At 61.1% G+C, this 57,271-nt stretch carries 45 protein-coding genes and 2 pseudogenes; 26 read left to right on the top strand and 21 right to left on the bottom strand.

Going from position 1 to position 57,271, the window contains the following annotated elements; all coding sequences use genetic code 11:
• From NKJ08_RS23085 to NKJ08_RS23060, 6 genes and pseudogenes are all read left to right on the top strand, one after another.
• Positions 1-465 (top strand): annotated as a pseudogene (locus tag NKJ08_RS23085) (transcriptional regulator); the annotation flags it as partial.
• A gap of 184 nt (positions 466-649) precedes the next feature.
• Positions 650-2,161: an arabinosylfuranosidase ArfA gene (gene arfA, locus NKJ08_RS23080; RefSeq protein WP_352524854.1), complete on the top strand. Its 1,512-nt coding sequence runs from the start codon at positions 650-652 to the stop codon at positions 2,159-2,161.
• Between the two features lie 50 nt (positions 2,162-2,211).
• Positions 2,212-3,303 carry an ABC transporter ATP-binding protein gene (locus NKJ08_RS23075; protein WP_352524855.1) on the top strand — a complete coding sequence of 364 codons (1,092 nt, stop codon included), beginning with the start codon at positions 2,212-2,214 and terminating at the stop codon, positions 3,301-3,303.
• A 19-nt stretch (positions 3,304-3,322) separates the two neighbouring features.
• The gene (locus NKJ08_RS23070) at positions 3,323-4,240 is read left to right on the top strand and encodes a carbohydrate ABC transporter permease (RefSeq protein WP_352524963.1); all 918 of its coding nucleotides are present in this window, start codon (positions 3,323-3,325) and stop codon (positions 4,238-4,240) included.
• Positions 4,237-5,085: a carbohydrate ABC transporter permease gene (locus NKJ08_RS23065; protein WP_352524856.1), complete on the top strand. Its 849-nt coding sequence runs from the start codon at positions 4,237-4,239 to the stop codon at positions 5,083-5,085. Before NKJ08_RS23070 ends, NKJ08_RS23065 begins: the two co-directional genes overlap by 4 nt.
• A gap of 134 nt (positions 5,086-5,219) precedes the next feature.
• Positions 5,220-6,493, top strand: a pseudogene (locus NKJ08_RS23060) (extracellular solute-binding protein).
• A 211-nt stretch (positions 6,494-6,704) separates the two neighbouring features.
• On the opposite strand, the gene minE reads toward NKJ08_RS23060, so the two are convergent.
• The 7 genes from minE to NKJ08_RS23025 form a co-directional block, all read right to left on the bottom strand.
• Positions 6,705-6,977, bottom strand: coding sequence for a cell division topological specificity factor MinE (minE, locus tag NKJ08_RS23055; protein WP_352524859.1), 273 nt, complete (start codon positions 6,975-6,977; stop codon positions 6,705-6,707).
• Positions 6,974-7,789, bottom strand: coding sequence for a septum site-determining protein MinD (gene minD / locus NKJ08_RS23050; protein WP_352472499.1), 816 nt, complete (start codon positions 7,787-7,789; stop codon positions 6,974-6,976). Before minD ends, minE begins: the two co-directional genes overlap by 4 nt.
• A gap of 21 nt (positions 7,790-7,810) precedes the next feature.
• Positions 7,811-8,530: a septum site-determining protein MinC gene (gene minC, locus NKJ08_RS23045; RefSeq protein ID WP_352524860.1), complete on the bottom strand. Its 720-nt coding sequence runs from the start codon at positions 8,528-8,530 to the stop codon at positions 7,811-7,813.
• Between the two features lie 229 nt (positions 8,531-8,759).
• Entirely contained in the window at positions 8,760-9,761 is a 1,002-nt protein-coding gene (locus NKJ08_RS23040; RefSeq protein WP_352524861.1) for a substrate-binding domain-containing protein, read from the bottom strand.
• A gap of 107 nt (positions 9,762-9,868) precedes the next feature.
• Positions 9,869-10,921, bottom strand: coding sequence for an ABC transporter permease (locus NKJ08_RS23035; RefSeq protein WP_352524862.1), 1,053 nt, complete (start codon positions 10,919-10,921; stop codon positions 9,869-9,871).
• Positions 10,921-12,438, bottom strand: a complete 1,518-nt coding sequence (locus tag NKJ08_RS23030) for a sugar ABC transporter ATP-binding protein (RefSeq protein ID WP_352783452.1) — start codon at positions 12,436-12,438, stop codon at positions 10,921-10,923. The genes NKJ08_RS23035 and NKJ08_RS23030 overlap by 1 nt, the downstream gene beginning before the upstream one ends.
• Complete coding sequence (locus NKJ08_RS23025; RefSeq protein WP_352524965.1) at positions 12,435-13,433, bottom strand: LacI family DNA-binding transcriptional regulator; 999 nt, start codon at positions 13,431-13,433, stop codon at positions 12,435-12,437. Before NKJ08_RS23025 ends, NKJ08_RS23030 begins: the two co-directional genes overlap by 4 nt.
• A gap of 188 nt (positions 13,434-13,621) precedes the next feature.
• Between NKJ08_RS23025 and NKJ08_RS23020 the strand changes: the two genes are divergently transcribed.
• Positions 13,622-13,729: a CocE/NonD family hydrolase C-terminal non-catalytic domain-containing protein gene (locus NKJ08_RS23020; RefSeq protein WP_352776940.1), complete on the top strand. Its 108-nt coding sequence runs from the start codon at positions 13,622-13,624 to the stop codon at positions 13,727-13,729.
• Positions 13,730-13,862: 133 nt separating this feature from the next.
• Here NKJ08_RS23020 and NKJ08_RS23015 read toward each other — a convergent pair whose 3' ends face one another.
• Complete coding sequence (locus NKJ08_RS23015; protein ID WP_352783449.1) at positions 13,863-14,969, bottom strand: glycosyltransferase; 1,107 nt, start codon at positions 14,967-14,969, stop codon at positions 13,863-13,865.
• A gap of 8 nt (positions 14,970-14,977) precedes the next feature.
• Positions 14,978-16,537, bottom strand: coding sequence for a GumC family protein (locus NKJ08_RS23010; protein ID WP_352524865.1), 1,560 nt, complete (start codon positions 16,535-16,537; stop codon positions 14,978-14,980).
• A gap of 167 nt (positions 16,538-16,704) precedes the next feature.
• Here NKJ08_RS23010 and NKJ08_RS23005 point away from each other — a divergent pair, with 167 nt between their 5' ends.
• Complete coding sequence (locus tag NKJ08_RS23005) at positions 16,705-18,018, top strand: VpsF family polysaccharide biosynthesis protein (protein WP_352783446.1); 1,314 nt, start codon at positions 16,705-16,707, stop codon at positions 18,016-18,018.
• An 18-nt stretch (positions 18,019-18,036) separates the two neighbouring features.
• Here the strand turns inward: NKJ08_RS23005 and NKJ08_RS23000 are convergent, their stop codons facing one another.
• Positions 18,037-19,479, bottom strand: coding sequence for a glucosamine inositolphosphorylceramide transferase family protein (locus NKJ08_RS23000; protein ID WP_352524869.1), 1,443 nt, complete (start codon positions 19,477-19,479; stop codon positions 18,037-18,039).
• A 201-nt stretch (positions 19,480-19,680) separates the two neighbouring features.
• On the opposite strand from NKJ08_RS23000, the gene wecB reads away from it, so the two are divergent.
• Genes wecB through NKJ08_RS22985 form a run of 3 tightly spaced genes read left to right on the top strand, consistent with a single transcriptional unit; the run spans position 19,681 to position 22,959 of the window.
• Complete coding sequence (gene wecB, locus NKJ08_RS22995; protein WP_352524871.1) at positions 19,681-20,835, top strand: non-hydrolyzing UDP-N-acetylglucosamine 2-epimerase; 1,155 nt, start codon at positions 19,681-19,683, stop codon at positions 20,833-20,835.
• A complete protein-coding gene (gene wecC, locus NKJ08_RS22990; RefSeq protein WP_352524873.1) occupies positions 20,828-22,159 on the top strand; it encodes a UDP-N-acetyl-D-mannosamine dehydrogenase in 1,332 nt (443 codons plus the stop codon). Before wecB ends, wecC begins: the two co-directional genes overlap by 8 nt.
• Positions 22,156-22,959, top strand: a complete 804-nt coding sequence (locus NKJ08_RS22985) for a WecB/TagA/CpsF family glycosyltransferase (RefSeq protein WP_352524875.1) — start codon at positions 22,156-22,158, stop codon at positions 22,957-22,959. Before wecC ends, NKJ08_RS22985 begins: the two co-directional genes overlap by 4 nt.
• Positions 22,960-23,030: 71 nt before the next feature.
• Here the strand turns inward: NKJ08_RS22985 and NKJ08_RS22980 are convergent, their stop codons facing one another.
• Both NKJ08_RS22980 and NKJ08_RS22975 read right to left on the bottom strand, forming a co-directional pair.
• Positions 23,031-23,849: an isocitrate lyase/PEP mutase family protein gene (locus tag NKJ08_RS22980; RefSeq protein ID WP_352524877.1), complete on the bottom strand. Its 819-nt coding sequence runs from the start codon at positions 23,847-23,849 to the stop codon at positions 23,031-23,033.
• A 269-nt stretch (positions 23,850-24,118) separates the two neighbouring features.
• Complete coding sequence (locus NKJ08_RS22975) at positions 24,119-25,558, bottom strand: lipopolysaccharide biosynthesis protein (RefSeq protein ID WP_352524878.1); 1,440 nt, start codon at positions 25,556-25,558, stop codon at positions 24,119-24,121.
• A 169-nt stretch (positions 25,559-25,727) separates the two neighbouring features.
• On the opposite strand from NKJ08_RS22975, the gene NKJ08_RS22970 reads away from it, so the two are divergent.
• Positions 25,728-26,846 carry a glycosyltransferase family 4 protein gene (locus NKJ08_RS22970; RefSeq protein WP_352524879.1) on the top strand — a complete coding sequence of 373 codons (1,119 nt, stop codon included), beginning with the start codon at positions 25,728-25,730 and terminating at the stop codon, positions 26,844-26,846.
• Here NKJ08_RS22970 and asnB read toward each other — a convergent pair.
• Together asnB and NKJ08_RS22960 are read right to left on the bottom strand one after the other, a co-directional pair.
• Positions 26,820-28,745 (bottom strand): asparagine synthase (glutamine-hydrolyzing), encoded by a 1,926-nt coding sequence (gene asnB, locus NKJ08_RS22965; protein ID WP_352776919.1) that lies wholly within the window; start codon positions 28,743-28,745, stop codon positions 26,820-26,822. The genes NKJ08_RS22970 and asnB overlap by 27 nt on opposite strands.
• A gap of 174 nt (positions 28,746-28,919) precedes the next feature.
• Positions 28,920-30,161, bottom strand: coding sequence for a glycoside hydrolase family 5 protein (locus NKJ08_RS22960; RefSeq protein ID WP_352524881.1), 1,242 nt, complete (start codon positions 30,159-30,161; stop codon positions 28,920-28,922).
• Positions 30,162-30,277: 116 nt separating this feature from the next.
• Between NKJ08_RS22960 and NKJ08_RS22955 the strand changes: the two genes are divergently transcribed.
• From NKJ08_RS22955 to NKJ08_RS22945, 3 genes are all read left to right on the top strand, one after another.
• Positions 30,278-32,206, top strand: coding sequence for a heparinase II/III family protein (locus tag NKJ08_RS22955; protein ID WP_352776918.1), 1,929 nt, complete (start codon positions 30,278-30,280; stop codon positions 32,204-32,206).
• 237 nt (positions 32,207-32,443) lie between these two features.
• Positions 32,444-33,439, top strand: coding sequence for a sterol desaturase family protein (locus tag NKJ08_RS22950; protein WP_352524883.1), 996 nt, complete (start codon positions 32,444-32,446; stop codon positions 33,437-33,439).
• Entirely contained in the window at positions 33,436-34,605 is a 1,170-nt protein-coding gene (locus NKJ08_RS22945) for a GNAT family N-acetyltransferase (protein ID WP_352783437.1), read from the top strand. Before NKJ08_RS22950 ends, NKJ08_RS22945 begins: the two co-directional genes overlap by 4 nt.
• A gap of 33 nt (positions 34,606-34,638) precedes the next feature.
• Here the strand turns inward: NKJ08_RS22945 and rhaM are convergent, their stop codons facing one another.
• The 6 genes from rhaM to NKJ08_RS22915 form a co-directional block, all read right to left on the bottom strand.
• Complete coding sequence (gene rhaM, locus NKJ08_RS22940) at positions 34,639-34,956, bottom strand: L-rhamnose mutarotase (RefSeq protein ID WP_352524885.1); 318 nt, start codon at positions 34,954-34,956, stop codon at positions 34,639-34,641.
• Between the two features lie 255 nt (positions 34,957-35,211).
• The gene (locus tag NKJ08_RS22935) at positions 35,212-35,523 is read right to left on the bottom strand and encodes a UBP-type zinc finger domain-containing protein (protein WP_352524886.1); all 312 of its coding nucleotides are present in this window, start codon (positions 35,521-35,523) and stop codon (positions 35,212-35,214) included.
• A complete protein-coding gene (locus NKJ08_RS22930; RefSeq protein WP_352524887.1) occupies positions 35,520-37,211 on the bottom strand; it encodes an FAD-dependent oxidoreductase in 1,692 nt (563 codons plus the stop codon). Before NKJ08_RS22930 ends, NKJ08_RS22935 begins: the two co-directional genes overlap by 4 nt.
• A 384-nt stretch (positions 37,212-37,595) precedes the next feature.
• Positions 37,596-38,522, bottom strand: coding sequence for an NADP-dependent oxidoreductase (locus NKJ08_RS22925; protein WP_352524888.1), 927 nt, complete (start codon positions 38,520-38,522; stop codon positions 37,596-37,598).
• A 145-nt stretch (positions 38,523-38,667) separates the two neighbouring features.
• A complete protein-coding gene (locus tag NKJ08_RS22920) occupies positions 38,668-39,105 on the bottom strand; it encodes a CBS domain-containing protein (RefSeq protein WP_352524889.1) in 438 nt (145 codons plus the stop codon).
• A 527-nt stretch (positions 39,106-39,632) separates the two neighbouring features.
• Positions 39,633-40,430, bottom strand: coding sequence for an AraC family transcriptional regulator (locus NKJ08_RS22915; protein WP_352524969.1), 798 nt, complete (start codon positions 40,428-40,430; stop codon positions 39,633-39,635).
• A 277-nt stretch (positions 40,431-40,707) separates the two neighbouring features.
• Between NKJ08_RS22915 and NKJ08_RS22910 the strand changes: the two genes are divergently transcribed.
• The 6 genes from NKJ08_RS22910 to NKJ08_RS22885 all read left to right on the top strand — a co-directional run bounded on the left by NKJ08_RS22910 (position 40,708) and on the right by NKJ08_RS22885 (position 49,695).
• Entirely contained in the window at positions 40,708-42,174 is a 1,467-nt protein-coding gene (locus NKJ08_RS22910) for an alpha-glucosidase/alpha-galactosidase (protein WP_352524891.1), read from the top strand.
• 118 nt (positions 42,175-42,292) lie between these two features.
• Complete coding sequence (locus NKJ08_RS22905; RefSeq protein WP_352783433.1) at positions 42,293-44,377, top strand: ABC transporter substrate-binding protein; 2,085 nt, start codon at positions 42,293-42,295, stop codon at positions 44,375-44,377.
• Positions 44,378-44,483: 106 nt separating this feature from the next.
• The gene (locus NKJ08_RS22900) at positions 44,484-45,491 is read left to right on the top strand and encodes an ABC transporter permease (protein ID WP_352524893.1); all 1,008 of its coding nucleotides are present in this window, start codon (positions 44,484-44,486) and stop codon (positions 45,489-45,491) included.
• 1 nt (position 45,492) lies between these two features.
• The gene (locus NKJ08_RS22895; RefSeq protein ID WP_352783430.1) at positions 45,493-46,626 is read left to right on the top strand and encodes an ABC transporter permease; all 1,134 of its coding nucleotides are present in this window, start codon (positions 45,493-45,495) and stop codon (positions 46,624-46,626) included.
• 9 nt (positions 46,627-46,635) lie between these two features.
• The gene (locus NKJ08_RS22890; RefSeq protein ID WP_352524971.1) at positions 46,636-48,303 is read left to right on the top strand and encodes an ABC transporter ATP-binding protein; all 1,668 of its coding nucleotides are present in this window, start codon (positions 46,636-46,638) and stop codon (positions 48,301-48,303) included.
• Positions 48,304-48,324: 21 nt separating this feature from the next.
• Positions 48,325-49,695, top strand: a complete 1,371-nt coding sequence (locus NKJ08_RS22885; protein ID WP_352524895.1) for an alpha-glucosidase/alpha-galactosidase — start codon at positions 48,325-48,327, stop codon at positions 49,693-49,695.
• A gap of 61 nt (positions 49,696-49,756) precedes the next feature.
• Here NKJ08_RS22885 and NKJ08_RS22880 read toward each other — a convergent pair whose 3' ends face one another.
• Entirely contained in the window at positions 49,757-50,959 is a 1,203-nt protein-coding gene (locus NKJ08_RS22880; RefSeq protein WP_352524896.1) for an ROK family transcriptional regulator, read from the bottom strand.
• Positions 50,960-51,222: 263 nt separating this feature from the next.
• On the opposite strand from NKJ08_RS22880, the gene NKJ08_RS22875 reads away from it, so the two are divergent.
• The 5 genes from NKJ08_RS22875 to NKJ08_RS22855 form a co-directional block, all read left to right on the top strand.
• Positions 51,223-52,494 (top strand): ABC transporter substrate-binding protein, encoded by a 1,272-nt coding sequence (locus tag NKJ08_RS22875; RefSeq protein ID WP_352524897.1) that lies wholly within the window; start codon positions 51,223-51,225, stop codon positions 52,492-52,494.
• 71 nt (positions 52,495-52,565) lie between these two features.
• Positions 52,566-53,450 carry a carbohydrate ABC transporter permease gene (locus NKJ08_RS22870; RefSeq protein ID WP_023677182.1) on the top strand — a complete coding sequence of 295 codons (885 nt, stop codon included), beginning with the start codon at positions 52,566-52,568 and terminating at the stop codon, positions 53,448-53,450.
• Positions 53,450-54,301, top strand: a complete 852-nt coding sequence (locus tag NKJ08_RS22865) for a carbohydrate ABC transporter permease (protein ID WP_352524899.1) — start codon at positions 53,450-53,452, stop codon at positions 54,299-54,301. Before NKJ08_RS22870 ends, NKJ08_RS22865 begins: the two co-directional genes overlap by 1 nt.
• 57 nt (positions 54,302-54,358) lie before the next feature.
• The gene (locus NKJ08_RS22860; protein ID WP_352783426.1) at positions 54,359-55,498 is read left to right on the top strand and encodes an ABC transporter ATP-binding protein; all 1,140 of its coding nucleotides are present in this window, start codon (positions 54,359-54,361) and stop codon (positions 55,496-55,498) included.
• An 18-nt stretch (positions 55,499-55,516) separates the two neighbouring features.
• Positions 55,517-57,271: beta-galactosidase (locus NKJ08_RS22855; RefSeq protein WP_352783424.1), on the top strand; the 1,755-nt coding region annotated here is incomplete at its 3' end.

Genomic DNA, 57,271 nt, shown 5'->3' with positions numbered 1-57,271 from the left:
ACGCGCGGCTTTGTCGAATACCAGTTCCCTAACAATGCCAAGCTCGCCAATGCCGAGATCACCGAACTCGAAGTGGCGATTGAGCTGTCCTCGGAAGTGCCGGGCACCAGCGCCGATTGGCCCTCTGACATCACCCTGACGATCAATGGCGTCGATGTCGGCACCTGGACGTCACCGGGAGATTTCGGCGACAAGCGCGGCGTCTTCACGCCTTCCTGGTGGAAGCTCAAGGGCTCGCAATACGGCAAGCTGAAGAACTGGCGAATTGCCACTGACGGCGCCTATGTCGACGGCGTCAGGATTTCCGAAACCGGCCTCGTTGCACTCGATCTGAAGAGCCATCATTCAATCCGTATTCGTATCGGCGTTAAGGACGACGCCAAACGCCCCGGCGGGATCAACATTTTCGGCAAGGGCTTTGGAAATTACGATCAGGATATCCTGCTCAGGATCAAAACCGGTTGATATCATCAAACCGGGTTTGAAAAATAGTGCAGCAATTTCAAATGACTGACTTTTTACTGAGCCAAAGCCTTCGTCTAATTGTCCTACTTTTGGCAATTTTGGCTTGACGAACAGCTGCCAATTCACCTTTGATATCGGGCAAGATGATTTAAATCATCATTTGTGATATCGATGGGAGGAATGCATGAAGGCAGCCGTTACGGCACATCCGCACTATGTTGTCTCGGAAATCGATCCGAGGCTCTACGGATCCTTCATCGAGCATCTCGGGCGGGCAGTTTATACCGGCATCTACGAGCCAGGCCATCCGACGGCGGATGCCAATGGCATGCGTCAGGACGTCATCGATCTCGTCAGGGAACTAAATGTTCCGATCGTCCGCTATCCCGGCGGCAATTTCGTCTCCGCCTACAATTGGGAAGACGGCATCGGCCCCAAGGAGGAGCGCCCGGTGCGGCTCGACCTCGCCTGGCACACGTCGGAAAGCAACGAAGTCGGGCTGCATGAATTTGCCGATTGGTGCACCTCCGCCAACACCGAGATGATGCTTGCCGTCAATCTCGGCTCGCGCGGCCTCGACGAAGCACGCAACCTTCTGGAGTACGCCAACCATCCCGGCGGCAGTAAATGGAGCGACAAGCGCATCGCCAACGGCCGCAAGGAGCCCTTCGACGTCAAGCTCTGGTGCCTCGGCAACGAAATGGACGGTCCTTGGCAGATCGGCCACAAGACCGCGGACGAGTATGGCCGGCTGGCGCATGAGACGGCCAAGGCCATGCGCGCCTTCTCCAAGTCGCTCGAGCTCGTGATCTGCGGCTCTTCGAATGCCAAGATGCCGACCTACCCTGAATGGGAAGCGACCGTTCTCGACCATACCTACAACGAAGTCGACCACATCTCGCTGCACATGTATTTTGACAACGAAGCCAACGACGCTCCGAACTATCTCGCCATGAGCGAAAAGCTCGACGACTACATTGTCTCGGTCGCCGGCGTCATCGACTATATCAAGGCCAAGAAGCGCTCCAACAAGCAGGTCTACATCTCATTCGACGAATGGAACGTCTGGTACCATTCCAAGGAGCAGGACAAGAAAATACTCGGCGGCAGCGACGGTTGGCCCTTTGCTCCGCCGTTGCTCGAAGACATCTACAATTTCGAGGATGTGCTGCAGGTCGGCCTGATCCTCAACACCTTCATCCGCCGTTCCGATGTCGTCAAGATCGCCTGCCTGGCGCAACTGGTCAACGTCATTGCGCCGATCATGACCGTTCCGAATGGCCCGGCATGGCGCCAGACGATTTTTTACCCCTATCTGTTTGCTTCTACCTACGGCCGCGGCAATGCGCTGGATCTCAAGGTGGAAAGCCCGACCTACAAATCCACCGTTGCGGGCGACGTCGCCTATGTCGATGTCGCCGGTGTGCACGACAGGCAAACCGGCCACGTCACCTTCTTTGCCGTCAACCGCCATTCGAGCGAGGCAATCGAAACAGTGGTCGACTTCACCGGCTTCGGCGCAGCGGAGATCGTCGATCACCAAGTGATGGCACACGCCGATCTGAAAGCCGTCAATTCGGCCGAAAACCCAAGCAAAGTCGGCCCCAGGAAGGGTGAGGGCGCCTCGGTCATCGGCGGCAAGCTGAGCCTGTCGCTGCCGGCCTATTCCTACCAAGTCATACGCCTGAGGCTCTGACTTCGGGGCGGATCATCGAGAAAGCGCAAACGCTGAGGAGGAGCGTCAACGTGACGGCCGATATCGAGATCAGGAATGTGAGCAAGCAGTTCGGTGCCATGACGGTGCTGGATCATCTGTCGCTCTCCATAAGGGCACGCGAATTCATCGTGTTTCTGGGGCCGTCCGGTTGCGGAAAATCGACGCTTCTTCGAATGATTGCCGGTCTCGAAGCTGTCGATAGCGGCGAGATTGCCATCAACAATGAGCGCATCGATCATCTGCCGCCGGGCAAGCGCGGCATTGCCATGGTGTTCCAGTCCTATGCGCTTTATCCGCACATGACGGTGCGCGACAACATGGCCTTCGGACTTGCGAATATCGGCGTACCAGGCAAGGTCATCGAGGCGCGCATCAACGAAGCCGCCCGCATCCTCGAAATGCCGCATTTGCTCGATCGCAAGCCGGGCCAGCTCTCCGGCGGTCAGCGCCAGCGCGTCGCCATCGGCCGTGCGATCGTCAAGGAGCCGAAGGCCTTCCTGTTCGACGAGCCGCTCTCCAATCTCGATGCGGCGTTGCGCACCCGCACCCGCATCGAACTTGCCCAGCTTCACCAGCGCCTGCAGTCGACAATGATCTTCGTCACCCACGATCAGGTCGAGGCAATGACGCTCGCCGACCGCATCGTCGTCATGAACAATCGCAAGATCGATCAGATCGGCACTCCGATGGAGATCTACGAGCGCCCGGCGACCAAATTCGTCGCCGGTTTCGTCGGTGCGCCGGCAATGAACTTTGTCGACGCGACGCTCGACAAATCCGGAGAGAACGTCACGGCCAGGTTTGCGGACGGCATATCGGTGCAGACCGAGATCGCCTCCAGCCAATTGACCGATGGCAAGTACACCTTCGGCATCCGTTCGGAAGACGTCCGCATCGTTGCCGCCGGACAGGGCAATGCCGACGGCGTGGTCGATGTGCTCGAGCGGCTCGGCGAACGCACCCTGATCTACGCGCGGCTGGGCGATGGCCAGCAGATCGTCGGCTCGGATGCCGGTAACAGCCGCGTCGCCGTCGGCGACCGGATCGGGCTCGCCTTCGACGGCCAGAAATCGCATCTGTTCAACGAGACCGGCCGCGCCTGGCACGCGAGGGAGGCCTGACATGGTTGACCGGCTGGCGATGACCCCGACCGCGACGCTCGCCGCCGGCGTCAGAGCCCCGACCGCCGACATCTATGCGCCGCAATGGCGAAACTTCATTTTCGTTGCGCCATTCTTGTTTTTCTTCACGACGCTGCTGCTCTTCCCGCTGCTCTGGGGGATGTGGCTGAGTTTCCACAAGGCCGACACGTTCTCGTCCGGAAATTTTGTCGGTTTCGGCAATTACGTCAGGCTGTATCACGATAAGGTCTTCCTTCAATCGATCTGGAACACCTTCTACTTCGTGCTGCTGACGGTGCCGACGCTGGCGCTGATCGGCCTTTTTCTGGCGCTTTGCCTCAATCGCCGCACGCGCACTGCCGCGGTGCTGCGGACCCTGTTCTTTTCCTCCTCGGTGCTGTCGGTCACCATCGTCACGCTGATCTGGCGCATCGTTTTCATTCCGAATGTCGGCCTGTTATCGACGATCTACGGATGGTTCGGCGCAACTGCCCCGGCTTTCATTTCCGATCCCAACCTTGCGATGGTCGGCATCGCCATTGCCACCATCTGGTGGTGCATCGGCCTGCCGATGATGCTCTTTCTCTCGGCGCTCCAGCAGATTCCGCAGGATATTTACGAAGCGGCAGCCCTGGACAATGCCAATCGCTGGCAGACGTTACGCTCGATCACGCTGCCGTCGATCAAACGGACCTTCATCCTGGTGATCATTATCCAGATCGTGCTGCAATTCCAGCTGTTCGGCCAGGCCTGGCTGATGACGCGCGGCGGCCCGAACAACCTGACCAAACCGCTCGTGCTCTACATCTACGACACCGCATTCCGTCGCTGGGATCTCGGCTTGGGTGCCGCGGCATCGGAAATCCTGTTCATCCTCATCCTGATCGCGGCCATGGCCCAGTACCTGGTCACACGCAGCAGGGGAGACCAGGCATGAGCGCCCCAGCAGTTTCCATCAAGGGACGGGCATTTGGCGACCATTTGTTGCTGGCCCTCGTCATCCTGCTTTCGATCGTCATGATCGCGCCGGTTCTGTGGGTCATCGGCCTGTCGCTCAAGGACAATGCAGAGCTGATGGCCGATCCGAATTCGGTGTTCCACGCGCCCTATACACTGAAGAACTACATCAACACCGTCGGCACTTCGTCGGTGTTCATCTGGGTGCGCAACAGCATCATCGTCTCGGGCGGATTGACGCTCGGCACGTTGATCCTGTCGTCGCTCGCCGGCTACGGCTTTGCACGGCTGAATTTCCCCGGCCGGGACGTGCTGTTCGTGATCGTGCTGTTCGGCCTGGCGGTCCCGGAACAGGCAGTGCTTGTCGCCCGCCACCAGATATTCAGCATGCTGAAGTTCCACAACACCTATCAAGGGCTCATTCTGCCAGGCCTTTCGGCTCCGTTCGGCGTCTTCCTGATGACCCAATATTTCAAGGCCATCCCGAAGGAGCTGGACGAAGCCGCCATGCTGGACAATGCCGGCCGCTTCAGGATTTTCTGGAAGGTGCTTCTGCCGCTCACGCTGCCCGCACAGGCGACGCTCGGCATCTTCACCTTTCTCGGCGCGTGGAACGATTACTTCTGGCCGCTGATTTCGGCAACGAAGAAGGACATGTTCACGCTGACGGTCGGCATGGCCTCGACACAGACCAATTTCGCCCAGTCCGAAGGCATCGGCTTCCTGATGGCGCAGGCGGTGTTCGCCGGTGCACCAATCCTGATCGTCTACCTGTTTTTCCAGAAATACATCGTCACGGCGGTCTCCGGCGCTGCGGTGAGATAACGAAAATTACCGGCCGGGGAATGCGCAGCGATTGAAGTACGAAGGCCAATCCAGGGTGGAGTGGCGGAAACTCAGTAGGAGGAACTGATATGAAACTGAAGAAAATACTGTTTGCCGCAGTCTCTGTGGGCGCAATGATGCTTGCAAGTCCAAGCTTTGCGGCGACGGAACTGAGTGTGCAGCGCTTTTTCGGCGCCTGCGATGCCGATTTCGGCACCAACACCGATCCCACCAAGGCCGTTGGCGAATGCGGCATCATCACCTCGCTGATCAACAAGTTCAACGCCGACAATCCCGATGTCCACGTCAACGTCACCACGGTGGAATGGCCGGGTTATGATCAGCTGACCGCGCAGTTCGCTTCAGGCGACGCTCCGGACATCGTCACGATCCATGAATCCGTATTGTCGGATTATCAGTCGAAGGGCCTGTTGATGCCGCTCGACGATCTCTTGAAGTCGGTCGGCGTGACACCCGACGCCTTCACCGACGCGGCGCGCAATGGCGCCACCAAAGACGGCAAGATCTATGGCCTGCCGATCGACAGCTGGACGATGCTCTATCACGTCAACATGGATCTGTTCAAACAAGCCGGCCTCGTCAATGCCGACGGTACGCCGATCTTTCCAAAGTCGCCCGAGGAACTGCTCGCCCAGGCCGAACAGTTCAAGCAGAAAACCGGCAAGCCTTACTTCGTCCAGAACCTGACCAATGAGACTGCACTCTACACACGCAATCTCTACACCTATCTTTTCCAGCAGGGTTCCGATTTCTTTGCCGATCCGAAGCATGTGAAGTTGAATACGCCGGAAGCCAAGAAGGTCGTCGAGATGTACAAGGCGATCTTCGAGAAGGGCTACACCACCAAGGACCTCGATTATGGCGGCTCGATCAACGCCTTCCTTGCCGGCGAGGGTGGCGTCCACCTTAACGGCACCTGGGTGGTCGGCGACTACAACGCCCAGTCCGAAACCAAGGGTACGGCGCTCAACAAGGGCGGTTATGCGGTCTATCCATATCCGCAGCTGTTTGGCGGCGCCCATGCGCAATATGCCGACGGCCACACCTGGGCCGTGTCGCAGAAAGACCGCACACCTGAACAGACGCGGCCATCGGCAAATTCCTGAAGTTCTTCGCCGACAACGACTTTGAGTGGTCGCGCACCGGTCACCTGCCGGCCTATAAGGCCGTCATCACTTCGGACGCCTTCAAGGCCCTGCCGCATCGCAACACGATCTCTGCGGTCGCCGATCTCGGCAAGCCGCTGCCGTCCGCCGTACAGCGCCAGTTTGCGATCCAGGACATTATCGGCGAAGAGATGAGTGCCGCAATCAGTGGCCAGAAGGACGTCGACACTGCCCTTGCCGACATGGAAAGCCGCGTCAACGAATTGCTCGCCAACATTTGACGGCAGGTCCGTCGAGAACTCAATTTGCGCCCCGCGGCTGGATCCAGTCGCGGGGCTTCTCTACCAAATGCAAACGGCATGGCTTCTGACCCAAACCGTGCGCGAGTCTCCAGCGAGGGCCAGGATCAAACGCGATCAAATGTGGCACCGCGAGATAAGGCCCATCGCGCCCACATGAGCAGCCGATGCAAGGCTTGGCTGTGAGGTTCTGCTAGAACGCGGCGGCCATGGGCATTGCGACTTTGTTGGGGATCTGGATGTCGATCTCCAGCCTCGACGTCGTTTCGCCGTGATCCATGCTCACCTGCAGGAAATCCTGGTCGACCTGAACATGCCTGGCGATTACAGCCATGATCTCCTCGCGCAACACGGAGACGAGATCGGGCTGGTTGCGGTTGCGGCGCTCGTAAGCCAACAGCAGTTGCAAGCGCTCGCGCGCCACCGGCGCGCTGCCGCGGCGCTTGAAGATGTCGAGCAGGTTCATGCTGCCCTCCTTCCCAACAGCCGGTCGAGGAGGCCCCTCCGCTCGAAAGGCAAGATGACCGGCAGGTCCTCGCCCTCAAGTCTTCTTGCTGCGTCGATATAGGCGCGTGCAGCGGGGTTCGTGTTTTCGCTGAGCGTAACCGGCGCGCCCACATTGGATGCGCGCAGCACATCCTGGCTCTCGGGAATTATTCCCAGCAAGGGCGTGGACAGGATCTCGAGAACGTCATCGATACTGAGCATCTCGCCGCGGGCAGCGCGCGCAGCATCGTAGCGCGTGACGAGGACGTGTTTGGCGATCGATTCACCCTGTTCGGCTTTCATCGTCCTGGAGTCGAGCAGGCCGATGATGCGATCGGAATCGCGGACCGAACTCACTTCCGGATTGGTCACGATAACCGCCTCGTCGGCAAAGCGCATGGCAAGTTGCGCGCCCCGCTCTATGCCGGCCGGACTGTCGCAGAAGACGTAGTCGAAAACCGAGCGCAGCTTGTCGATTACGTCGGCGACGCCTTCCTCGGTGAGAGCATCCTTGTCGCGCGTTTGCGAAGCCGGCAGCAGGAACAGCGTGTCGAGCCGCTTGTCACGGATCAGCGCCTGCGAAAGCTTGGCGGTTCCCTGAATGACGTTGACGATATCGAAAACGACGCGCCGCTCGGCGCCCATGATCAGATCGAGATTGCGCAGGCCAACGTCGAAATCGACGAGGGCCACCCGCTTGCCGGTTTTCGCGACCGCGGCGCCGAGAGCGGCCGTCGAGGTCGTCTTGCCGACACCCCCTTTGCCGGATGTGACAACCACTACCTTGCCCATATTTGTGCCTCCAATGTTTTGTTAATTGAGCGGTGCGACGCAAAGTGCGCCGTCCTCGAGAAAAGCCTGGACCGGCCTTCCTCGCGAGGAGGCGTCCATCTCCTCGGCGGTGCGGTACCAGCCGTCCACCGCCAGAAGTTCGGCTTCGTTTTTCCGGCAAAAGATACGAGCCGCGGAATTTCCTGTTGCGCCGGCGAACGCACGTCCACGCAGCGTGCCGTAGACGTGGATCGACCCCCCGGCGATGATTTCGGAACCGGAACTGACGGAGCCGACAATGACCACATCGCCATCGGGGTGAAAGACCGACTGGCCGGAGCGGATCGGCGCCTTGATCATCAGCGAGTTCGGCGCCTCCGGCTCTTCGGTCTTGAACTCTGAGGCAACCTTCGGGTCCGGCTGCACGTAAATCGCGTCAGCGGTGGCTTCCTTGGCGCCAACGAGGAGCGGCGGCAGATCGGCATCAAGAGCAATGTTGCCATCGGCTTCGATCGCGTAGACACGGATCCCGCGCGCCGCGAGCTGTGAGACCAGATCTTCGATCTCGCCCACCTCCGGCTTCAGCATATTCAGGTCGAGCACGACCGGGCGGCCGGCAAAAAAGCCGGGAGAGTTTTCGGTCCAGTGATCCAGGCTTTGCAGCCATTCCCCCAACGGGGCCTCAGGGGTGAGGGTGAAGGCTACAAACGAGCGTGCTCGAAAGCGTATGGACTTGTTTTGGATGGGAGCGACGCAGGTCACAGAGGCGAGTCCTTACTGATTGGTTAAGGCTAGCCCGGCATGGTTAACGAAAAGTTAATGGCGGCTTCCCGAGGCTTCCATTCTTGCTGTTTCGGAGCAGCGACGGTCGATCTGATTGGGCCCTGGATACCCTCGCCGTTGCCGAAGGCCGGCCGATGAGCGAAAACGACGCGCTAACACGGTGCGGAGGTGCCAATTCGATCTCCGCACCGCAATTGCCACGCAATTTTTATTTACCCATCATCTGCTTGGCGTTTTCCGGCGTGATCGCCGTCGTTGCCACGGTGACCGTCGGCTCGACGGATGTGGCGCAATCGAGAAGAACCGACTTTGCCATATCGATCGCCTCCTTGGCGCCCGTCGGATAAGTGAAGGTTGCAGCCCATTCGCCTTCAGCAACGGCCCGGATGCCGCCGGCAGGACCTGGCAGGCCGTCGGTGCCGATGATCTTGATCTGCCCTTCCTTGCCGGCGCCCTTGGCGGCAAGCCGCGCTCCGGCGGCCATCATGTCGTTGCTCGCGTAGACCATTTTGATATCGGGATTGGCCTGCAGCATGGCGGCAAACGCCGTCTGTGCCTTGTCCGGCAGCCAGTCCGCTGCCTGCTCGGCGACGACCTTGATCTTGTCGTTCTTCTTGACGCCGTCCTTGAAGCCGTTGAGCCGTTCCACGGCAGGGGTCGAACTGGGCAGCCCTTCCAGAACGGCAACTTCACCGCCGTCAGGAAGCAGTTTCGTGGCGGTGTATTTGCCGGCTTCGAAGGCGATCTTGTAATTGTCGCCGCCAATAAAGGCCGTGTAGTCCTTGCCCGGATCGCCGACCGTCTTGCGGTCGAGCTCGATGACGGGGATGCCGGCCTCCATGGCCCGCTTCACCGCCGGCGTCAGCGGCGATGCTTCGAAGGGCGATATCAGCAGCAGGTCGACCTTCTGGGTGATGAAATTGTCGACCTGCGAGGTCTGGGTGTTCACGCTGCCGGCGCCATCGGCGATCTGCAAGGTGAACTGGGGCACTGCCTTGGCGGCGGCGGTGAGTTCGTCATTGACGTGCTGGCGATACGGCTCGGCATTGTTGGCCTGAGAAAAGCCGACCACGAATTCGCCGGTCTTGGAGCATGCCTTGACCAACGGGTCCGCAGCTTGAGCCCCTCCAGCGGCTGCGAGAAAGGTCCCGGCAAGCAGACACGTTTGCCAGGCCCTTTGTCTGCTATTGCGTGTGCTCCTGATAACCATGGTTGTTTCCTTCCTGTCGATGCCCTTGGCTCGACTGTTGGTTTGCTGAGCTTCACTCTCCCGACGCAGGGTAAGTTGGGCGTCCGGAGTCTTCCAATGTCGCCCACTTAACGGACCAGACCTTCGCGGCGACGGACGAGGGACTGAAGAACTGCCGCCAGGATGATGATCGCGGCTGTCGCGAGCAATTGCAGGGCGGGCGTGATGTTGTTGAGCTGCAGGACGTTGGCGAGCGCGCCGAGCATGATCGTGCCGGCGACCGTGCCGATCATCGATCCGGCTCCGCCGAACAGGCTGGTGCCGCCGATGACGACCGCGGCGATGGCGGTAAGTTCGTAACCGGCGCCATCATTGGCACTGCCGAAGTTGAACTGCCCTGCATGGACGATGCCGGCGAGAGCGGCCGCAAAGCCGGTGATCGCATAGACGGTGATCTTGACGGCGGACACGGGAACGCCCGAGAGGCGCGCCGCCCGCTCATTGCCGCCGACGGCAAAGACATAGCGGCCAAAGCGGGTGGTGTTGAGAACCACGGTGGCGATCGCCGCAAAAGCGATGAAGACGATGGTCGCCACCGGCACCACATTGTTGAACAGGCGCTCGCCCAGAATGGCAAACACAGCCGGGGCAAGCCCGGGTCCGTCGCCATAGGAGATGTTGATGTATTCGTTGCCCGAGACGACCAAGGCCAGACCGCGCGCGGCCTGAAGGCCCGCGAGGGTCACGATGAAGGGCTCGAGGCGGAAGCGCGTCGAGATCGAGCCCTGAACGGCACCGAAGACCACACCGGCAAGAAGCACGGCAAGGATCGTCGGCACGAGGCCAACGCCGCCATTGATCATCATCGTGGCCGTAACGACACTGGCCAGGCCAAGCAAAGCGCCAACCGAGAGGTCGATGCCCGCAGTGATGATGACGAAAGTCATGCCGATCGCGATGATGCCGGTCTCGGACACGGCGCGTACGATGTTGGCGATGTTGTCCGGGGCGATGAACAGTATCTGTCCGTGCCGGCGCGGCGAGAAGATGATGCCGCCGATCACAACGACCACCAAGCCGATCAGGCTCTGGAACCGAACGATGAGTGCAAGCGGATCGCGCCGCTTCTGAGCTGTCTTGCCGCTCGGCAGGTCGGTATCTGCCGTGCTGGTGTCGAACATCAGGAGGCCTTTCCGGTTGCGGCGGCAAGCACCGTGTGTTCATCGACGCCGCTTTTGAATTCCGCCACGTTGCACCCCTCCCGAAGAACCACAATGCGATCGCACAGGCCAATCAGCTCAGGCATTTCGCTCGAGGCGACGAGTATGCCGAGGCCTTGCGATGCCAGATCGCGAAGCCTGGCATAGATTTCCGCCTTGGCGCCGACGTCGACGCCACGGGTCGGTTCATCCAGCAATAGCAGCCGCGGATTGCCGAGGATCTCCTTGGCAAGCACCACTTTCTGCTGGTTGCCACCCGACAGCGCGCCGACCGGGATGGCGGCATTGCGCGGTCGTATGTCGAATTGGCCGAACGAGCGCGCCACCGCGGCTGCTTCGCGTGCCATCGACATGAAGCCACGCGGCGAGATCCGTCGCAGCACTGACATGATCAGGTTGCGGCCGACGGCTGTGCGCAGCATCAGCCCGCTTCCTCGCCTGTCGTCGGTGACGAAGGCGACGCCGGCCCTGCGCGCAGCTCTGATGGACTCGAGGCGCAGGGGGCGATGGTCGACCTCGAGGGTGCCGGCCCAACGGCCGGCCAGGCCGGTGCCGTAGAGCGCGCTGAGCAACTCGGTACGGCCGGCACCCATGACGCCCGCCAGCCCGACAATTTCGCCCTCATGTACATCGAGCGAAACCTTTTGGGGAACCTGCCAGCCGGCGCTCGCTCGAACGGGATGGAAACGGGCGTCCTTGAGATGAAGGAGCCGGCGACCTGCCGCGCGTGTGCGTTTCGGGTAAAGTTCCTCCAGGGGCCGGCCGACGAGAAGGCTGACCAGTTCGGCCTGCGGTGCGTCTGGGGCTGTCGTCCCGGCCACCCGGCCGTCGCGCATCACCGTTACCCGGTCCGCGACTTTGGGAACCTCCTCAAGCCGATGCGAGATGTAGACGATGCCCACGCCGGTGGCGCTGAGCTTGCGCATGATGGTGAAGAGCCTGTCCACCTCGCTGACCGTCAGGGCCGCCGTCGGCTCGTCCATGATCAGGACACGCGATGCATAGGACAGAGCCTTGACGATTGCCACGACCTGACGATGCCCGATCGACAGTTCGCCGACGGGCCGTTCGACATCGATGTCCAACTCGATGGCGGTCAGCCGGGTGCGGGCTTCTTCGCGCATGCTTGCAACATCGAGAAAACCGCCGGGGTTGACCAACTCGCGGCCGAGGAAAAGATTGGCCGCAACATCGAGGCCAGGCACGAGATCGAGTTCCTGGAAGATCGTGGCGATGCCGGCGGCCTGGGCTTCGCGCGGATTGGCAAAATGCACTGGTGCGCCATCGATCGTGACCGTTCCTTCGTCAGGGGCGTGCACACCGGATAGGATGTTCATCAGTGTCGACTTGCCGGCGCCGTTCTCGCCCAGCAGCGCATGGATCTCGCCCGCCCGCAGTTCGAAATCGACGCCGCGCAAAGCATGAACACCACCGAAGCGTTTGACGACGCCATTCATGGTCAGGAGTGGCGAAGTCATGCCGGTCTCCCGCAGGATGCGCGCAGGCGCAGCGTCGGCTCAAGGCGAACCGTGCGTCGCTGGCCATCCGGAAGTCCAATCCGCTCAATCAGCAACGCGGCTGCCTGCCTGCCCAAATCGTCGCAGGGTTGTTCGACCAGCGTCAGTCGCGGCTCGAAGTAGTCGGCCCATTCGAAATCGTCGAAGCCGACCAGCGATATGTCCTTGGGGACAGCGAGCCCTCGCTCACGGACAGCGCGCATCACGCCGATCGTCGACAGATTGTTGCCGGTCACCAGGGCAGTCGGCGGCAGCGGCAGCGACAGCAGGGCATGGGCGGCGGCGCTCGCACTGGCGGTGGTCGCGTTTCCCGTCACGACGTAGTCTGGCACAAACTCCAGGCCGTTGGCCGCCAGTGCGGCGCGAAATCCATCGATGCGCTCCAACGTGGTGGCAAATCCCCGCTGTCCGGCAACGAAACCGATGTGGCGATGCCCGAAGGACACGACGTGATCGATCAGCGCGCGGATGGCCTTGAAATTCTCGACACCGACCTGATCAAAGCGATCGTCGGGCAGTCGGTCGATCAAGACGCAGGGCAGGGACCGTTCCGAGAGATATCGCAATACGGCTTGCGGCGCGGCAGAGGGCGCCAGGATGATCCCGTCGACGCGCCGCTGGTGCAGTGCCTGGACGACAGCCAGCTCCTTGTCCGGATCATCCTGCGTATCCGACAGGAACACCATGAGCCCAAGGCGCGCACACTCGGTCTCGACGGCGCAGATGATGTCGCTGAAATAGGGATTTGAAATCGCCGAAATCGCCAGGCCGACGCTGCTCGTCGAGGCTCGCTTCAGCGAGCGCGCGACATTGTTGGGCAGATAGCCGAGAGCAGCGATCGCCTCACTCACCGATCGGGCGGTGGCCGGGGAGACATAGCGGGTTCGATTGACGACGTGCGAAACGGTCGACACCGACACGCCTGCCCTGCGAGCGACCTCAACGATCGTCGTCATCGCGGAGCTGTCGTCCTCGACGTGGTGACGGGCAAGCGCACGCACGCTCCTCCTCGAAATCTTGCGTTTCCCAGTCTCACAATCTTTGAATCCGCCTGGGGCGGCCGTTGTGACTTTCCCAAAGCTAGTGCCATCGAAACGTTTGCGCAACCGGTTTTCTGTCTTGAGATGACTCGCTTGCCGCCGAAATCAGCCAGGACTTCCGTGCCGGCCATCGGCTGCGCCTGGACATCTCCTCGAGCAATTTTCCGAAGGTCGGTGTCATCCGAATACCAGCGCGCCGACCTGGACGGTAACCGACAGCGGGTGCGCAAAAGGCTTTTCTTGAAAGAGCACGGCCGTTGCGGCTGATCGTCGAGAGATTCGCATAAATGAAAGCGCGACCACTCCGATCACATGCCACCGCGATCTGCTGGCCGTGCGCGACAATTAGAGCAAGGCTTTGTACCGATCGCCGATCTTGTCGACTGTGAAATCCGCCGCCCTGCTTTTCAGGACGGCAGCAGGGGTGGGGTGGTCCAGCATTTCGGTCATCGCCTTCGCCAGGGCTGCGGCGTCTCCAACCGGGACCAGCGCACCGAAACGGCCGTCACCGAGAATCTCGCGCGGTCCATGCGGCGCATCGGTGGAGATTACGGGGACACCGGCAGCCATCGCCTCGACCAACACATTGCCAAAGCCTTCGCTGGTGGATGTAAGGACGAACAGATCGGCTGCGGCATAACAGGCTGCAGGATCGTTGACGTAGCCGGCAAAGAGCACGTCCGCGCCTATGCCGGTCTCTTCGGCATAGGCGTACAATTCGGCAGCCAGCGGGCCTTCGCCGAAGATGACAAGCCGGGCAGGGCGGCCGGCGCGCACGGCAGCGAAGGCCCGCAGCAAAGTCCGGTGATCCTTGACCGGCACCAGGCGCCCGGCGGTGGCGATGACCGGGCCATCGCCCATCGCTGCCAATTTTGCCTGCCAGGCATAGGAATTCCCCTGCGGTGCTTCAGCCGGCGGCAGCGGGTGGTTGATGACCAAGACCTTGGACTTGGGAAAGCCGCGGGGGACAATGTCACGGCCGACACCCACCGAAACGGCGATGGCTTTGGTCGCGCGCGCTGCAACCAGCGCGGAAAGCCAGATCGCCATCCTCGCGCCGAGGCCGCTGGCAGGCAGCGAGGCAGCGGCGTGGAAGCTTGGAAAGAATTTTGCTCGGCTTCTGGCCAACATAAGCGCCAGCGCCATCACCAGATTGGCGAATTCCGGGGCGCTATAGACCGCATCGGGATCAAGGCGGCGGAACAAATTTGCGCTTCGCACGATGCCTTTCAGCGTCGCCGACTTGGCGTAACCCTCGCCGCGCAAGGGAAGGCCGAAGTCGACCAGATGCACGGCAGCGGAGCGCAGCGCGGCGTTAGGCCCTTCCGCGTTCCAGGTAAAAAGCGTGACCTCGTGGCCACGCGACGCCAGTTCATTTGCCATCAGGACGAATACACGCTCGGCGCCGCCGCCCCTCAGGCTGGCAATGTGGAAAACGATGCGCTTCGCCATGCCCCGCTTCAGGCTCGGCTGGCGGCAAGACCTGATCGGTTCGGCGGCCGGCGCATGTCGCGGACGATGCCCATGCCAATGGCCAGCAGCATGCCCAGGGCAAAGCCTGCGAACGCTCCCACGCCTGCCACCAGGGGAGTGCGCGGGGGCCATGAGCGCCCTGGTGGCGGCACCGCGGTCGAAATCACCTGTACGTTTGTGGTGTCGATCTGCTCGCGCTCGCTGATTTGGCGCGCACGCGACAGGAAGCTCTCATAGACCGCTCTCTTCGAGGCGGCATCGCGTTCAAGCTCACGCAGGGCGACTTCGGACTCGCTGTCGGTGAAAACGTTGCCCTTCAGATCGTTCATCCTGACGTTGAGAGAAGCCAATGAAGCCTTGGCCTTGTCAAGGTTGGCCTTTGCCGTGCCGACGGTGCGCGAGAACTCCGCCCGGAGTTGCGAGTTGACGGTCTCGAGTTCCGTCCTGAGCCTGACAATCGTCGGGTGGCGCGGACCGAAGGTCATGGACTGTGAATCGATCTGCTGCCGCAGGCTGTTTGACCTGTCGCGCAGCGCCGCGAGCGCTTCCGAAACCGTGGGGTCGGGATTGGCCCCATTGATGCCGGATGCAATCAAGGCGTCGTAACTTGACTGCGCAGCGATGACGCGCGATTGCGCATCGACGATTTCGCCGTTGAGCTGCGTCATCGTCTGCGAACTGACGAGCTGGCCATTGCTGGAGGACAGGTTGTGGCTGCGCCTGTAGCTCTCGACCTTCTCTTCGGCAGCCTGCACGTCGCTCTTGAGTTGGCCAAGGCGGCTGTCGAGGGCAGCCGCGGCACGGCTGGCACCGGCAGCTTCGGCCTTGGCGAGTTCTTCCTGGAAGGTTTTGACTATGGCCTGCGAGATCAGGATCGCCTTGGCGGTGGTTTCCGCAGATACCGAGAGGGTTGTGACAAACGAGGTTGGGTCCGCGGTGGCGTCTACCCGGTCCGCTAGGTTCTTCAAGGCGACAAGCCTCGGGTCGGGCTTGCTGCCACTCGCCACAGCGCCAGACGGGGGTGTGCTCCGGTCTGGATCGAAAAACTCTGGATCGTGAGTCAGATTCAGTTCGTCCACCACACGGGAAAGCACGTTGCCCGAGGTCAAGATGCGCTGCTTGCTGCGCGTGCTGAGCAGCTGGCTATCGACCTGGCCCGGTTGCGAGTAGAGGTCGTTTTCCACAACCTGCAAATTGGAAGGGTTGATGAGTACCTCCGTCGTGACGGTGTAACGCTGCTTGCTCAGCAATGCATAGGCGCCGCCGACAATGCCGCCGATTACCGCCAGCATGCACGCCAGAGCGAGGCCGGCCCGCAGCCAGACGAACAGGCGTCGAAAATCGAGCTCGAGGAAATCGCCGATCTTGTCCAGGGTCACCGTCGCGACGGGCTCGGGTGGTTGCGGCGTCACAGGTGCGGAGTTGTGCGCCGCGGCTGGGCCATGCTGTTGCAACATTGCCCTGCGCCGCGCGTTGGCGATTCGCTCGAATGCACTGTTGTTGGAAGCCGTCGCGGAGATGGGGGGTGTGCCGGAACCGGCAGACATGGTGACAACCCTAGTTAAATCATTACGCTTGGCCTGCTCTACAGAAACATCGTTAACATCTTATTTTCCAAGTTGCCCCATTTTACCGCTCACGCTGTCCGTCCGGCGGACGTTGAAGGGATCTCGTTGCCCGGAATGCCGTTTGAATACCTTCACCTGGATGGGCCATGAGCTATCCCGCTGCCGCATCGGAACGATTGTTGTCCAGTCGAGCGCGCCGTCAGAACGCGCTGTCGCTGCTGTTTTTCCTATGCGCGGCCTTCGCGCTCCTGCTTCGCTTTACGGTGTCACCGCAGGTGATGAACATGGTCGTAAACTATACGGCCCAGGGGGGCTCGTTCTACGAGAAGCTGCATTTCGGCACCTACGCGATCTTCCTGGTGCTTGCCGTCGTTCTTTTCAGCCGACCGTTTCTGCTGCAGGGCGACGAAATTGGAATATTCAAAGCGTTGATCCGCTATTCGGTGCTGATGTTCGCGCTGGTGCCCTATCTGTTCGTCACCGGCCGTGCGGGCTCCTCCGGGTTCATCATCGATACTTATCTGGTGGCGGGCGCCGCAGGCCTGTTGATGCTGGCCTTGAACGCGGAAGTGCGGCGGGCGTTGGGCGACGTCGTGCTTGGAATGGTCATCCTTAGCGCTGTGCTCGGCACGATCGAGGCGGTGACTCAACATCGATTTATGCCTTACGGTCTCAACGAACTGCAGTTCAGGCCAATCGGCCTATCGGCGCACCCACTGGCACTAGGCGCGCTCTGCGCCACAGCCATCGGATTCGTGCCGCTGACGCGCTGGCGCATATGGGTGCAGGTGGCATCGATTCTCGTGTTGCTCGTCGGTTGTGCTGCGTCAGGTGCCCGCGCCGCCCTGATGCTCGCTGCCGGAGAAACCCTCATTCTGCTGCTGTTCGTGCCTTGGCCGCGCCTGACTCTCAAGCACCAGCGGCAGGCCAAGTCCGTCGTGCTGCTGTTCGCCCTGGTGGGCGGCGCAGTGCTGGTGGCCATACTGTTTTCGGGCGGGCTGCTGAATCGATTCGGCAACACGATCTTTGACGAGAATTTCATGGCGCGGGTGACGATCTACCAGATATTCGGACTTGTTAGCTGGAAAGACATCCTGTTTGGCATGAACGTCGACGACCTCCTGGCGATCGTCAACGAGAAGCTGCATCTGCCCTTCATCGAGAGCGCGCCGGTGGTCATCATCATGCTCTTCGGCTTGCCGATAGCCGTGCTCTTTATAGTGCTGGTATTCTGGTTCATTTTTCGGCTGCTGCGCGCGGCGCCGCTGCCGGCATGGATCGGCACCATGACATTCCTGCTTGCTGCGCTGTCGAACAACGCGCTCTCGTCAAAAGCGCCGGATATCACGACTATCGTGGTGTTGCTGCTTGCCTATAGAAACGTGCCGTATAGAAACCAGCCGAAGAGCACATCCTCGACCGCTGTCGCATCCGAGCCGAAACTGGATCGGCTTGGATAAGCGCAGGCTCCAGACGCGTCAGCCGGCGCTATCCACAACCTCGACATTGCCTGCGCGATTGAGCGTGTGAATGCCCGCCCGCGCCCATGCCGGCCCCGGATCGATTGGGCGGGGCGGTGCAAACAGGACATCGAAGTCGTCAAGCCGATCCAGCCGCATCAACCCCAGGCCGCCGCCATAGGCTCTAGACCCGTTTTGCACCGGCAGCAGCAAAGCGTCCCCCTGGCGGATGAAAGCGCCGCCCGGCCGAGTGGCCGAGTGGTCGACGGCGACCGGATTGAGCGCATGCGCGACCCAGGGCCCGCGAAGCGCCGGGGCAGAATAGACGGCCATCGTGTCCGACGCGCTGCCGTGACCGAACCGCTCCGTCCCCAACAGCCAAAAGCGACCGTCGGATTCGAGCAGCGTGGCGTCGTTGAAATCCCTGTCCGTCATCAGCACCGTGTCGCGTACCCAGCGATCCGGAAACTGCATGGCACGGTAGAGTACCACTTCGCGCGCCGCAGCACTTTCCGCGATCATGAAAATCTCGCCAGAGCGAGCGAACACCTGCGGATATGACAGGTGATGCGCTTCCTCCAGCACCACCCTCGGTACGCCGAAAGTGCCGTCGGTGCCAAGTTCGGCGACGGAAATCACCCCGCGGCCCGTGGCGTAGGGAAATTCCTCGACAAACAGAAAATGGCGGCCGTCGCGATCGAGAACGAATGGATCGGCGTAGAATCGCTGCCCGTCATCGGCAAGCACGGTGAACGGCTTACCGTCGAGTTGTCCGGTCTCGGCGACGCCTGGCCCGTCGATCAGCCGGTAGGCAACCTGCCAATAGAAGGGGCGCCGGCCGCGTCGCAGTTTTTGCACGGCGCGGTCGACCAGCCCCCTGCCGAAAAAAGGCAGATAGTGCCTGATAAAGCCGCCTTTCTTCAGGGTCGGCGCCGGGCTCTCGGCGATCGGCACAAGTTTGCCCGCGGAAAAGCGGGCGACACATTGGGCAACCAGGGAGATCGCCCCGGCGAGCAGGTCGTTGCTGCTGCGGGACAGCCAGAGCCGATCGCTGACCATCGGCCGCGCCCTGGCGACCGCAACGCCGTCGAGGCGGGTGGTGAGTTCGGGCGATTGCCCGCTCGCCAGCATCTCGGTCATGCCCGCGGCAAAGCTGCTGTGGCCACAAAATTCGAGCGTCAGGACCGGCGTGTCCCGTCGTGCGGCGGTAGCGGTGAGATCGATTATAAGGTCGGTGGGGCCGGTATCGCCGGACGGCAACGGCTCGGAACGGCTTGCCATTGAGGGACCGAAGCGCCGGCCCTCGAGCGCCAGCACATTATCCATCCCGCGTGCATTGGGTGCAGGCGCCGGCGCGCGGCAACTCGAAACCGCGTGTCCAGCCGCACTCAACCGCGCCAGAAGCTCGTTTTCCCAGCGCCGGGATGCGTCGGCGTGGCCGATGATTAAAATATTAGTCAATCCAATATATTCTTTTTCAAGACTATCACTATAGACTACTTGTCAGCCCAACCTTTCACAAGAGTTAACCCGGGAGAACACGGCCTTGGTTGTTAATCATATATTAAGAATTGAGATCACGAAGGCGTTTTCCGGCGCTATTATGGCTCTTGCGGGCAATAGTCGGCATGTCCCGAGGGCTGCAGGCGACCAGGATCAGCGATGAACGTCCTTTCACGTCCAAAACTGCCGTCGAGGCAGAAACTGCTGATCGTGTTCGGCACGAGGCCGGAGGCGCTCAAATGCTTTCCGGTGGCGCGTGCCGCTCTTGCTCATCCAGGTTTTATCACCGAAATATGCATCACCGCCCAGCATCGCGAGATGGTCGACCAGGTTGTCGAGCTGACCGGCCTGCCGGTGCATCACGACCTCGACATCATGCAACCCGGCCAGTCGCTGTTCGACGTGACCTCGCGCGTGCTCCTGGGCATGGCCGAGGTGCTGGACAAGGCGAAGCCCGATATCGTCATGGTACAGGGCGACACCACCACCGCGATGGCCGCGGCTCTGGCTGCGTTCTACAAGCGCATTCCGGTCGCTCATGTCGAGGCAGGATTGCGCAGCCACAACATCAACTCGCCGTTTCCTGAAGAACTGAACCGCAAGATTGCCGGCGACATCGCCACCTGGCATTTTGCGCCGACCGTTCAGGCGCGCGACAACCTCATCGCCGAAGGAAAAGCCGAAAGCACCATCTTCGTGACCGGTAACACGGTGATCGACACGCTGTTGCATTTTTCAGGCGCGATCGATGCCGACAGGCTGATGAACGCGAAGCTCGCCGCCCGCTTCCCCTTCCTCGACCCTTCCAAGAAAATGATCCTCGTCACCGGCCATCGCCGCGAGAATTTCGACGGCGGCATCCAGCGCATCTGTACGGCATTGAAGGGATTGGCGGCGCGCGGAGACGTGCAGATCGTCTACCCTGTCCATCCAAACCCCAATGTGCGCTCGGTGGTCAACGCAGAGCTGGAAGGCGTGCCGAATATCTATCTGGTCGAGCCGCAGGACTATCTGCCGTTTCTGTACCTGCAGAAGCAGAGCTATCTGGTGCTTACCGATAGCGGCGGCGTGCAGGAAGAAGCGCCTTCGCTCGGCAAGCCGGTGCTGGTGATGCGCGAAAATACCGAGCGACCCGAGGGGATCGTGGCCGGCACCGCCCGTCTCGTCGGCACCGATGTCGAGAAAATCCTGTTCAACGCCAATCGTCTGCTCGACGATCCGGCCGCCTATCGCGGCATGGCGGAACGACACAACCCATATGGCGATGGCCGGGCCAGTAACCGGATTGTTGAGGAACTGCTGCATCATGGCTGAAATCAAAACCGTTTCCGTAATCGGCATGGGCTATATCGGCCTGCCGACCTGTGCGATTTTCGCCAGCCGCGGGCTCGACGTCATTGGCGTCGATGTCAACGGAGCGGTGGTCGAGAAGGTCAACCGCGGCGAAATCCACATCGTCGAACCGGACCTCGATGGCTTGATCCAGAAGGTCGTGGCGAACGGCAAGCTCAAGGCCTACAGCACGCCGCAGCCGGCGGACGCCTATATCATCGCCGTGCCGACCCCGATGACCCACGACCATAAGCCGGACGTGACCTACGTGCTCGCGGCGGCACGAAGCATCGCCGCGGTGCTGAAGCGAGGAGACCTTGTGGTGTTGGAATCGACATCGCCGGTCGGCACGACACGCATTATGAACGGGCTGCTTGCCGAGTTGCGGCCCGATCTCAAATTTCCTGTCCTGCATGGCGAAGACGCCGATGTGCTGGTTGCCTATTCGCCCGAGCGCGTGCTGCCGGGAAAGGTGCTGACCGAGCTGATCAACAATGATCGTTCGATCGGCGGATTGTCCCGCAAATCGTCGGAACGGACCGCGGTACTCTATTCAACCTTCGTCACCGGCGACCTGTTCATGACGACGGCCGAAAGTGCTGAGCTGGTGAAACTGACCGAGAACGCGTTCCGCGACGTCAACATCGCCTTCGCCAACGAGCTTGCAGCGGTGTGCCAGGATCTGTCGCTCAATGTCTGGGAGGTGATCGATCTCGCCAACCGTCACCCCCGCGTGAACATCCTCCAGCCGAGCCCGGGCGTTGGCGGTCACTGCATTGCGGTCGATCCATATTTTATCATCGACGCCGCACCCAACAGCACACGGCTGATGGCTTCGGCACGCCGGATCAATTCCGAGCGGCCGATGTCGGTGGTCAGGGATATCGAGGCCTTGCTCGATCCCTCCCGCAAGCAGACGATCGCCTGTCTTGGCCTCAGCTTCAAAGCCAATATCGACGATTTGCGCGAGAGCCCGGCCGTCGAGGTGGTGAAGCTTCTGTCCGATATCCCCAATGTGAAGATCATTGCGGCTGAACCCAACACAAATGCGCTGCCGCATGAGCTCGAGGGCAGAGGCATCGTGTTCACCGACGCACTTTCGGCCATCGACAAGTGCGATATCGTCGTCCTCCTGGTCGACCATCGGCAGTTCAATCTGGTCGACCCCGAAGCGCTCAAGGACAAGAAGCTTGTCGATACAAGGGGTCTGTGGACCTGGCGCAAGGCACGCAAGCCCGACGCCCGTATCGAAGGCAAGAAACCAGAGGTCGCTCAAGTGGCGCTTGCAAGGGAGCAGGCTGCATGAACGTGCACGACGCGGCTTGGGCGCAGCATTCCCTGTTGGCATCACGGCGCCGGGAGTTCCTTGGCGCACCGATCCATGCGCTGACCATGGCCGAGACGCTGGCCATCGCCGACGAGGCGATGACCCTGCGGCGGCCGCTGCATCATGTGGTCGTGAATGTCGCCAAGCTGGTGACCATGCGCCAGAATGCCGAACTGCGCGAGGACGTTGCAGGGGCGGACGTGGTCAACGTCGACGGCATCGGCGTGCTTTGGGGCGCACGTCTGTGCGGCGTCGCGCTGCCCGAGAGGGTGGCGGGCGTCGACATCATGATCAATCTGCTGAGCCTCTGCGCGAAGCGTGGGTTCAGGCCCTATCTACTGGGGGCCGAACAGCACGTTCTCGAAGCGGTTAGAACGAGACTTGCCAAGGACCATCCGAGCCTGGTCATAGCGGGGATGCGCAACGGCTATTTCAAGCCGGAGGACGAGGCCGGGATCGTCGCGGCGATCAACGCCTCGGGCGCCGACTGCCTGTTGGTGGCCATGCCGACACCGCGCAAGGAGCGATTTCTCAAGCGCTACCGCGACGAACTCGCCCCAAGCTTCGTGATGGGCGTGGGCGGCAGTTTCGACGTCTATGGCGGCAAGGTTGCCCGTGCGCCGAGGCTGATACAAGCGGCCGGCCTGGAGTGGCTGTTCCGTGTCGTCCAGGAGCCGCGACGCTTGTGGCGCCGCTACTACGACACCAACACTGCCTATGCAGGGCTGCTCTGCCGGGAGTTCTGGGAGCGTCGCTGGCGCCGAAACGCCGGTTTATAGATTCGCCTACGGCGTGTTCCAGGTGCGCGGCGCCTAATGCCCGGAACGCTGGCTTCGACCCCCTTTCGAACTTAGACCACAGGCTTAGGATCGCGAAGGCTGTTCCACGCCGGAGCGCTTTCCAACGCCGTATATTTCCCCGTTGCGATCTCCTGGCATATTTTCATTAGTGCTCCGCCAGCCGCGCGCGCAAGTGAGCCGCCCACGCTTATCCGCCGTACACCGGCCTCGGCAATCTGCTCGAATGTGAGGCCGGAAACACCTTGGCCAAGGACATGATTCACTGGTGCACTGACAGAGCTGCAAATCTGCTCGAGGGACGCCAGGTCCGGGACGCCCGGCGCATACAGCACCTCAGCGCCAAGAGCTTCGAAGGCCTTCAGCCGGCGAATTGCCTCGTCGAGACCATATACGCCTTTACCCATCCCATCGGCGCGGGCGGTGAGTACGACGTCGTATTTTCGAGCAGCTTCAACCGCCGCCGCTACACGTGCCACTGCCGTATCAAAATCGCGTATTGGCTGGCCGGGGTTTGGTTGTCGATCTTCGATCGAAAGTCCAGCCAATCCCGCTTCGGCGGCAAGCCGGACGGTTTCAGCCACGCCTTCTGGTGTGTCTTCATAACAATCTTCCAAATCGGCAGTGACTGGCATGATCGTCGAGGCTGCGATCTCGGCAGCGTATGCCAAGCTTTCGTCGCGGCCGACTTCCTTTGCCCCGTCCTTCTTGCCCTTCGAAAAGGCGTAGCCCGAAGATGTGGTCGCCAGCGCCCTAAAACCCAGACTAGCCATCATTCGCGCGCCGGCTACGTCCCAGGGGTTGGGGATCAGGAAGCAGCCGGATTTATGAAGAGCGCGAAATTGTTCAACCTTCTTGGATCGGGAGATCACGCTGCCCCTCAGATTTGGACGACAAAGCTGGACCTAACTAATCCTTGTTGATGCAGCTTTTCAATCGTCCGTCCCTGACCCAACTGCGATCTGCGGATTCGTCGGGTCTTTTGCGCTGGTGCGCGACAGCTGGCAGACCGCTCGTGCGCCTCCCTCTTATGGCCCGAACACGCGGAGAACGACTGTCCGATGCGCAAAGAGCCCATTTCCGCAAGCTGCGGCATGTATTTGCAAGCCTAGGAAAGGCCTGCTTACAGATCGCTTGCGAATTATGCGATCCGTAGCCGCGCCCGCAGCTGGGCGACGAATTGCATTGCTGCCACAGGGTGGAACAATGAGGTCAGCCCGAAGAAAACCGCAGCGCCGGCGGTGCCGCCAGCGACAAGCGAGAAGATTGCCGGCACGTCGCCGACCACCATGCTGGCAAGCTTGGCGGCCACCCCCGCGCTGAGCGAGATGACCACCGAAACGCCGATGTCGCGCCACGGCACCGGCACCGGCGTGAGCCGCTCGCTGATGATGATGCAGGTTATGGAGCCCACCACCGATCCGCCCGCCAGCGCCAAAGCGGCGCCGATCTCCGCCATCGGAGGGATCAACAGCAGGGACAATGCGATTGTCGCCACCGAGCCGAAGAGATTGGCGATGATCAGCAGCCACGGCCGCTTGTGTGCGTGCACCACGACGCCATAGACGAAGCTCGTGAGATTGGCACAAAGCACGCTGAAGGCAATGATCGGAAACAGCAGGCCGAAGCGGCCGTGATATTGCGAGGGCAGCATGAGCTCAGTGATATCGCTGCTGAGCGCGACCAGCATCGCTGCAATCGGCAGGCAAAGCCGCATCATCAATGCCATCAGCTGTGACAGCAGCCGACCCGATGCCGCGGGCCCGTCCTCGTCAAACCGGCTGACCACCTCGGGAAAGGCGCCCATGTTGATGGCGTTGGCGACCATGTCGATCGGTTGGCGGGCCAGTGCATAGGCGGCGGCGAAGATCGCCACAGCGCTGGCATCGTAATAGATCTTGAGGAACACACGCTCCGCGCTGTTGAGCCCGAAGCCTACCAGCGCCATGATGATCAGCGGCACACCGAGCGCGAAGAAGTCCCTGTGGGTGAAGCGCGGCGGACCGGCAACGACCCGCCGGGATGCCATGATTCCCGCCACGATGCCGGCAATTAAGGCGCCGAGGCTCGAGCCGAGCGATACCGTCAGAAAGGTATCCTGGAAGATAAGGATGGCGCCGATCGGCAGCGCGAGTTGCAGCAGGGCGCGCAAGGCTTCGAGCATCGAATAGACCGAATGACGCTGCTGCATCTGCAGCACCGTCAACGCGAAGCGGCTGATGGATCCCGCGACCAAATAGCCGCAGACCGCGATCGCGAACTCGACCCAGCGTTCCGGCACGACCACCGCCGACGCGCCTACCGATATGACCAGCGCCAGTGCCGTGGTGGCAAGCAACACCTGCCCGGCCAGCATCAGGCTGCCGCGGCTGACCTCGCCCTTGCCGCCAAGCCTGAGCAAGGCGATGCGCAGCCAGTTGGTGACGGCAATGTCGGTCATTTCGCCGACGGTCACCACCAGCGTGAGCAGGCCATACTCGGTCTGGTCGATCAGACGCGTCACCACGACCAGCAGGAGCAGCGCCGAAATTCGCGTCAGCAGGATCGCCGGAGCATAAATGAGCGTGGAACGGAGCAGCAAAGGCGTGTCCCTGGAAAATTCACCTTCGACTAGCCGCCGACTGGCGGAAAATCCAGCGCTATGACAGCGAAGGGTGAACAGATTCAGTTTGAACTAAAAGATTTGCCGTAAACCTTATCGCGAACGTTTGCTTTGCAGTTACCCGGTCTGTGTTATTTAGAGTACCATCATGTTGCAGCGCCTCATATCCGATCGAAAAATACATGTCCTGGTCGCGACGCCGTCGGGCGTTTCGGGGCAGGGCGGCATCGACCGCATCATGGGGGCGCTGAAGCAGGAGTTCGAACGGCAAGAAATCACCGACATCGATGTGCGCTTCCTTGCCAGTCGTGGCCCGGGGCATGTCGGACTTTCGATCTTCTATATGCTCGGCTTTTGCTTACGGATGCTTAAAGCGCGTCTGGCTGGACGCGCCGATGTCATTCATATCAACATCTCAGTTTCCGGCAGCACCTACCGCAAGATGGTGATCGCCGCCTGCGCACGGCTGCTGTCGATACCCTATGTCCTGCATTTGCACGGGGCGCAGTATCAGACATTCTGGAAAGACGATCGCGGGTTCATAAGCCGCCGTATCAAAGCTCTGTTCGAGCATGCAGATCGGGTGATCGTTTTGGGCAGGCTTTGGCGCGATTTCGTCGCCAGCCGGGCGCCGGGCGCTGCCGGCAATATCGTGATTGTGCCCAATGCGACCGAAGTCCCGTCGCTGGCGCATATCGGCGGCGGCGACCATGTGCATATCCTGTTCCTGGGTCGTATCGGCGACCGCAAGGGCGTACCGCAATTGTTGGACGCGCTGCACCGCATGAACGCTATCAATAACTGGCGCGCTACGATTGCCGGCGATGGCGAAGTGGCGGCGGCAGGGGCAAAATCGGCCGTGCTGGGGATTGCAGACCGGATCGCCCTTCCCGGTTGGGTGGGACCTGACGATGTCGCATCGCTGATCTCTTCGGCCGATATTCTGGTTCTTCCCTCCTTCGCCGAAAACCTGCCGATGTCGGTGATCGAAGGCATGGCAGCCGGTCTGGCGGTGGTGGCAACCCCGGTGGGTGCGGTCGAAGACATCATCACCGACGGGCAATCCGGGCTGCTGGTGCCGCCAGGCGAGGTTACCGCATTGACCGAGGCACTGAGCCGCCTCGTGGAGGACCCGGCATTGAGGGCAAGGCTTGGTGCTGGTGCCATAGCCGTGCATCGGGAACGGCTTGAGCTCGCCCCGTTTGTCGGCGCAATCTGCGATGTCTGGAGGTCGGCCGCGTCAAGCCATCAACCGGTCAAGCGCTGACGCCGATGATGGCGGCGGCGCTTCAAGCCTGAATTCGCGGTGGAATATCTCCAAATTCAACAGCGCCCATATCAGCTTTTCGTGGTCTGCGGCACGCGTGGTGTGTTCCGAGACGATTTGATCAAGCTGTTTCGGGCTCAAATAGCTGCGAATGACGGAGTGAGGCGAGCAAAGATGGTCATGCACGTAGTTCCTCATCGACCCCCGAAACCATTCGGCGATCGGCACCTTGAACCCGATCTTGCGGCGGTTGAGAATTTCCTCAGGAAGCATGTTGGCCATGCTCTTGCGCAAGATCAGCTTACCCTTACGCCAACCCACCTTGTAGCGATCGGGCAATTTGCTGACGAACGCAACCAGATCGCGATCGAGGAACGGCATTCTTCCTTCGATTGAACCGGCCATCATCATCCGGTCGCCTCGTTCCAGGAGATTGTCAGGCAACCACGATGTCTGATCGAAAAACAGCGCGCGGCGAAGATGGGACGCCGTCGCGTTTGAGGAAAACGGGAAGTTGTTACGTTCATTGCGGCAATTGGCCGGCGCACCGATGAGGCGACCGTGTTCCCGCGCTGTCATGGCACCAAACCAGGAGATCATCCGGGTGGCAAAGTCCCTTTCACCCGCGCTTCGGGCAAATGTATCGAACTTGGCCGACGCGCCAGGCATGGCGCGTATCAAAGGGGCGAAGAGGTTGTTGTGGAGCAAGGCTGGAACGAGGGACCGGTAGATTCCAGCCAGTGACTCTGCGCGATGTTTGGGATACCCGCCGAGAACCTCGTCTGCCCCTTCCCCTGTGAGCACCATCTTGACGTCCTGCGAGGCTCGCTCCGACATCAGGTAAATTGGAATGTCCGAACTTTGTGAAACAGGCGCCCCCAGATGGCGAATCAACTTCGGCAGGTGGTCAATCAGGTCGTCCGCTTCAATGACCAGTTCGCAATGATCAGTCTTGAAATGATCGGCGACGCGTCGGGCGAATGGAAGTTCACTATAGGCCGGTTCGCTGAAACCGACCGAAAATGTACGAATGGGTTTGTCGCTGTGCTTGGTCATCAGGGCGACGATTGCTGACGAGTCGAGGCCTCCGGAGAGAAAGGCGCCGAAAGGTGCATCGCTGCGCATTCTGATCTCGACGGAATGGTCGAGCAGTTCCAGAAATCGTCGCTTGGCGGTTTCGTCGTCGATGTCCTCGGTCAGGTCCGTTTGATCCGGAGGCGTATAATAGCGCGTTTCCCTCACAGTCCCTTGCGACCAAACGGCATAGCTTCCGGGGTTGAGTTTGCGGATCTGTTTAAAAAGCGTGCGCGGTCCAGGCACGTAACGCCAGCGCAGGTAGTCGTGCACAGCGTCCAGATCGAGTTGCTGCGCATTTGGCTGCGATGACAACAACGCGTTGATCTCTGAGGCAAAGGACAGCAATTTTTCGCTTTGCATGAGGTAAAGGGGCTTTTTGCCGAAGGGATCCCGGCCGAGGATCAATTCCTGCCTCTGAGCATCCCAGAGTGCAAAGGCGAACATGCCGCTCAGCCGGTCGAACACCGACAAGTGCCACTGATCGTAAGCTCTGAGCAGCACCTCGGTATCGGAGCGTGTTCGAAAATGATGGCCAAGACCGATCAGTTCCTGGCGCAGCTCGATATAGTTATATATCTCGCCGTTGAAAATTATTCTGAGACGACCGTCCTCAATATGCATCGGCTGATTTGACTCGGGCGCTAAGTCAATAATCGCCAGGCGGCGATGGACCAATGCCAATTGTTCCTCGCCGGTATTCAAGTCCAATATCTCGGTGCCTTCGGCATCGGGACCGCGGTGCCGCAATGCGTTTGACATTCTGGCGGCCCGCTCTTGTGGATTCTCGGCCCTTCGCCCGATCCATCCGGCAATTCCACACATTGTTCCCCCTGAGCGCGCGTATTCCTCGCTCCATTACGCTAAATGTATTAAACACTTCGTGGCCAACACAACCCAACCGCGAGGAAAGCTGCCACGGGCCGTTCTCGATCAAGCCTGGCGGTCAGGGGTTGACGTTGCCGCCGGCTGCTCACCGGCGAAGAGGAGTGACGGCAATTATGGCAGGCCCAATGCCTGCAGCATCTCCGGGTCGGGTACGCCGGGGCCATCGGCCCGGATGAGGCTCATCCCATAGCGATTGGAGAACTCCCAGACAGACCATGGGATCGCGAAGCGTTCGGCCTCTCGGCGCACCGCCTTGAGATAGCGCGAACGGTCGGCCTCGAAGGCGCCGATGCGGCCGTCCGCGGACATGAGGATAACGCCGAATTCGCCCATGAAGAGCCGCCGGCTTGGAATGCCATGGCCTTCAGCCCAGTCGACGGCCTGACGAAAGCTCGCCTCGAGTTGGCTCTGGCCCCAGTTCTGCTCGAAATAACTCGCGATTGCATCGCGCGCGGTGGCCATGTTCATCACCTGCTCGACCCTGCTCAAGCCGGCAGCTTCCATCCGCGCCTTAAGGGTTTCGGTCACCACTTCGGGTGTACTGCTGTCAGCCGGCCAGGGAAGTCCCGAAGCAAAGCTGTTTGGGTCATCGGGCCGCTGGTGGGTGAAACTGTGCGGCTCGTACATATGGAAGCTGTAATAAATTTTTGGATCATCGAAGCCGGGGCCGAGATTGACCAGTCCGGCAATGCTGCCGCCACAGGCGCCGGTTGCAACGATGGTGAGGTCGTTGCTGACCGCTCGAATGTCGCGGATCGTGCCTGCCATGATGCGCTGCCAGTCATCGCTGCCGCTCGCATCGCAAGGATAGTATGCCGGCTCGTTGTAAGGTTCGAGGACGACCTTGTCGGTGCCGATCTTGACCAGCATGGCGGCGACCGCCACAACCATTTCACGATAGCGGGCAACGCCGTCGCTATCGGCGCCGCCATAGATAATCTCCATGCTGTAGGCCGGAACCTGGGTGACGCCATGCAGATCGAAAACCACCTTGAGGCCGGTCGACGTGATCCGCTCGACGGCGGCGGCAAGTATGTCCAGCGCCTGCTGCCGCTTGGCGCCCTCGCTGGCAAGCAGAGGACCGGGATCGACGCTCAGCCGGACGAAGTCGAGGCCCATCGATCGGATGTGGGCAAACACCTCCCCGGCCGGCCAATCGGTGAGCGGCCTGCTTCCCGCAAGCCATTCCTGCTCGCTGCGATAGGGCGGCCAAACGTAGGTTCCGTCTTTCTCCACCGGCGACCAGTTCAGCCACTCATGCACGCCAACGCCGCGCTTGAGAGAGATCGGCGCTGCCTCGGCCGCCATAACCAAGGCGAGCACCCAGGCAACAACACACATCGCTTTTCTCATCGCTCTCTCCGCATGGTCGCCGGAGATATTAACCGCAACGAACGGGAAAAAAGATTGCCGGCGCGCAGCTTTTCGGCGGCATGGTATACAAGGACCGAAACCCGGACGGAGCCTGCATGAGAATCGGCTGGTACATCAACCGATTGCGCAGCATGGGACCGGCCGAGGTGTTGCACCGGCTGGGCGAGCAACGTCGAAGGATCGCATCGCGCCGTCGCGATGACGGGTGGGAGCGCTATCCATCGCCGCAGTTGCACCCGGTGCTGCCTGGATTTCGCGATGCTGCGCTGGCCGCGACCGACGCTCAACGTGAAGCCATAGCGGCGGCCGCGCAAGAGACGCTTCTGGGCCGGTTTTCGGCACTCGGGCGGACATGGCCAAAGCGCGAGCCCGATCTTTTGTTTCCTGCCGAGCTTTGGCGTCTCGATCCAGTGACCGGCAGGCTTTGGCCTGGCCCCGAGGCTCATACTTTCGACATCGATTTTCGCCATGGCGGCGACCTTGGCGATATAAAATATGTCTGGGAGATCAACCGGCTGCAGCAATTGCCGGTACTGGCCGCGCACCTGCTCCTCAGCGAGGACAATCGGTCCCGGATTTCCATCGAGGCGGCGATCGGCAGTTGGCATTCCGCGAATCCGCCGTTCCGAGGCATTGGCTGGGCTTCCGGCATCGAAGTAGCGCTGCGAGCCATCAGCCTGATCGTCACCCTGGACCTCGTCGGCGACCGGCTTGACCCGGCGACACTGCGGAAAGCTGGTGAAATACTCGCGGCAAGCGCCTATTGGCTGCCGCGGTTTCCATCGCGATATTCCTCCGCCAACAACCATCTCGTCGCAGAATTGGCCGGCGAATATCTGGTTGGCCTGGCGCTTGGGGCCGAATCCGAAATTGCCCGTAGCGCCCTCCTGAATGAGGCACACAAGCAGATACTTGCCGATGGCGCCGGTGCCGAGCAAACGCCGACCTATGCAGCCTTCACCGCCGAACTCATCTTGCTGTGCGCCGCCGCGGCACGCCAGGCAGGAACGCCGTTTCCCTCGGCTGTCGAAGCGCGTCTGGGGGCCTTCGCGAATTTCGTGGGCTGGCTGCCTAAGAAAGCTGCCCGCTTCGGCGACGACGATGAGGGCCGCGCGCTGAAGCTGGGGGACGAGCCGGACTACATCCGGTCCGTCGCGGCCGCCATCCATGGCTTGCTGGGAATGCCGGGCAATGCGCCGGAACCTGACGATTTTCGCTCGCTTTTCTTTGGTGCGCCGTCGGGCCCGGCGCCAGCGGTGCATGGCTTGCAGACATTCGCGCAAGGCGGGCTCTCCGTCTGGCGCGGAGCAATGAATGGCCGCAGCGTCGAACTGACGTTCGACCATGGACCGCTCGGCTATCTCTCGATAGCGGCGCACGGCCATGCCGACGCGCTGTCGCTCACCCTGTGCATCGACGGCGAGCCGGTGCTGGTCGATCCTGGCACCTGGCTCTACGGTTCGGGAGGCGTCTGGCGTGACTGGTTCCGCTCCACGCCGGCGCACAACACGCTGAATGTCGAGGGTAAGAGCCAAAGCACTATCGCTGGGAATTTCAACTGGTCGCACAAGGCCGTCGCGGCGCTGGTGGAGAGCGAGCCGGGAACGCACTGGAGGCTGAGCGCCCGGCATGACGGCTATAAAAGCCGCTTCGGCGTTGTGCATCAGCGCACTTTGGCGCACCAGGCCGATGGCATCCTCATCACCGACCAACTGCTCGGCGACAGGCGAGAGTCCGAGATCGTCTTCCAACTGGCGGCCGGCCTCCATGCCGACCGGCACGAAAACACGGTTACGGTGTTGCGCGGCGACGAGCCGCTGTTGGCCATCCGCTTTCCTGATGCTGCGCTCGACATCCGCGCCGGCGGTGACATGCCGGGGCAGGGCGGTTGGGTTTCACTGCGTTTTGGCACCAGGCAGCAAGCCGAACGCCTCGCCTGGCATGGTCAAGTGGGCGAGGCCGGAATCGATATCCATCTTGACCCAATTCACCCGCCGCAACGGCAAAGACCGGCGCCAACGTAGAGTTGCCGAGCGAGTTCCGGCCGCATTCGACATTAATTACGTTTGGACATTTAGCGGTTTCGTTACCGTTGATCTGCTAGTCTCGCGCCATCCAGCCTGCTTTGCCTGCTGCGCCCGCAACAGCCACTGGTTGCAGGCGACGCAGCGGGTTTGGCGAGAATTTCATGCTTTGCAATTCGCCGATTGCCTTCTTACGACCCCGGACTGCCTTCTTCCGACTCAGGAGCCGCTGCAACGATGTTTTCCGAATTTGTCAGAGCGATTGTGGAAAAGCTTTCGAACGTCAATCTGACCACGCTCGGCCTGCTTTTCCTCACCGCACTGGGCAGCGCTGTGATCGCCTACTGGCGAACTGCCGAACAGAAATCGCTCAGGGACTTTTTCGACTTTGCCTTCCCGCCGGAAGTCATCCTGCACCCGTCGGCGCGAGCCGACGCCCTGTTCTGGATCACGAAACGGGCGATAATGCCTTTCCTGCTCATTCCTGCCGGCGTCACCTTCGTTGTCGCGGTCGGCTATGGCACACGCGAGGCAATCGGCTGGATCTTTAATATCCACGCGCCGCTTCTCGGCGGCCCGGCCGGACCGGTGACGATTGTCATCTTCACCGCAACCATGCTGGTCGCTTACGATATTTCATACTACCTCTACCACGTCGCCCAGCACCGCTTCCCGTTCTTGTGGGAATTGCACAAGGTGCATCATTCGGCCGAGGTGATGGTCGGGATCACCAAGGACCGGGTTCATCCGCTGGACGATCTGATGAACCGTATGTGGGACGGCGTCATCCCGGGCATCTGCTTCGGCATCTGGAGCCTGATCGCACTCGATCCGGTAGAGGTCGCTATCTTCGGCATCAACGTCTACGTCATCCGCAACATCCTGATGATGGACTTTGTCCGCCACACACATCTCAAGATCTCGTTCGGCCCGTTGAACAACATCATCCTGTGTCCGCACTGGCACCAGGTGCATCACAGCATCGACCCTCGTCACTATGACAAGAATTTCGGCCTGCTTTTTTCGTTCTGGGATCGTCTGTTCGGAACGCAATTTGTCCCGGAGCTGGATGAAGACCTGAAATTTGGTCTGATAGACCGCGATGTACGCGATTATCAATCGCTGTTTGGGCTCTACATCATGCCGCTCAAGAAAATGGCAAGGCATGTCATGCGACTGTTTCACAGGCGGCCCAATGGGGTCGCCCAGCCACAGGACAGTTCCCCTTCATGAACACCGTTGTTTCCATCGACGCTGTGGGCGCGGAGCGCCTGGAAATCGTCCGTTCGGCGGATCGCCTGGCCACGGTCGAAGCCGCTTGGACGGAGCTTTGGCATCGCACCGATGGGCTCATCTTTCAAAGCCATGCCTGGATTTCGGCGTGGTGGAATACCGTACAACGCCGTGACCAGCGCGCGTTGCGGATCGGCCTGATCTGGAAGGGCGCGAAACTCGTTGCCGTCGTTCCGCTGGCGATCGGTAGACGCAGGGGGCTGCGGTTTCTCGAATGGGCGGCCGGCAGCTATACCGACTATGGGGACATTCTCGTTGCCCCGGAATGCTCGTTGTCGGCGTTGCAGGAGCTATGGACCCAACTTTGCGATGCCGGTGGCTTCGATCTTGCCTTGATCAGTCGTCTTTCGCCGGATGCGGCGGCCCGCAAAATTTTCACGCCGGGAGCTTCCAGCGGCATCAGGCTTCGTCCCTTTCACCGAACGGAAGTCAGCTATCGCGTTGCCGGACAATGGGAAAGCGGAGCGGTATGGTTTGCGGACCAGTCGAAAAAGACGCGCCAGAACTATCGGCGCGGCATCAAAACGCTGGAAGAAACCGGAGAGGTGAAATTTCGCCTGCTTGCGCCCGACGAGCCGCTGCAACCGGTACTGGAGCGCCTCGCGACCCTGAAGCGCAAATGGCTGACGGAGCGCATGCGTGAGTCCGATCTCTTCGAGGAGGGCGTGCCGGTACTCGCCGCGCTCGTCGATGCGCTGGCGCGCGCCGGCGTGCTGCATATCTTCATCCTGGAATGCAATGGCGTGATGGTCGCGGTGTCGATCAACTTCGTCCAGCGCGGCGTGATGATGGCTTTCGTGACCACCTTCGATCCGGATTTCAGCCGGGCGTCGCCGGGTGTGATCCTGTTGATGGATTACGTACAGTGGTCGATCGATCACGGCTTGAGCATGGTCGATTTCCTCTGTGGCGCAGAGTCGTTCAAACACAAATTCTCAACGCAGGCGGTTACCCTGGACTCCGTCATCGGGACGCGCACGGCACAGGGCGCGATTGCATCTCTTGCCGATCGTATCCGTCAGACGGTCAGGCATATGCGCGAGCGCTCATTGGCACCGCCTGAGGGTCACGGTACGCCCGCTCAAGCCGAAGCAGCCCTGGATTAGCGGACTTATTCGGTTCTTGGAGCGGCAAGCCGGCTAGTCCATGTGGAAGACATTACGCAGCGGCACCACAACGGGCTCGTTGTTGGCGTCGTACTCCATCAGATCGGCCATGAAATCCCACCAGCGCCGGTTGACTTCAGTCTGCGGCAGCCGATCCATGGTGTGATCTTCGGTGCGAACAAGCGTGCCGAACAGATGGTTTGTTTCCTCGTCGAGCCAGATCGAATAGTCGGATACGCCAGCATCGCGCAGCGCCTGTGTGAGCTCCGGCCAGATCTCGTCGTGCCGCTTCTTGTATTCGGCTGCCTGACCGGGATTGAGGTTCATGCGGAAGGCGATGCGCTCGGGCATGGTAACGCTCCTTGAACGAAGGCTTGGTCGGTTTCAGCGTTGCGAACGAATGCGCAGTTGGTCAAGGCCAACGGCGAGCAGCAGCACCGCACCCTTGGTTACGTCCTGCCAGAAGCTCGATACGTTGAGCAAGGTCAGGCCGTTATTGTGCCCAGGATCATCACCGCCAGCAGAGTTCCCCGTACCGAGTCGCGTCCGCCGAAAAGGCTGGTACCTACGGACCGGCCTGCGCAACTGACCCCGGCCGCGCCAGGCTCAAAGAAAGCGCGGTATCGGACCGTTCTGCGGCGTGGTGCGGTCGCCAAGGTCGAGGAAGATCTCGTCGATGTAGCACCATCCCCAGCCTTCCGGCGGATCGTAGCCTTCGATGACAGGATGGCCGGTTGCCCGAAAATGCTTGGTGGCATGACGGTTGGGCGAGTCGTCGCAGCAGCCGACATGACCGCATGTGCGGCAAAGCCGCAAATGCACCCACTGCGTACCGCTCTTCAGGCATTCCTCGCAGCCGAGCGCGCTCGGTGTGACGTCGCGAATGTCTCCGGCATGCTTGCATTCCTCTGCCATCATACGCTCCTGACCAGTTGAGGTGCCACGGCGAGACTGCCGTTTTGCGCGAGATATGCATGCAGCGCCGCAACCACCTGGGCGCCTTCGCCGACGGCAGCGGCGACGCGCTTGATCGAGCCGGAGCGCACGTCGCCGATGGCGAACACGCCGCTGCGGTTCGTCTCCAGCGCACCACGTTCCTGGCCAATTTCCGGCCCGGTGCGAACGAAGCCCTTCGCGTCCAACGCCAAGCCGCATTGCGCCAGCCAGTTGGTGTTCGGATCGGCGCCGATGAACAGGAAGAGGTGGCGGACCGGACGTGTTGTCTCCGTGTCGCGGTTGCGCCAGCGCACATTGCCAAGATTGCCGTCGTCGCCGTCCAGCCCCGTGATTTGCGTCTCAGCCAGCACCTCGATGTTCGGCTGTGCCCTGACGCGCTCCACTAGATAACGCGACATGCTCGCATCGAGGCTCCCGCCGCGCGCCAGTAGCCATACCTTCCTCACATGCGCCGCCAGATAGACAGCGGCCTGCCCAGCCGAATTGCCGGCGCCGACCAAGGCTACCTCTTGCCCGGCGCAAAGCCGCGCTTCGATCGGCGAAGCCCAATAATGCACGGACGTTCCCTCGAATTGCGCAAGGTTGGCCATATCGAGGCGGCGATAGCGCGCTCCGCTGGCTATCACCACCGACCGCGCCCGCACGGTCTCCCCGTCGCCGACGGCGAGCGTGTAATGGGCGCCGGACGTGTCGCTTGCACTGCCCAGCAGCTTCGCCTCGTCCGGTATCACCATCTCGACGCCGAATTTCTGCGCCTGATTGTAAGCGCGCGCCATCAGCGCCATCCCCGAAATGCCGGTGGGGAAACCGAGATAGTTCTCGATGCGCGAGGAGGCACCCGCCTGTCCGCCAAAGGCACGGCAATCGAGCACGATCGTCGACAGCCCTTCGGAAGCCGCATAGACGGCAGCTGCGAGGCCGGCCGGTCCGGCGCCGACAATGGCCACGTCGTACAGCTTGTCGGCGTCGATGGGCCGTACCAGCCCGATGCAGCGGGCAAGCTCGTTCTCTCCGGGATTGAGCAGCAGCTTGCCGTTCGGACAGAGCACGATCGGCAAATGGTGGATATCGACATGGAAGCGTTCGATCAGGGTCCTGGCGCAGGGATCGGTAGCGGAATCGAGAACCCGGTGCGGCTGACCGCTGCGGGCCAGAAAACCTTGCAGCCGCAATACGTCGCCGCTGTCGACCGGTCCGATAATGATCGGTCCGGCTGTGCCACTCTCGAGCAGGCCGACACGGCGCAGGATCAGCGCCCGCATGATGCGCTCGCCGAGGTTTGCCTCCTGCACCATCAGGTCGCGCAGCCTTTGCGAGGGGATGACGAGCGCCTCGACCGGCTCGACCGCCTGCACATCCACCAGCGAGGGCCGGGCTGACAGCTGCGCCAACTCGCCGACGAAATTGCCCGCACCATGCGTGACGATCGTTTCGCGCCGGCCGAAGCTGCCGCCCTGGATAATGTCCACCTTGCCGGACAGGACCACGATCAGGCCGGGTGCCAGCTCGCCGGCTTTGACGATCTGTTCGCCTGCAGCATAGGATACGGCTTCGCCGAAACGGCCCATGCGGTCCAGGTCGGCCTCAGCCAGCGCGGGAAACATCTGATCGCGACGGGCAATGGAGATCGGATTGGCGGATTTAGACATGGTTCGAACCTAACGCCGGCATCCACCGGTTTGAAGCGGTTTTTGTGGCTCACGGGCCGGTACAAACCGAGCCCGCTGTCGGCAAATTGTGCCCTTCGCTTCGGGATTCCACGACGGCGGCCCGTGCGGCGGTATCGCGACGTGCCTCACACTCCGTTGCATCTCCTTGATTTGTTTGATTTGCGTATCCCGGCAAACCCAGCTCATGCTGCTTCGGCCGGCGCCTGCCTAAGCCGGCCAGGCCCGGCGCGCCGTCCTGTGTCAAACTCTCGGCCGCCGGGCAGCTGAGCAGCAGGAAACGGACCGGGTCCGAGCACTCCGCAAATTTGCCTGCAGCCGGTTCTTCGGCGAGGTGCCAAAGCTCGACAAAGCCAACTTCTCTGCTCAGGCGGCTACCTGAAGCACGATCTTGCCGCGCGTATGCTGCCTCTCAAGCCGTTCCTCGGCCTTGGCGACTTCCTCGAGAGGATAGATTGCCTGCACGAATGGCCTGACCTTCCCGGCGTCGATGAGGCGGCTGATCTCGGCAAGCTGCGCTGCGTTCGGCTTGGTCATATAGGAAACGCCGCTGGCCCGATGCAGGCGGGCCTTTTCCGCCGACGGTTCAGAAAGGGTTGAGACGAGCGTCCCACCGGGCTTGAGCACGTCCCAGGAGCGGTCCTGCGTTTCGCCCGCTATCAGGTCGAAGACCAGGTCGACGTCTTCGACGACCTCCTCGAAACGCTGGTTCTTGTAGTCGACCGCCTGGTCGGCGCCAAGCGCGCGGACGAAATCGAAATCTTGCGCGGACACCGTCGTCGCGACGAAGGCACCCGCAGCCTTTGCAAACTGCACCGCCAGATGGCCGACGCCGCCGGCGCCGCCATGGATGAGGATCCGCTGCCCGGATTTGAGGCCGCCGTGGACGAAAAGGCCCTGCCACGCGGCAAGGCCCGCAAGCGGCACGGCAGCGGCTTCGACGTGGCTTAGACGTTGCGGCTTCGCCGCCGCCTCCGTCGCCTTGACGACGACATATTCGGCGTTGCCGCCGCGGTCGTGGCCGAGCATGGCATAAAGCGGATCGCCCTTCTTCAGCGTATAGGCCCGCGTGCCGCACAGTTCCACCACGCCGGATACGTCGCGGCCGAGCGTGACGGGCAGATCTGCGCCTGACGAGCCTTCGCGAACCTTGTAGTCGACTGGATTGACGCTTGCCGCGCAGACCTTGAGCGTGACCTCATCGTCGCGCGGCTGAGGCAACGGAACGTCGTCCAGCGAAAGAACCTCCGGCCCACCAAAATCGTGGATACGGACTGCCTTCATGGTAATCATGACTTGCTCCTCGTCGGTTTGCCGTCCAGTTCAGCCTCTGAACAGTTTCGCCGGCAGGCCGGTGTCCATCCGGTCTTCCGGGGCGGCAGCTCGGTCACGGGCCATAGGCCGGAAGATGCCGCCCGGTTCGGCCGATGGTGCGCCGTCAGTGTATCGTTTGCGAATGCTCGCCGCCGGGTTGCGATATGCCGCTTAGCGCTTCACCTGCTGTCGCCGTCTCGCTGTTAGTGGCGAGGTCGCCCAGCGAAACGATGCCGACCAGGCGCTTGTCGCGATTAAGCACCGGCAACCGGCGCACTTTCAGGTCAGCCATGTGGCGCAGAACATCCTCCGCGTCTTCGTCATCGAAGCAATACCTGACCTCGGTACTCATCACTTCCCGCACCTTGGCGTCAGGTGTCTTGCCTTGGGCGACGCCGCGGATTGCGATGTCGCGATCGGTTATCATGCCGACGAGCCGGTCGTTCTCGCCCACCGGCATCGCGCCGGCATCGAGGCGCGCCATCATTTCTGCCGCATCGCGCAGGGTTTGCTGCGGATTGGCGATCTCGACGTCCTTTGTCATGCAGTTGCCAACTTTCACTTTAACCTCCTTTGGTTGCAGGGTCCGCCGCCGAATTGCATGATGGAAGGGTGAATGAGCGCCAGCGCAAAACGTTCCATGGCAAGACCCGTTTCGAGCGCTTCGCCGAGATCACCCTGCCATCCTCCACCCCGCCCGCCCGTGACGCGGGGGGCCCGGGGAAGGTCGGGTGCGCAGGGAGTTGGGCCGGGGTGCCGGGAGGGATCCCCATCGGGTCCTGGTCCGGCGACGGAACAGGATCAGGCGAAGGCGGCGGTACGCCTGGAGGTTCACCCGGCGGAGTCTCCGGCGGGGTGGGCGGCCGAGCTGGCTCCGGATTGGGATTGTCCGGCAGCGGATTCGGGTCGTTCGGATCGGGATTGTTCATCGATTACTCCCTGAAGTCTGTTCTTACCCGAGAGTTACGGCTTGATCTCCGCGGCGAGCGCCGATCATGGCGTTGCCAGCGGCGGCGAACAGGCACTCCTGTCTTAAACCAAGGGGAAGCAAAAGCGTTCCCGCACCCGACGCCAAGCGCGGCGCCAAAGCTATCGGGGCGGTCCCATGCTGGCGTACATTCCGTTGGTGCGGAATTGCGTCGGGTTGATGCCGTAGAGGCGGCGGAAGACCTTCGAAAAATAATTGGCATCCTCAAAGCCGCACATGATGGCGACCTCCTTCACCGGCAGGAAATCGGCTTTCGTCAGCAACTTCGCCGCGCGCTGCAGTCGCTGCTGCAGCACGAATTCGGCAGGTGGAAGACCCTCACTCTCGGCGAAGCAGCGCGAGAAATGCGCACGGCTCAGCCCGCTGATTTCGGCCAGATCGGCAACACGGAGCGGCCTGTCGAGATTGGCCTTGACGTGGTCGATGACCGGTTGCATGGCGCTCTTTTCGTCGGTGACGGCATGCGAGCCGAAGACATCGTCGTAGAGCGCCATGGCTGCTTCATAGGCGACGGCCGAGGCGGCTCCAGGCGAGACCGCTCCCGTGATCAGGCGCACGCTGCAATCGGCGAGATGATCGATCGTCGATGGCTGCAGCCGTAGCACCGGACCGACGGCGGCAAGGATCGACTTGTGGATGCGCAGCGCCTCCTCGCCGTTCATTGATATCCAGAAATATTCCCAGCGGTCCCCCTTGGCCAGCCAGTAACGATGGTTGTGCGGCACGAGAACCAGCAACGTATCGCCCTTTTGCAGGCGGTAGTTGCGGTTCTCATAGCGCAATTGGCCGGTACCGCTGATCGTATGCTGGAGTACCGTAAACGGCGTCTGGCCGCGCTTGCGCCCATCCCAGTCGTAGACCTCGTTTTCGCGCACTTCATAGCCGGTGCTTGTCGGCATGGTGTGCAGGCGCTGGCGGCCGCGCGGCAGCGATACCGTCCTGCCCGCCGGCCCGGTGTCGATCAAGTTCCGCAGCACAAAATTACCCCTGAAAGCATAATCCTTCTCTGGTCCCTTGCTGAATTAGGCGCATAATCCCCTGAGAAAAGCAAAAGAAACTGCGGTCAAAGAGCGGACGGGAGGAAGTGCCGGATTCCAGCCTGCATGCCAGGGCAGGTGGGCCAGGCCTCTTTTCACCGCCTTTGCCCTTACATTCGATCAGGTCGAGGTGAGACTGATGAGTTTCAAGATCGCTATCATCGGTGCGGGAAGCGTCGGGTTCACCAAGAAGCTGTTCACAGACATTCTATGCGTTCCTGAATTCAGGGATGTCGAATTCGCGCTGACCGATCTCAGCGAGCACAACCTCCAGATGATCAAGTCGATCCTCGACAGGGTCGTCGAATTCAACAGGCTGCCGACCAAGGTTACGGCAACGACCGACCGTCGTGCTGCCCTCGAGGGTGCCCGCTACGTCATCAGCTGCGTTCGCGTCGGCGGTCTCGAAGCCTATGCCGACGACATACGCATTCCGTTGAAATATGGCATCGACCAGTGTGTCGGCGACACAATCTGCGCCGGCGGCATTCTTTACGGCCAGCGCAATATCCCGGTAATCCTCGATTTCTGCAAGGATATCCTCGAAGTCGCCGAGCCCGGCGCGAAATTCCTGAACTACGCCAACCCGATGGCCATGAACACCTGGGCGGCGATCGAATACGGCAAGGTCGATACTGTCGGCCTCTGCCACGGTGTCCAGCACGGCGCCGACCAGATCGCCGAGGTGCTCGGCGCCAAGTCGCGCACCGAGCTCGACTACATCTGCTCCGGCATCAATCACCAGACCTGGTTCATCGACCTGCGTCTCAACGGCCGCAAGATCGGCAACGACGAGCTGGTAGCCGCCTTCGAGGCGCATCCGGTCTATTCGCAGCAGGAAAAGCTGCGCATCGACGTCCTGAAGCGCTTCGGCGTCTATTCGACCGAAAGCAACGGCCATCTTTCCGAATACCTGCCCTGGTACCGCAAGCGGCCGGACGAAATCACCCGCTGGATCGACATGTCCGACTGGATCCACGGCGAGACCGGCGGCTACCTTCGTTATTCGACCGAAACGCGCAACTGGTTCGAAACCGAGTTCCCGCAATTTCTGGAATCCGCCGCGAGGCCGATCGACCCCGCGAAGCGCTCCAACGAGCACGCCAGCCACATTCTCGAGGCGCTGGAGACGAATCGCGTTTATCGCGGCCATTTCAACGTCAAGAACAATGGCATCATCACCAACCTGCCGCAGGATGCGATCATCGAGTCGCCCGGCTTCGTCGACCGCTTCGGCATCAACATGGCCGCCGGCATCGCGCTGCCGGAGGCCTGCGCCGCCACATGCATTTCCTCGATCAACGTCCAGCGCATGTCGGTCCACGCTGCGATCTCCGGCGATATCGACCTGCTGAAGCTCGCCGTCCTGCACGACCCGCTGGTCGGCGCCGTTTCGACGCCGGAAGAGGTTTGGCAGATGGTGGACGAGATGGTTGTCGCCCAGGCCCGCTGGCTGCCGCAATATGCCGGCGCGGTGCCGGCTGCGAAGGAGCGGCTTTCGAAATCCAGGGTCAAGACCCGCGAATGGGCCGGTGCGGCACGACGCGACGTCCGTTCGATCGAGGAGTTGCGTGCCGAAAAAGCGGCTCTCAAGCAGGCCGTCTGAATTTCATCAAGCGGATGGCGGCCAATTTTCGGAGGATTCAGCGCCGCACCGTCTGCATATCGTTCGAGGAGAAACGGAGCGGCGTCAACGCGCTTCTGAACAACAGGGAGGAGAGACGATGAGGAATTTTCGAGATATTGGCATTCTCGCCGGGCTGGCGCTTAGCGTCTCGGCCTCGGCGCTGAGCGCATATGCATCCGAGCCGACCGTGCCGCCCGTGCCCGCGCAATTTCCCGCCGAGGGAAAGATCAAATACGTCGCGCGCGACTCCATCCTGGAGTTCAAGGCACTTCCAGAATACCACGAACCCGATTGGGTCACCGACAAATACGTCAAGGCAGGCAAGCTGCCGCCGGTCAAGGACCGGCTGCCGAAGGAGCCGCTGGTCTTCAAGACGGGCAACATGCCGGACGGCGTCGGCGTCTACGGCGATACGATGCGCCATGTCATCGGCGGCCGACCGGAGGGCTGGAACTACGGCGCGGGCCAGACGCAAGGCTGGGGCGGCATCGACATCGGCCTTTCCGAGTGCCTGACGCGCACCGCGCCGCTTTTCCAGGTCGAGGCCAAGGACACGGAGCCGTTGCCGAACCTCGCCAGGAGCTGGGACTGGTCGAAGGACGGACACACGCTGACGATGCATCTGGTCGAGGGCGCCAAATGGTCTGACGGTGTTCCGTTCAACGCCGATGACGTCATGTTCTACTGGGACGACGAGGTCATGGATCCGAACGTTTCGCCTCTCAACGGCGCGACCCAGGAAACCTTCGGCGTCGGCACGACGCTGAAGAAGGTCGATGACTACACTGTCGAGTGGACGTTCAAGGACGCCTTTCCGAAGCAATACCTCTACGCCATGGCTTACGGCACGTTCTGCCCCGGCCCCTCGCATATCCTCAAGCCGCAACATCCGAAATATTCGAAGAACACCTACGAGCAGTTCAAGAATGCCTTCCCGCCGGAGTATATGAATCTGCCGGTGATGGGCGCCTGGGTGCCGGTCGACTACCGTCCGGACGACATCATCGTCATGCGCCGCAATCCCTACTACTGGAAGGTCGACGAGAAGGGCAATCAGCTGCCTTATCTCAACGAATTGCACTACAAGCTGTCGACCTGGGCCGACCGCGACGTTCAGGCGGTGGCAGGGTCGGCTGACATCTCCAACCTGGAGCAGCCCGAAAACTTCGTTGCTTCGCTGAAACGTGCGGCGCAGCCGGACGCGCCGGCACGACTTGCCTTCGGCCCACGCCTGATCGGCTATAATCTGCGGATGAATTTCTCCGCCAATGGCTGGGGCAATCCCGACGAGCGCGGGCAGGCGGTTCGCGAGCTGAACCGCAACGAGGACTTCCGCAAGGGCGTCACCATGGCGCTCGACCGCAAGGCGCTCGGCGACTCGCTGGTCAAGGGCCCGTTCACCGCCATCTATCCGGGCGGCTTCTCCTCGGGCACGAGCTTCTATGACCGCAACTCGACCGTATACTACCCCTTCGATCTCGAAGGCGCCAAAGCGGAACTCGCCAAGGCAGGTCTGAAGGACACCGACGGCGACGGCTTCGTCAATTTTCCGGCCGGCACCGCCGGCGGCAAGAACGTCGAGATCGTGATGCTCGTCAACAACGACTACACAACCGACAAAAGCCTGGCGGAGGGCGTCGTCGGCCAGATGGAGAGGCTAGGTCTTCGCGTTGTCCTGAACGGCTTGAACGGCATCCAGCGCGACGCGTCTATGTATTCCGGCCGTTTCGACTGGATGGTCAGGCGCAATGATCAGGAGCTCACCTCGGTCGTGCAGAACACCGAGCAACTCGCGCCCGTCGGCCCACGCACCAGCTGGAATCACCGTGCTCCGGAAAATGGCCAAGTCGATCTGATGCCGTTCGAGAAGGACCTTGTCGACATCGTCAACAAGTTCGTCTCGACGCAGGACAATGACCAGCGCGCCAGCCTGATGAAGCAATTCCAGAAGATCTCGACGGAACACGTCTACACCGTCGGGCTGACCGAATATCCCGGCGCGCTGATCATCAACAAACGCTTCTCCAACATCCCGCAGGGAACGCCGATCTTCATGTTCAACTGGGCCGAGGACTCGATCGTCCGCGAGCGGGTCTGGGTGGCCGCCGACAAGCAGCAGAAATATGAACTCTTTCCCGAGCAGCTTCCCGGAAAACCCGGGGACAAGGGTCCGACGAACTGAGTTTCCTCCCCTGACTTGAAAATTCCCGGCCGCGCTGCGGGCGTGGCCGGGACAAAGCCAGGGGGTGAGGCATAATTGAAAACCTGAGCGAGGAGAGAAACGGCCGATGCTGCGATTTCTGCTTATGCGCATAGCATCCGCAATACCGGTTCTCGCCATTTTGAGCCTGGTCACCTTTGCTATCATCCAGGCACCGCCGGGCGACTATGCCGACTACATCCGCTCACAGCTCATCAACCAGGGCGGAGCCTCCTTTGCCGAGGCCGATGCCCAGGCGAAGGCTTATAGCGTGGAGCATGGCCTCGATAAGCCGGTTCCGCTGCAATACCTGAACTGGATCGCCGGCATCGTCACCCGCGGCGATTTCGGCTACAGCCTCTATTACAACAAGCCCGTCGCCGACGTGGTGGGCGAGCGGCTGCCGCGCACATTGCTGCTTGCGCTTGTCTGCCACCTCTTGGCTTCTGTGCTGGGCATCGGCTTCGGCATCTGGGCGGCGACCCGGCAGTACAGCTGGATCGATAGCACGCTGTCGGCGATATCGTTCCTCGGAATGACGGTGCCGCGCTTCCTCATGGCGCTGATCATCGTCTATCTGCTGGTCTTCCAGTTCAACGTGTCCGAGATCGGCAGCTTCTTTTCGCCGCAATATGGCGGCGCGCCGTGGTCCTGGGCGAAGTTCTTCGATCTCGTCACGCACGTCTGGCCGGTTGTCGCGATCGCCACCTTCGGCGGGCTCGCCTACAACATGCGCGTGATGCGCGGCAATTTGCTCGACACGCTGAACGCGCAATATGTCGAAACCGCTCGCGCCAAAGGTCTCAGCGGTGGTGCGGTCGTGATGCGCCATGCGGTGCCCAATGCGCTGCATCCGCTGGTCATGTATCAGGGCGTGGTGCTGCCTTACATGCTGACCGGCGAGATCGAGACGGCGATCATCTTTGCCCTGCCGACCGTTGGCCCGGCGATCGTCGGCTCGATGGCGGTCGGCGACGTCTATGTCACGGCGACCTTCATGATGGTGCTGTCGGCGACGCTGATCGTCGGCAACATCATCGCCGACATGCTGCTCGTCATGCTCGATCCGCGTGTGCGTCAATATGCAGGGGCCTGAGATGCTTGCTTTCGAGCCCTCGCTGCCGCCGCTTGCCGAGGAACCGGCCAAGATCAAGGCGCGCGGCAATGAGAGCTACATCGCGCTCGTCTGGCGCCGCCTGAAACGGTCCTGGACCGGCATGGCCGGGCTCATCCTGGTCGCGCTTCTGGTGCTGCTGGCCGTGTTTGCCGACTTTTTCGCGCCGATGGATCCCAAGGTGACCGATGTCGGCTTTGCCCCGCCGCAGATGATGAGCTTCCATGACCAGGACGGCAATTTCGTCTTCCAGCCACGCGTCTATGCCTTGGCGGATTCGGAAGACCTCGACCCGGTCACCTTCCAACCCGTCGTCGGGCCGGACTACGACCATCCGCGGCTGCTCGGCTTCTTCGTCAAGGGAGCGGAGTACAGACTGCTTGGCCTGCTTCCCGCGAACCGGCACTTCTTCGGCTCGACCGACGGCCAGCCCGTGCACTTCCTTGGCACCGACAAATTCGGCCGCGATGTGCTGGCTCGAGCCATCTATGGTTCGCGCATCTCGTTGATGATTGCATTGACCGTGGTCTTCATCGTCACCGTGATCGGCACGACCGTCGGCATGGTGTCGGGCTATTTCGGCGGGACATTCGATGTCTGGGTCCAGCGCTTCGTCGAACTGGTGCTCGCATTTCCGCAATTGCCGCTTTACCTGGCGCTGACCTCGCTCGTTCCGGTGACGGCACCAACCAATGTCTTCCTGGCTTTCGTGATCGTCGTCATGTCGGCACTCGGCTGGGCGCAGATGTCGCGCGAAGTGCGCGGCAAGACCCTGGCGCTGGCGCGGATCGACTACGTCCGTGCCGCAATGGCGGTCGGCGCCACGGACGGCCGCATCATCATGCAGCATATTTTTCCGAACGTGATGAGCCACGTGATCGTTGCCGTCACATTGGCGATTCCCAGTGTCGTCCTGCTCGAATCCTTCCTCGGTTTTCTCGGGTTCGCCGTGAAACCGCCGCTAATCTCCTGGGGCCTGATGCTGCAAGACACTGCGACCTATTCGGTCATCGGCACCTATCCCTGGATCCTCTCGCCCGTCGGCTTCGTGCTTATCACCGTCTTCGCGTTCAACGCGCTTGGCGATGGACTGCGCGATGCGGTCGATCCGTATTGACGTGACATGATGCAACACGCGCTCGTTAATTCCTTCGCACCGCCTGTCCGGCTCGACCATGACGGGCGTTCGGAAAACCCGGTCATCGATGCCCGCAACATCGCCGTCGATTTCAAGGTCGAGGACGGCATGGTCGAGGCCGTCAAGGACATCTCCTTCCAGCTCTATCGCGGCGAGACGATCGCCATCGTCGGCGAATCCGGATCGGGCAAGTCGGTGACGGCGCGCACCGTCATGGGCCTATTGTCGAAGCGCGCGGTCGTGTCGCCGAAATCGACCGTCGAATACAATGGGTCGAACATCCTGAAATTTTCCGAGCGTGCCCGGCGCAAACTGCGCGGCGACCGCATCTCGATGATCTTCCAGGAGCCGATGAGTTCGCTCAACCCGATCTACACGATCGGCAGCCAGATCGTCGAGGCAATACGGGTGCATCGCAAGATGAGCCGCAGGCAGGCCGAAGCAAGAGCGCTCGAACTGCTGCAGCAGGTGCAAATTCCTGAGCCGCAGGCGCGGCTGAAGCAGTATCCGCACCAGCTTTCCGGCGGTCAGCGCCAGCGTGTGATGATCGCTATGGCGCTGGCCAACGATCCGGATGTGCTGATCGCCGATGAGCCGACGACGGCACTCGACGTGACGGTTCAGGCGCAGATCCTCAATCTCATCCGCAACCTGCAGAAGAAACTGCGGATGGCAGTGATCCTGATCACGCACGACCTGACCGTGGTGCGGCAGTTCTCGGACTATGTCTATGTCATGCAGCATGGGAGAATGTGCGAGCACAATGTGACGGAGAGGCTGTTCGCCGATCCGCAGCATGCCTACACACGCCATCTGCTTGCCTCCGAACCGCGCGGCCAGGCAAATCCGTTGCCGGAAGGCGCCGACGTCATTCTTGAAGCCAAGGATGTCCGCGTCTCCTTCATGCTGCGGCATGGCACGTTCATGAAGCCGGACCTGCGCGAGCTTGTCGCCGTCGACAGCCTCAGCCTGACCCTTCGGCGGCACGAGACACTGGGCCTCGTCGGCGAATCCGGATCGGGCAAGACGACGTTCGGCGAAGCGTTGCTCAGGCTCAACACCACGGATAGCGGCGAGATCTATTTCGATGGGCAGCCGATCCATGGCCATTCGCGGGCGCAGATGCGGCCGTTGCGGTCGCGCATGCAGGTCGTCTTCCAGGATCCGTTTTCGTCGCTCAATCCGCGCATGACGATCGGCCAGATCATCGAGGAAGGGCTGGTCGTCAACCGCATCGGCGCCACGAAGAACGATCGGATCGAGCGGGTGCGCGAGGCACTGATCAGCGCCGGCATGCCCGGCGATATCCTGTCGCGCTTCCCGCACGAGTTTTCCGGCGGCCAGCGCCAGCGTATTGCGATTGCCCGCGCTGTCGCGCTCGAACCGGAATTCATCGTGCTCGATGAACCGACATCGGCGCTGGATCTCTCAGTCCAGGCGCAGATCATAGAATTGCTGCGCAAGCTGCAGCGGGAACGGGGCCTGAGCTACATCTTCATCTCGCACGATCTCAAGGTCGTGCGGGCGCTGTGCCACCGCGTCATCGTCATGCAGCACGGCAAGATCGTGGAAGAGGGACCCGTCGGCGAAGTCCTGTCCAATCCCAAAACCGCTTACACCGAACGGCTGGTCAAAGCCGCGTTCGAGGTAGCCTGATTGCATATTCCGGAGGTTGTCGTGGCAAGAAATCCCAAGGTCGCTTTCATCGGAGCTGGCTCGACCGTGTTCATGAGGAACATCGTCGGCGACATATTGCAGCGTCCGGCTTTATCCGGCGCGACGATCGCGCTGATGGACATCAATCCGCAGAGGCTCGAAGAAAGCGCAATCGTCGTCGGCAAGCTGATCTCGACGCTCGGCGTAAAGGCAAAGGCCGAAACCTATTCGGATCAGCGCAAGGCGCTGGCGGGCGCCGATTTTGTCGTCGTCGCCTTCCAGATCGGCGGCTACGAGCCCTGCACGGTCACCGACTTCGAAATCCCGAAGAAATACGGGCTGCGCCAGACCATCGCCGATACGCTCGGCGTCGGCGGCATCATGCGGGGTTTGAGAACCGTACCGCATCTCTGGAACATCTGCGAAGACATGCTCGCGGTCTGCCCGCAGGCGATCATGCTGCAATATGTAAACCCGATGGCGATCAACACCTGGGCGATCGCGGAAAAATACCCAGACATCAAGCAGGTCGGGCTTTGCCATTCGGTGCAAGGCACGGCGATGGAGCTGGCGCATGATCTCGACCTTCCCTACGAGGAGATTCGCTACCGCTCGGCCGGCATCAACCACATGGCCTTCTATCTCAGCTTCGAGCATCGCCAGCCGGATGGCTCCTACCGCAACCTCTATCCGGATCTGCTGCGCGCCTACAGCGAAGGGCGGGCGCCGAAGCCGGGATGGAACCCGCGCTGCCCGAACAAGGTCCGCTACGAGATGCTGAAGCGCCTCGGTTATTTCGTCACCGAGAGTTCGGAGCATTTCGCGGAATACACGCCCTATTTCATCAAGGAAGGGCGCGAGGATCTGATCGAGAAATTCGGTATCCCGCTGGACGAATACCCGAAGCGCTGCATCGAGCAGATCGAACGCTGGAAAGGGCAAGCGGAAGCCTATCGCTCGGCTGACAAGATCGAGGTCGAGCAGTCGAAGGAATATGCCTCCTCGATCATGAACTCGGTCTGGACCGGGGAACCTTCGGTGATCTACGGCAACGTCCGCAACAATGGCTGCATTATGTCATTGCCGTATAATTGTGCGGCCGAGGTGCCATGCCTCGTCGACGCCTCCGGCATTCAGCCCACCTTCATCGGCGACCTGCCGGTGCAACTCACCGCATTGATCCGCACCAATATCAACGTGCAGGAACTGACGGTTCAGGCGCTGATGACCGAGAACCGCGAGCACATCTATCACGCGGCGATGATGGACCCGCATACGGCGGCTGAACTCGACCTCGACCAGATATGGTCGCTGGTCGATGATTTGCTGGTTGCGCATAGCGATTGGCTGCCGGCCTGGGCGCGCGGAGCGCGCAGCGTTCGGGCGGCCTGAGGCGCCAATTCCACTTGGCTGTTCATTGTCGAGCAGGAGCAGGGCTGCCCAGTTCATCGCTCTATGCTGACCATAGAGCCTGCTTTGAAAGCGGCGCGGCGTTGCCGGCCGATGTTTCGAAATCAAAGAGCTTCTGCGTCACGAGTGCAGCCGCTCCTCTTGCCCAGGAATTGTCCTCCCAGTCCAGCAGCATTGGCGGCGCTTGGCGAAAGGTGTTTTTTCCGAGCGTCACCCGCATCGGGCCAAACAGCGCATCGCCAAACGACACCGCTTCACCGCCGACGACAATGACCTCCGGGTCGGTGATGTTGACAAGATTAGCGAGATGCCGGCCGATCCCATGTCCGGCTTCTTCGAGAATGGCGACGGCTCGCGGTTCGCGGCTTGCCAAGGCTGCCATAAGGGTGGCTTTGCTATCCGCTTCGCCGTGCCCGGTGGCTTCGCGCCAGGTGCGCAGGATCGCCGGCTCGGCGTAATAGGCCATCAGGCAGCCGCGTTTTCCGCACTCGCAAAGGCGGCCGTTTTCCTCATAGGAGGTGTGGCCGAACTTGCCGGCGGCACCGTTCGCGCCGCGATAGAGTTTGCCTTCGAACACGAGCGCGCAGCCTATCCCGACGCCGATCGCCAGCACCGCCATGTTGCGGTGCTGGCGTCCGAGGCCGAAGAGTTGCTGGGCAATGGCATAGGCGTTGGTGTCGTCCTCAAGCCACACGGGGACGTCCACTCGTTCGGCCAGCATCGGGCCAAGGGGGACGTTGTCCCAGTTGTAGCGATTGCTGCGGACACACACGGCCTTCTGGTTGTCTATGACGCCAGGCATTGAAACGCCGATCCCGGCAAGCTTGGCGCCGGGCCGATCGACAATCGAAATCAGCTCCGGCACCGCCTTGGCCAAGGTCTTTATGATATGGTCTGGATCGCTGTCCGAGAGCTTGACGCGCATGGAGCCCAGCGGATTGGTCGCAAGATCGGTGACCACGCATTCGACCGACCCGACCATCAGCTTGAAGCCTATGGCGAGGCCGTTGGCATAGTTGATATCCACCGGGATAGGGCGGCGCCCGGCCGAGCCCACGACTGTCTTGCCCTCGATCAACAGGCCTTCCTCGATGAGGTCCGCCACGACGAAGGTAACGGCCGCCGGACTGAGGCCGGTAACGGACGCTATGTCGGCCCGGCTGCGCGCACCCTCCTGCCGCAAGAGATTGAGGATCAGTCTGCGGTTCATCGCCCGGGTCGTGCTCGGGTCACCCTTGAGCTTCACAAATTTGCTTTCTTAATTTTGTAAATTAATTATTGCCTCTCGATCAAACATATGCATAACTTTGCCCAACTGTTCAACACCCGAACCGGGGTCAGCGAAATTAATCCGGTTCATACCCCGGCAACGTCATCGCGCTCTGAAGGAGCGGGCAAGCATGTTGTCTTGCCCGGGAGATGAGTTGTCGGGTTCGCAAAGCGCCGTTGAGGAGAACGACCGCGCCTGCCGGAGTGCCGGCCGAGAATTGACAAAAGGGAGGAGTGACAATGACGTTCAAGTGGATTGAAAAGCCGTCGACGCGGCGCAATTTCCTGAAGGGAGCCGGCGGCATTTCTGCCGCAGCGCTTGCGGACTTCCCGATGCCGGCACTCAGCCAGTCGAGCGAAGTCACCATCATTTCAGACGAAAACAATGCCGATGCGCTGCAGATTCTGCGGCGCATCGCGGCCGATTTCGAGAAGCAGTCCGGCACTAAGGTTGTGATCAACAACATGGATCACGAGGCCCACAAGACCGCGATCCGCAACTACCTTGTGGCCGGCGCGCCGGATGTCTGCTTCTGGTTCTCCGGAAACCGCATGCGTGCCTTCGTCAACCGCGGCCTGTTCGACGACATTTCGGATCTGTTCGAGAAGGAAAAGTACAAGGACGTGCTGGGTGCTACCACCGGTGCCGTCACGGTCGACGGCAAGCAGTATGGACTGCCGACCGGCGGCACGATGTGGGGCATGTTCTATCGCAAGGACGTCTTTGCCGAGCACGGACTTACGGTACCGGCGACCTGGGACGAATTCCTGGCTTACGGCCAGAAGTCCAAGGCCGCAGGCCTAATCCCCGTCAGCATCGGCACCAAGGAACTCTGGCCGGCGGCCGGATGGTTCGACCAGATGAACCTGCGTATCAATGGTCTCGACAAGCACTTTGCCTTGATGAACGGCAAGATGGCCTATACCGACCCGGCGCTGAAGCCTGTTTTCGACCACTGGGAAGAGCTGATCAAGCAGGGTTTCTTCACGCCGGATCAAACGTCGTTCGGCTGGCAGGAGGCCGGCGCCTTCCTCGCCCAGAAGAAGGCCGGCATGATGAACCTCGGCGCCTTCGTGAAGGCTACTTTCCCTGAGCAGGATCTCGAGCAGCTGACATTCGCCCCTTTCCCGAAGATTGACGGCGCCCTCGACCGCTACGAAGAATTCTCGGTCAATTCGGTCCACATCCCGGCCAACGCCAAGAACAAGGCGGGTGCCCGCGAGTTCCTCGCCTTCTTCTACCAGCCGGAAAATTTCGGCCTCTATCTGGAACCTGGCGGCAACGTTCCGCCGCGCAACGACCTTCCAGCCAGCAAGGACCCGCTGGTCAACGCGGCTGTGGAAAGCCTGAAGACGGTGGCCGGCACGTCGCAATATTACGACCGCGATACCGATCCCGACATGGCCCAGGCGGGTCTGGTCGGTTTCCAGGAATTCATGGCCAAGCCGGAGCGCCGGGATGCCATTCTTCAGCGTCTCGAGGGAACTCGTCGCCGGATCTTCAAGATCTAGCGCTCCCAGCGGAGGGGAGCGGGGTTCGTGCCCCCGCTCCCCGATGCTTCCGGTGAATGAGGTCTCCCAAAATGACGAAGCTTTGGCGCCGCCATCGCTGGTGGCTGACACCGACACTTCTGATCCTGCCAGCCGCTGTGCTGTTTTCCGTCGTCATTCTGGCCTCTGCGGTCGAGAGCCTATGGATCAGTCTGCACGAATGGGACGGCTTCAGCCCGATGGTCTGGATCGGCCTTGGCAACTACCGCGAATTGTTCGCCGATCCACAGTTCTATGTTTCGCTGAAGAACAATCTGATCTGGTTGGTGATGTTCATGCTGGCGCCGCCGCTCGGCCTCGCCATCGCGCTGCTCGTCAACCAGAAAATCCGCGGCATGCGCCTCCTCAAATCGCTGTTCTTCATTCCGTTGGTGCTGGCTTCGGTTGCCGTCGGCGTTGTCTTCACCTGGGTCTATACGCCGGAATTCGGGCTTCTCGCCCTGATCTTCCGTACCTTCGGCGCGACCGCCCCGGCAGTGCTGTCGGATGAAAATTTCGTCACCTTCGCCGTCGTGATCGCAGCGTTATGGCCGCAGATCGCCTTCTGCATGGTGCTCTATCTCGCCGGCCTCAACAATCTCAGCGAAGACCTGATCGGCGCCGGGCGGGTCGACGGCGCCAGGGGCTGGAACATGCTGCGCCACATCGTGTTGCCGCAGCTGACGCAGGTCACCTTTATCGCCATCGCCGTCACCGTCGTCGGCGCACTGCGTTCCTTCGACATGGTCTCGGTGATGACCAGCGGCGGCCCCTTCGGTTCGTCCGAGGTGCTTGCCTACCAGATGTTCGAGCAATCGATCTTTTCCTACCGCTTCGGCTATGGCGCGGCCATTGCCTCGGTGCTGTTCGTGATCATGGCAGTCTTCATCGCCTGGTACCTGACGCGGATGATCCGTGCCGATGAAAGGGGCGGCTGATGTTTCCTCGCCCGATTCCCGAAACTGCTATTTGGCAGCGTCGCCTCTATGTCGTGCTGGTGATCGGCATCCTGATTGTCTGGTTGGCACCGCTTTTTGCCATCATTCTCACCTCGTTCCGCTCTACGCAGGATGTCATGGGCGGCAATCTGTGGGGCTGGCCGACGCAATTCGGCCTGGTCGACAACTATACAGCGGTCTTCACCCAGACGCCGATGGCCCGCTACTTCCTTAACAGCCTGACCATCACCATCCCCTCGGTGATCGGCGTTCTCATCTTGAGCACGCTCGCCGGCTTCGTGCTCGCCCGCTACCGATTTCGCGGCAACATGCTCGTCTTCGCCCTGTTCGTCGGCGGAAACTTCCTGCCGCACCAGATCATGATGATCCCGGTTCGCGATCTCATGGTGCGGCTCAATCTCTATGACACGATGGCGGCCCTGATCATCTTCCACATCGCCTTCCAGACCGGGTTTGCGACACTGTTCATGCGCAACTTCATTGCTGCCCTGCCGGGAGAACTGTTTCAGGCCGCCAGGGCGGAAGGTGCGACACCGTTTCAGACATTAGTACATGTCGTGGTCCCGCTGGTGCGGCCGGCTCTCGCGGCGCTGGCCATCCTGCTCTTCACCTTCATCTGGAACGATTATTTCTGGGCGGTGGTGCTCACCATCAGCGATACCGTCAAGCCGGTCACCGCCGGCCTCGCCAATCTGCGCGGCGAATGGGTCTCGGCCTGGAACCTGATCTCGGCTGGAACCATCGTCGTGGCTTTGCCACCGGTCGTCATGTTCTTCCTCATGCAGAAGCACTTCATCACCGGCCTCACCATGGGAGCGGTCAAGGGATGAACAGCCATGGCTTTAGGGCATCGCCCGATCTGAAACCGATTTCGCAAGCAGGGCTCCATGACCAGTCTTGAACTCCGGCAGATACAAAAGAACTATGGAACCTATCACGCGCTGCGCCGCATCGATCTCAGTGTCGAACAGGGCGAGTTCATCGTCACCGTCGGGCCCTCCGGCTGTGGCAAGTCAACGCTGTTGAAGATCATTGCCGGGCTTGAAACCGTCTCGTCCGGTGAAATTCTCATCAACGGCCGCGATGTCACCTGCACCGAGCCGGGTGAGCGCGGCATTGCCATGGTCTTCCAGTCCTATGCGCTTTATCCGCATATGACGGTCGCCGAGAACATGGGTTTCGGGCTGCGCATGGCGCATCGCCCCAAGGCCGAGATCGACGCCGCCGTGCTGCGAGCCGCCAAGATCCTTCGCATCACCGACCAACTCGACAAGCGGCCGAAACAGCTTTCCGGCGGCCAGCGTCAGCGTGTCGCCATCGGCCGCGCCATCACCCGCTCGCCCGACGTGTTCCTGTTCGACGAACCACTTTCCAATCTCGACGCCGCGCTGCGCACGCAGATGCGCGTCGAGCTTTCCGATCTTCACGCCAGGCTCGGCGCCACCATGGTCTATGTCACGCACGATCAGACCGAGGCGATGACAATGGCGAGCCGTATCGTCGTGCTCAATCGCGGCTCGGTCGAGCAGGTGGGCGCTCCGCTCGAACTCTACCGCAATCCGGCCAATCTTTTCGTCGCGGGCTTCCTCGGCGCACCCCAGATGAATTTTTTCGAAGTGACCGTCGCCGCTGTCTCCAGCGGCGGCGCCACGCTGTCGACCGCCGGTCTCTCTCCCTTGACTGTCGAACTGACGGAAGCGGCATCCGTACAGGTCGGCGACAGGGTGACGATGGGGATCCGGCCGGAGAGCATCAGTTTGGTCACGAAAGAGACAGCGAGCTTTGCAGGACGGGTGCGGCTGGTCGAGCATCTCGGCCGCGAGACCATCCTCTATGCCGACGCCGGCCCGCTGCAATGCGTCAGTTCCGAAAGCGGCAGCGGCAACGTCACCGTCCAGATCGGCCATGCGAGCGCCGTCTCTGCCGATGCGAGCGTCGGCTTCAAGGTCGAGCCGCGTGACGTCTATCTCTTTTCCTCTGTCGATGAGCGGGCCATCAGCGCCCGCAAACCCACCATCGCCGACTGATCTGCAGGAGCATCCTTCGTGAACAAGACTTCAAACGGCCGCCCCCTATCGGTCTGGCGCACGATCCAGACCGACCGTTTTCTGGTCGGCGTGCCGCATTACCCCGAGCATGTGGACGAGAGTTACTGGGACAATGACGCCAGGCGCATGGCCGAGGCCGGCTTCAACGTCGCCCGCCTCGGCGAATTCGCCTGGCACATTTTCGAACCGCGTGAAGGCACCTTCGATTTCGACCTGTTCGACCGGGCAATCGAGGGCCTCGCGCGTCACGGCGTCAAGACGATCTTGTGCACGCCGACCGCCACCCCGCCGCGCTGGCTGACCGCAAAGCACCCGGAAATCCTGCGACTTGATGGAAATGGCCGGTCGATGAGCCACGGCTCGCGCCAGTATGCCGACACCAGCAGCCCGGTGTTTCGCGACTATAGCCGCAAGATCACCAAGGCGATGGCGGACCACTACCGCGACAATGCAAATGTCATTGGCTGGCAGACCGACAACGAACTCAACACCAGCATGCCGGAATCCTATTCGCCGTCGGCATTGAAGGAATTCCAGGCTTATCTGCGAGAAACTTACAAGACGATAGAAAGGCTGAACTTCGTCTGGGGTGGCGACTTCTGGGCAACGGCTTACGGCGATTTCAGCGAAATTGTCTTCCCGCTGGAATTCTCACCGTCCTTTCCGGGTCCCGGTCACCTCCAGGACTACCACCGTTTTCTCGCCTTCTCGACGGCACGGTTCCAGCACGACCAGGTCGAGATCCTGAGAGCCGCGAATGCCGGTTGGTTCATCTTCCACAATCTTGGCGGATTGCGCGACATCGACTTTCGCGGCCAATTCTCCACCGATCTCGACTTCGTCGGCTACGACATCTATCCGTTCCTCTATGACGAGTTCTTTCGCCTCGGCAATCACGCCAAGATCCAGGCGCTGCATCTCGACATCTGCCGGGGATTTTCCGGCAACTACATAGTGCCGGAACAACAGTCGGGTTTTGGCGCCCAGCCGGGCTTCTGCACGCTGACGCCGGAGCCGGGCGAAATGCGACGCATGGCGATGTCGTCGGTTGCGCGTGGCGCCGATGGCATCATGTTCTTCCGCTGGCGTCCCGCGCATTTCGGCGCCGAGATATACTGGATGGGCATCATCGACCACGATGATGTCGCTCGCCAGCGCTATGACGAAGCCAGGCAGTTCGCCACCGAGATGACGGCGCTGAAAGACAAGATCCTGGGCACCTATGTGCGGATGGATGTCGGCATCGCCGGCTCGGACTTCGATAATCAGGAAGCCCACAAGACCTTCCCCATCGGCCTGCCGAGTCCGCAGGACGACGCAACCTTACTGCATCAGTATTGCTATGACCGCGGCATCGCCTGCGGCTTCATCCACCCGGAAGACGATCTGTCGAAGCTCAGGGTGTTCTACGTGCCGCACTGGGTGATCTGGAAGGACCGCTGGACCGAGCGGCTGCAAGTCTTTGCCGAAAATGGTGGCACCGTCATCATCGGCGCGCGCACCGGAACCCGCGACGAAAACAACCACGTCATCCGCGAAACGGCGCCAGGTCGGTCGTTGTCGAAGCTGACCGGCGTTCGCGTCGAGGATTTCGGACGTTTGGCGGCACCTGGGGCCAACGGCCTGTTCAACACCATGTCCCGCTCCGGGGGGCTCGTCATTCCACCCGACAGAGCGGCCGTATCAAGCAGCAGTATCCGTCGTTATTCCGTCGGCAATCCCGTGTGCGATGACGGTTATTTGTATGAGAAC

This window comes from Mesorhizobium sp. M0244 (assembly GCF_040321795.1).
Lineage (GTDB): Bacteria > Pseudomonadota > Alphaproteobacteria > Rhizobiales > Rhizobiaceae > Mesorhizobium.
Note: the sequence above shows the minus strand (reverse complement) of the source record. Positions and strands in the feature narration are given on the sequence as shown.

Coding starts and splice junctions, on each gene's coding strand:
- arfA (WP_352524854.1), top strand. CDS start 650: ATGAAGGCAGCCGTTACGGCACATCCGCACTATGTTGTCTCGGAAATC.
- NKJ08_RS23070 (WP_352524963.1), top strand. CDS start 3,323: ATGACCCCGACCGCGACGCTCGCCGCCGGCGTCAGAGCCCCGACCGCC.
- NKJ08_RS23065 (WP_352524856.1), top strand. CDS start 4,237: ATGAGCGCCCCAGCAGTTTCCATCAAGGGACGGGCATTTGGCGACCAT.
- minE (WP_352524859.1), bottom strand. CDS start 6,977: ATGAACCTGCTCGACATCTTCAAGCGCCGCGGCAGCGCGCCGGTGGCG.
- minD (WP_352472499.1), bottom strand. CDS start 7,789: ATGGGCAAGGTAGTGGTTGTCACATCCGGCAAAGGGGGTGTCGGCAAG.
- NKJ08_RS23040 (WP_352524861.1), bottom strand. CDS start 9,761: ATGGTTATCAGGAGCACACGCAATAGCAGACAAAGGGCCTGGCAAACG.
- NKJ08_RS23035 (WP_352524862.1), bottom strand. CDS start 10,921: ATGTTCGACACCAGCACGGCAGATACCGACCTGCCGAGCGGCAAGACA.
- NKJ08_RS23030 (WP_352783452.1), bottom strand. CDS start 12,438: ATGACTTCGCCACTCCTGACCATGAATGGCGTCGTCAAACGCTTCGGT.
- NKJ08_RS23025 (WP_352524965.1), bottom strand. CDS start 13,433: ATGACGACGATCGTTGAGGTCGCTCGCAGGGCAGGCGTGTCGGTGTCG.
- NKJ08_RS23015 (WP_352783449.1), bottom strand. CDS start 14,969: ATGGCGAAGCGCATCGTTTTCCACATTGCCAGCCTGAGGGGCGGCGGC.
- NKJ08_RS23010 (WP_352524865.1), bottom strand. CDS start 16,537: ATGTCTGCCGGTTCCGGCACACCCCCCATCTCCGCGACGGCTTCCAAC.
- NKJ08_RS23005 (WP_352783446.1), top strand. CDS start 16,705: ATGAGCTATCCCGCTGCCGCATCGGAACGATTGTTGTCCAGTCGAGCG.
- wecB (WP_352524871.1), top strand. CDS start 19,681: ATGAACGTCCTTTCACGTCCAAAACTGCCGTCGAGGCAGAAACTGCTG.
- wecC (WP_352524873.1), top strand. CDS start 20,828: ATGGCTGAAATCAAAACCGTTTCCGTAATCGGCATGGGCTATATCGGC.
- NKJ08_RS22985 (WP_352524875.1), top strand. CDS start 22,156: ATGAACGTGCACGACGCGGCTTGGGCGCAGCATTCCCTGTTGGCATCA.
- NKJ08_RS22970 (WP_352524879.1), top strand. CDS start 25,728: ATGTTGCAGCGCCTCATATCCGATCGAAAAATACATGTCCTGGTCGCG.
- asnB (WP_352776919.1), bottom strand. CDS start 28,745: ATGTGTGGAATTGCCGGATGGATCGGGCGAAGGGCCGAGAATCCACAA.
- NKJ08_RS22960 (WP_352524881.1), bottom strand. CDS start 30,161: ATGAGAAAAGCGATGTGTGTTGTTGCCTGGGTGCTCGCCTTGGTTATG.
- NKJ08_RS22955 (WP_352776918.1), top strand. CDS start 30,278: ATGAGAATCGGCTGGTACATCAACCGATTGCGCAGCATGGGACCGGCC.
- NKJ08_RS22950 (WP_352524883.1), top strand. CDS start 32,444: ATGTTTTCCGAATTTGTCAGAGCGATTGTGGAAAAGCTTTCGAACGTC.
- NKJ08_RS22945 (WP_352783437.1), top strand. CDS start 33,436: ATGAACACCGTTGTTTCCATCGACGCTGTGGGCGCGGAGCGCCTGGAA.
- rhaM (WP_352524885.1), bottom strand. CDS start 34,956: ATGCCCGAGCGCATCGCCTTCCGCATGAACCTCAATCCCGGTCAGGCA.
- NKJ08_RS22935 (WP_352524886.1), bottom strand. CDS start 35,523: ATGATGGCAGAGGAATGCAAGCATGCCGGAGACATTCGCGACGTCACA.
- NKJ08_RS22930 (WP_352524887.1), bottom strand. CDS start 37,211: ATGTCTAAATCCGCCAATCCGATCTCCATTGCCCGTCGCGATCAGATG.
- NKJ08_RS22925 (WP_352524888.1), bottom strand. CDS start 38,522: ATGATTACCATGAAGGCAGTCCGTATCCACGATTTTGGTGGGCCGGAG.
- NKJ08_RS22915 (WP_352524969.1), bottom strand. CDS start 40,430: ATGCCGACAAGCACCGGCTATGAAGTGCGCGAAAACGAGGTCTACGAC.
- NKJ08_RS22910 (WP_352524891.1), top strand. CDS start 40,708: ATGAGTTTCAAGATCGCTATCATCGGTGCGGGAAGCGTCGGGTTCACC.
- NKJ08_RS22905 (WP_352783433.1), top strand. CDS start 42,293: ATGAGGAATTTTCGAGATATTGGCATTCTCGCCGGGCTGGCGCTTAGC.
- NKJ08_RS22900 (WP_352524893.1), top strand. CDS start 44,484: ATGCTGCGATTTCTGCTTATGCGCATAGCATCCGCAATACCGGTTCTC.
- NKJ08_RS22895 (WP_352783430.1), top strand. CDS start 45,493: ATGCTTGCTTTCGAGCCCTCGCTGCCGCCGCTTGCCGAGGAACCGGCC.
- NKJ08_RS22890 (WP_352524971.1), top strand. CDS start 46,636: ATGCAACACGCGCTCGTTAATTCCTTCGCACCGCCTGTCCGGCTCGAC.
- NKJ08_RS22875 (WP_352524897.1), top strand. CDS start 51,223: ATGACGTTCAAGTGGATTGAAAAGCCGTCGACGCGGCGCAATTTCCTG.
- NKJ08_RS22870 (WP_023677182.1), top strand. CDS start 52,566: ATGACGAAGCTTTGGCGCCGCCATCGCTGGTGGCTGACACCGACACTT.
- NKJ08_RS22865 (WP_352524899.1), top strand. CDS start 53,450: ATGTTTCCTCGCCCGATTCCCGAAACTGCTATTTGGCAGCGTCGCCTC.
- NKJ08_RS22860 (WP_352783426.1), top strand. CDS start 54,359: ATGACCAGTCTTGAACTCCGGCAGATACAAAAGAACTATGGAACCTAT.